The organism is Mucilaginibacter sp. A3364, from assembly GCF_059690715.1.
Window position 1 is genome coordinate 1,267,369 of the sequence record NZ_JCAWED010000002.1, and the last position, 43,404, is coordinate 1,310,772.

The 43,404-nt window shown below is 43.6% G+C and carries 41 protein-coding genes and 1 tRNA gene; 22 read left to right on the forward strand and 20 right to left on the reverse strand.

Annotated elements, in window-relative coordinates:
• Positions 1-288 precede the first annotated feature (288 nt).
• The 4 genes from AC59JT_RS17930 to AC59JT_RS17945 form a co-directional block, all read right to left on the reverse strand.
• Complete coding sequence (locus AC59JT_RS17930) at positions 289-852, reverse strand: hypothetical protein (protein ID WP_497401571.1); 564 nt, start codon at positions 850-852, stop codon at positions 289-291.
• Positions 853-1,228: 376 nt separating this feature from the next.
• Positions 1,229-2,689 (reverse strand): RagB/SusD family nutrient uptake outer membrane protein, encoded by a 1,461-nt coding sequence (locus AC59JT_RS17935; protein WP_497401573.1) that lies wholly within the window; start codon positions 2,687-2,689, stop codon positions 1,229-1,231.
• Positions 2,690-2,718: 29 nt separating this feature from the next.
• On the reverse strand, positions 2,719-6,138 hold the full coding sequence (locus AC59JT_RS17940) for a TonB-dependent receptor (RefSeq protein WP_497401575.1): 3,420 nt from the start codon (positions 6,136-6,138) through the stop codon (positions 2,719-2,721).
• A 222-nt stretch (positions 6,139-6,360) separates the two neighbouring features.
• A complete protein-coding gene (locus tag AC59JT_RS17945) occupies positions 6,361-7,410 on the reverse strand; it encodes a FecR family protein (RefSeq protein ID WP_497401577.1) in 1,050 nt (349 codons plus the stop codon).
• A 334-nt stretch (positions 7,411-7,744) separates the two neighbouring features.
• Here AC59JT_RS17945 and AC59JT_RS17950 point away from each other — a divergent pair, with 334 nt between their 5' ends.
• The gene (locus AC59JT_RS17950; protein WP_497401579.1) at positions 7,745-8,350 is read left to right on the forward strand and encodes an RNA polymerase sigma factor; all 606 of its coding nucleotides are present in this window, start codon (positions 7,745-7,747) and stop codon (positions 8,348-8,350) included.
• A gap of 201 nt (positions 8,351-8,551) precedes the next feature.
• Here the strand turns inward: AC59JT_RS17950 and AC59JT_RS17955 are convergent.
• Positions 8,552-8,639: transfer RNA gene (locus AC59JT_RS17955), tRNA-Ser, on the reverse strand.
• 357 nt (positions 8,640-8,996) lie between these two features.
• On the opposite strand from AC59JT_RS17955, the gene AC59JT_RS17960 reads away from it, so the two are divergent.
• The 4 genes from AC59JT_RS17960 (at position 8,997) to AC59JT_RS17975 (ending at position 12,175) form a co-directional block, all read left to right on the forward strand.
• Positions 8,997-9,968, forward strand: coding sequence for a polyprenyl synthetase family protein (locus AC59JT_RS17960; protein ID WP_497401581.1), 972 nt, complete (start codon positions 8,997-8,999; stop codon positions 9,966-9,968).
• Positions 9,968-11,014, forward strand: coding sequence for a TerC family protein (locus AC59JT_RS17965; RefSeq protein WP_497401585.1), 1,047 nt, complete (start codon positions 9,968-9,970; stop codon positions 11,012-11,014). The genes AC59JT_RS17960 and AC59JT_RS17965 overlap by 1 nt, the downstream gene beginning before the upstream one ends.
• A 94-nt stretch (positions 11,015-11,108) precedes the next feature.
• Positions 11,109-11,900, forward strand: coding sequence for a diadenylate cyclase CdaA (gene cdaA / locus AC59JT_RS17970; RefSeq protein WP_497401589.1), 792 nt, complete (start codon positions 11,109-11,111; stop codon positions 11,898-11,900).
• 62 nt (positions 11,901-11,962) lie between these two features.
• Positions 11,963-12,175 (forward strand): hypothetical protein, encoded by a 213-nt coding sequence (locus tag AC59JT_RS17975; protein WP_497401591.1) that lies wholly within the window; start codon positions 11,963-11,965, stop codon positions 12,173-12,175.
• A gap of 51 nt (positions 12,176-12,226) precedes the next feature.
• Here the strand turns inward: AC59JT_RS17975 and AC59JT_RS17980 are convergent, their stop codons facing one another.
• The 4 genes from AC59JT_RS17980 to AC59JT_RS17995 all read right to left on the reverse strand — a co-directional run bounded on the left by AC59JT_RS17980 (position 12,227) and on the right by AC59JT_RS17995 (position 16,407).
• Positions 12,227-12,649, reverse strand: a complete 423-nt coding sequence (locus tag AC59JT_RS17980) for a hypothetical protein (protein ID WP_497401593.1) — start codon at positions 12,647-12,649, stop codon at positions 12,227-12,229.
• A 38-nt stretch (positions 12,650-12,687) separates the two neighbouring features.
• Positions 12,688-13,125 (reverse strand): hypothetical protein, encoded by a 438-nt coding sequence (locus AC59JT_RS17985; RefSeq protein WP_497401595.1) that lies wholly within the window; start codon positions 13,123-13,125, stop codon positions 12,688-12,690.
• A gap of 134 nt (positions 13,126-13,259) precedes the next feature.
• A complete protein-coding gene (locus tag AC59JT_RS17990) occupies positions 13,260-15,752 on the reverse strand; it encodes a M1 family aminopeptidase (protein ID WP_497401597.1) in 2,493 nt (830 codons plus the stop codon).
• Between the two features lie 244 nt (positions 15,753-15,996).
• Positions 15,997-16,407 (reverse strand): BrxA/BrxB family bacilliredoxin, encoded by a 411-nt coding sequence (locus AC59JT_RS17995; protein WP_497401680.1) that lies wholly within the window; start codon positions 16,405-16,407, stop codon positions 15,997-15,999.
• A 191-nt stretch (positions 16,408-16,598) separates the two neighbouring features.
• Here AC59JT_RS17995 and AC59JT_RS18000 point away from each other — a divergent pair, with 191 nt between their 5' ends.
• The 3 genes from AC59JT_RS18000 (at position 16,599) to ahcY (ending at position 19,257) form a co-directional block, all read left to right on the forward strand.
• A complete protein-coding gene (locus AC59JT_RS18000; RefSeq protein WP_497401599.1) occupies positions 16,599-17,465 on the forward strand; it encodes a M23 family metallopeptidase in 867 nt (288 codons plus the stop codon).
• A 2-nt stretch (positions 17,466-17,467) separates the two neighbouring features.
• Entirely contained in the window at positions 17,468-17,836 is a 369-nt protein-coding gene (locus AC59JT_RS18005; RefSeq protein WP_497401601.1) for a bactofilin family protein, read from the forward strand.
• A 104-nt stretch (positions 17,837-17,940) separates the two neighbouring features.
• Positions 17,941-19,257, forward strand: coding sequence for an adenosylhomocysteinase (gene ahcY / locus AC59JT_RS18010; protein WP_497401603.1), 1,317 nt, complete (start codon positions 17,941-17,943; stop codon positions 19,255-19,257).
• A gap of 91 nt (positions 19,258-19,348) precedes the next feature.
• Here the strand turns inward: ahcY and AC59JT_RS18015 are convergent, their stop codons facing one another.
• Positions 19,349-19,744: an Imm44 family immunity protein gene (locus tag AC59JT_RS18015; protein WP_497401605.1), complete on the reverse strand. Its 396-nt coding sequence runs from the start codon at positions 19,742-19,744 to the stop codon at positions 19,349-19,351.
• A 199-nt stretch (positions 19,745-19,943) separates the two neighbouring features.
• Between AC59JT_RS18015 and AC59JT_RS18020 the strand changes: the two genes are divergently transcribed.
• Positions 19,944-20,531 carry a hypothetical protein gene (locus AC59JT_RS18020; protein WP_497401607.1) on the forward strand — a complete coding sequence of 196 codons (588 nt, stop codon included), beginning with the start codon at positions 19,944-19,946 and terminating at the stop codon, positions 20,529-20,531.
• 164 nt (positions 20,532-20,695) lie between these two features.
• On the opposite strand, the gene AC59JT_RS18025 is transcribed toward AC59JT_RS18020, so the two are convergent.
• Both AC59JT_RS18025 and AC59JT_RS18030 read right to left on the reverse strand, forming a co-directional pair.
• Positions 20,696-21,550: a glutamate--tRNA ligase family protein gene (locus tag AC59JT_RS18025; RefSeq protein ID WP_497401609.1), complete on the reverse strand. Its 855-nt coding sequence runs from the start codon at positions 21,548-21,550 to the stop codon at positions 20,696-20,698.
• A 100-nt stretch (positions 21,551-21,650) separates the two neighbouring features.
• Positions 21,651-22,343, reverse strand: a complete 693-nt coding sequence (locus AC59JT_RS18030) for a hypothetical protein (RefSeq protein WP_497401612.1) — start codon at positions 22,341-22,343, stop codon at positions 21,651-21,653.
• A gap of 214 nt (positions 22,344-22,557) precedes the next feature.
• On the opposite strand from AC59JT_RS18030, the gene AC59JT_RS18035 reads away from it, so the two are divergent.
• Entirely contained in the window at positions 22,558-22,827 is a 270-nt protein-coding gene (locus AC59JT_RS18035) for a hypothetical protein (protein WP_497401614.1), read from the forward strand.
• A 17-nt stretch (positions 22,828-22,844) separates the two neighbouring features.
• On the opposite strand, the gene AC59JT_RS18040 is transcribed toward AC59JT_RS18035, so the two are convergent.
• Positions 22,845-24,008, reverse strand: a complete 1,164-nt coding sequence (locus AC59JT_RS18040; protein WP_497401616.1) for a PDZ domain-containing protein — start codon at positions 24,006-24,008, stop codon at positions 22,845-22,847.
• 150 nt (positions 24,009-24,158) lie between these two features.
• Positions 24,159-25,115, reverse strand: a complete 957-nt coding sequence (locus tag AC59JT_RS18045) for a YihY/virulence factor BrkB family protein (protein WP_497401618.1) — start codon at positions 25,113-25,115, stop codon at positions 24,159-24,161.
• 72 nt (positions 25,116-25,187) lie between these two features.
• On the opposite strand from AC59JT_RS18045, the gene AC59JT_RS18050 reads away from it, so the two are divergent.
• Positions 25,188-25,796: a hypothetical protein gene (locus AC59JT_RS18050; protein WP_497401620.1), complete on the forward strand. Its 609-nt coding sequence runs from the start codon at positions 25,188-25,190 to the stop codon at positions 25,794-25,796.
• Here the strand turns inward: AC59JT_RS18050 and AC59JT_RS18055 are convergent.
• The gene (locus AC59JT_RS18055; RefSeq protein WP_497401622.1) at positions 25,793-27,019 is read right to left on the reverse strand and encodes an alanine dehydrogenase; all 1,227 of its coding nucleotides are present in this window, start codon (positions 27,017-27,019) and stop codon (positions 25,793-25,795) included. The genes AC59JT_RS18050 and AC59JT_RS18055 overlap by 4 nt on opposite strands.
• 38 nt (positions 27,020-27,057) lie before the next feature.
• A complete protein-coding gene (gene tsaE, locus AC59JT_RS18060; RefSeq protein WP_497401624.1) occupies positions 27,058-27,474 on the reverse strand; it encodes a tRNA (adenosine(37)-N6)-threonylcarbamoyltransferase complex ATPase subunit type 1 TsaE in 417 nt (138 codons plus the stop codon).
• Between the two features lie 146 nt (positions 27,475-27,620).
• Here tsaE and AC59JT_RS18065 point away from each other — a divergent pair, with 146 nt between their 5' ends.
• The 10 genes from AC59JT_RS18065 to efp all read left to right on the forward strand — a co-directional run bounded on the left by AC59JT_RS18065 (position 27,621) and on the right by efp (position 35,801).
• The gene (locus AC59JT_RS18065; RefSeq protein WP_497401626.1) at positions 27,621-28,142 is read left to right on the forward strand and encodes a YceD family protein; all 522 of its coding nucleotides are present in this window, start codon (positions 27,621-27,623) and stop codon (positions 28,140-28,142) included.
• A 15-nt stretch (positions 28,143-28,157) separates the two neighbouring features.
• On the forward strand, positions 28,158-28,349 hold the full coding sequence (gene rpmF / locus AC59JT_RS18070) for a 50S ribosomal protein L32 (protein WP_497401630.1): 192 nt from the start codon (positions 28,158-28,160) through the stop codon (positions 28,347-28,349).
• Between the two features lie 15 nt (positions 28,350-28,364).
• Positions 28,365-29,300, forward strand: a complete 936-nt coding sequence (plsX, locus tag AC59JT_RS18075; RefSeq protein WP_497401633.1) for a phosphate acyltransferase PlsX — start codon at positions 28,365-28,367, stop codon at positions 29,298-29,300.
• Positions 29,301-29,313: 13 nt separating this feature from the next.
• A complete protein-coding gene (locus AC59JT_RS18080; protein WP_497401636.1) occupies positions 29,314-30,315 on the forward strand; it encodes a beta-ketoacyl-ACP synthase III in 1,002 nt (333 codons plus the stop codon).
• A 178-nt stretch (positions 30,316-30,493) separates the two neighbouring features.
• Positions 30,494-30,976, forward strand: coding sequence for an acetyl-CoA carboxylase biotin carboxyl carrier protein (accB, locus tag AC59JT_RS18085; protein ID WP_497401639.1), 483 nt, complete (start codon positions 30,494-30,496; stop codon positions 30,974-30,976).
• Between the two features lie 103 nt (positions 30,977-31,079).
• Positions 31,080-32,420, forward strand: coding sequence for an acetyl-CoA carboxylase biotin carboxylase subunit (gene accC / locus AC59JT_RS18090; protein WP_497401641.1), 1,341 nt, complete (start codon positions 31,080-31,082; stop codon positions 32,418-32,420).
• Between the two features lie 71 nt (positions 32,421-32,491).
• Complete coding sequence (tatC, locus tag AC59JT_RS18095) at positions 32,492-33,358, forward strand: twin-arginine translocase subunit TatC (protein ID WP_497401643.1); 867 nt, start codon at positions 32,492-32,494, stop codon at positions 33,356-33,358.
• Between the two features lie 14 nt (positions 33,359-33,372).
• Complete coding sequence (gene rpiB, locus AC59JT_RS18100) at positions 33,373-33,807, forward strand: ribose 5-phosphate isomerase B (protein ID WP_497401645.1); 435 nt, start codon at positions 33,373-33,375, stop codon at positions 33,805-33,807.
• Between the two features lie 203 nt (positions 33,808-34,010).
• Positions 34,011-35,054: an NAD(P)-dependent alcohol dehydrogenase gene (locus AC59JT_RS18105; protein WP_497401647.1), complete on the forward strand. Its 1,044-nt coding sequence runs from the start codon at positions 34,011-34,013 to the stop codon at positions 35,052-35,054.
• A 183-nt stretch (positions 35,055-35,237) separates the two neighbouring features.
• Positions 35,238-35,801, forward strand: a complete 564-nt coding sequence (gene efp, locus AC59JT_RS18110; RefSeq protein ID WP_497401649.1) for an elongation factor P — start codon at positions 35,238-35,240, stop codon at positions 35,799-35,801.
• A gap of 80 nt (positions 35,802-35,881) precedes the next feature.
• Here efp and AC59JT_RS18115 read toward each other — a convergent pair whose 3' ends face one another.
• From AC59JT_RS18115 to AC59JT_RS18125, 3 genes are all read right to left on the reverse strand, one after another.
• A complete protein-coding gene (locus tag AC59JT_RS18115) occupies positions 35,882-36,706 on the reverse strand; it encodes a glycine-rich domain-containing protein (RefSeq protein WP_497401651.1) in 825 nt (274 codons plus the stop codon).
• Positions 36,707-36,807: 101 nt separating this feature from the next.
• Entirely contained in the window at positions 36,808-37,908 is a 1,101-nt protein-coding gene (gene lepB, locus AC59JT_RS18120; protein ID WP_497401653.1) for a signal peptidase I, read from the reverse strand.
• Positions 37,909-37,956: 48 nt separating this feature from the next.
• Positions 37,957-39,024 carry a glycoside hydrolase family 130 protein gene (locus tag AC59JT_RS18125; protein ID WP_497401655.1) on the reverse strand — a complete coding sequence of 356 codons (1,068 nt, stop codon included), beginning with the start codon at positions 39,022-39,024 and terminating at the stop codon, positions 37,957-37,959.
• Positions 39,025-39,167: 143 nt separating this feature from the next.
• On the opposite strand from AC59JT_RS18125, the gene AC59JT_RS18130 reads away from it, so the two are divergent.
• Positions 39,168-41,372 carry a hypothetical protein gene (locus AC59JT_RS18130; protein ID WP_497401657.1) on the forward strand — a complete coding sequence of 735 codons (2,205 nt, stop codon included), beginning with the start codon at positions 39,168-39,170 and terminating at the stop codon, positions 41,370-41,372.
• Positions 41,373-41,426: 54 nt separating this feature from the next.
• Here the strand turns inward: AC59JT_RS18130 and AC59JT_RS18135 are convergent, their stop codons facing one another.
• Positions 41,427-42,800 carry a methyltransferase RsmF C-terminal domain-like protein gene (locus AC59JT_RS18135; RefSeq protein ID WP_497401659.1) on the reverse strand — a complete coding sequence of 458 codons (1,374 nt, stop codon included), beginning with the start codon at positions 42,798-42,800 and terminating at the stop codon, positions 41,427-41,429.
• Positions 42,801-43,404: the final 604 nt, after the last annotated feature.

Genomic DNA, 43,404 nt, shown 5'->3' on the forward strand with positions numbered 1-43,404 from the left:
ACATCGCGTAAGTATTTATTTACGCAAACGTATTAACAAAACAACCGCTTCACCGCATTGCCGCCATTAAAACCAAAAGCCCAAACAGTTACAAATAACTATTCGGGCTTTGAAGCAAATGACCGGATTAATTTACCTGTTATAAGCCAGGATCAAATTCCACTATCGGTTAAAGATGAAATCTATCGGCAGATCCAAAAGGTTTTGGCATCGATCGGAGAATTTATAAAAACTCAAAACAATCCATGCCTGAACTATGCCGGGCTTTTACAAAACAGCGTTTTAATACTAACTAACTTTATTGAAGACAGTGGTCCAGGAACGCTTTTCGTCTGATCCGAACAGCGTGGATTTTGCATTTGCCTGTATAGAAATAGACTTTCCATCACTGCTCAACTTCCAAACCTCGGTTATGTACACAAATTCTTGTTTCGGAGCATGCACATACTTTAGGTATACAATTGAGTTCACCGTCATAGTTTGGCCATCTGCTGACAACTTTACGGTAAACTTCTTTCCGAATCCCGGGGCACGATCAATTTGGATTGTTTTGCCGTTAAAGATAAGTTTCTCCTGGTTTTTAACCAGCGCCGTACCCGGAGCCGGGTTTGGTACTTCTATGGTTAGAGAATTTGCCTGTTCTGCTATTTTCATTGTTTTAGATAGCATACGATCCCCCTCGGTAAACGAACAGACAGTATTTCCGCCCATAGCTATCGACTCTTCGGCTTTCCATTCGCCAGAAAAGTTAGCGCGGTAAATGCCTTTTTTTTGCTGAGCCTGTACATCTGAATAAATTAGTCCAACCAACATAATAGCCAGACCGAACAAAGCATTCCTTTTGTTTCTCATTTCTATTAAAATTATTTAGCGAAAATACCTTGATGTCTTTCAGTATGAGGAATTTAGATTGTAAATAAAAATGTAAACGTTGTAAATAAAATATTAGCACAGTGCTTAATACCGATCCAAAATTGATTTTCATAAAATCAGACGCAAAAAAGCCCCGATAGTAATTATCGGGACTAACCAATTTAAAACCGTCTCGACTGAGAAAGGAAAGGAAGGCAGTTAAAGTGTCAACGCGCTGGTATCCGGCTTAAGCAGCCGTGGGACAGGTAAAATGATCCGGGTAGATACCCGGATCATTAGCGCGTATATCTCGCCTGATCGAATTTGGAGGCGATCTGCGAAAACCTGTTTATCGTTTGTATTTCAAATAGATCAGTTAAAAAGACCCCGCGTTTTGCGTGAGTTTACCTTGTGTAATATCTATCTGCGATTGTGGAATAGGGAAAACGGTAGCCGCATCCGTAACGTTGTTAACCAGGTTCAGGAACGTTTTTTTACCGTTTAAAACGGTTACCGCGCGGCCGGTACGAACCAGGTCATACCACCTTAAATTTTCAAACGCAAATTCTACCCTGCGCTCGTGCTCCATAGCCAGCCTGAAACTTTGCTGATCGGGCACCTGTACGGCTGTGAGGCTACCTAAGCCGGCACGTGTTCTAACCCTGTTCAGGTTAGTGAAAGCGTCGCCCCCTGCTACATATCCTTGCTCATTCAATGCCTCTGCGTACATTAACAGTACATCTGCAAACCTGATGACAGGGATGTTATTACCGTTATCATTTTTCGCTGCCGGCACATCAAAGTATTTTTTAACGTAATTAACTTTTACAATAGCGCCGGTAGTAGTGTTGGTGTACTGGGTAGATATGCTGGCGTTTAACCTGCTATCATTAGCTTCATATTCGGCAATCAGGTCTGAAGTAGGTACATTATTACCATCGCCACCAAAAGCAACAACAAAGTTGCCTGAATTTAACGGGGCGAAACTGTTTGGCCAACCATTACCCAAACCCACCTGGCCTGATTTAAATTGTACATCAAATATCCCTTCGGCGTTGTATTTGTTATTAACCCTGAAAACGTCACTATAATTTGTAAGCAGGTTATAAACGCCCAGGTCCATCACTTCTTTAAGTTTGGCAGCTGCCTGCGGGTATTTACGTTCTACCATGAGCACGCGTCCTAGTATCGCCTTAGCGGCACCTTTGGTTGCCCTGCCCAAATCGGCTCCCGAATAAGAATTTGGCAACACGGCCTCGGCATCGGTCAAATCGCGTTCTATTTGCGCGTAAACTTCTGCTTTAGGCGAACGTGCGTAGTTATAGCCTTCGCTTGGGTCTTTTATCTCTTTCAGCACCAGCGGTACATCGCCAAACGTTTGCACTAACTGGAGGTAATATAGCGCACGTAAAAACTTGGTTTCCGCAATGTAACGTGCTTTCAGGTTATTATCCATGCTGATAGCGCCTATTCTTTCCAGGATGGGATTACAGCGCGCTATAGCCGCGTAGCAATCATTCCAGCGGCCGCTGATAAGGGGGTTGGTTGTTCTGATATAAAAACGATGGAACTCATCCTGGTCGGTTACAGAACCGCTTGGCACTGGTGTAGTATTATCGGTTCTTATCTCGCCAAATACATAGCTGTTTGAACCATATGTTCCTCCCGAGCGTAAACCGGCATATGCCCCGTTAACGGCGTTATTAAAGTCGGCCTGTGTCAGGTAAAAGTTCTCGCTGGTTAAGTTGGAGATGGGCTTAAGGTCTATAAAATCCTTATTGCACGAGCAAAATAGCGACAGCGCGAGTATGAAAGTATATTTAATATTTGATTTCATGATCTTCAAAATTAATGTGGTGAAATGGTTTAAAATGTTACGTTTAAACCAAGGGTAAGGGTCCTGAATAACGGGTACGAGCCATAGTCCACACCGCTTGTTAATGGTCCGTCGTAATTGCTCACATCCGGGTTGTAGTTCAGGTAATTTGACCAGGTATACAGGTTTTGACCTGAGAAATATATCCGTGCTTTAGAAATGCCTGCTTTTTGTACCCATTTAACTGGCAATTGGTAGCCAATATTTATGTTTTGAAGGCGTAAGTATGAAGCGCTTTCTAACCACCTTGATGATACCGCGTTATTGTTACCGGTAGTGCGGGCATTAGCTCTTGGTTCGGTGCCGTTACCCGGATCGCTTGGCGACCTCCACCTGTTTGCAGCAATAGCTAACTGGTTTTGGCTTCCTTCCAGGTTATCAAAAAACCGGCGGCTCAGGTTTAGTATCTGGCCACCTTGCACACCCTGGAATGCTACGCTTAGATCAACACCTTTAAAAGAGAAACTATTGGTGAAGCCGTAAGTAAACTGCGGCTGGTTGTTACCAATGGTTGTACGGTCGGTAGCATCCAGTTTTCCATCGCCGTTAACGTCTTCAAATTTTACGTCGCCCGGTTTAGATGTCGCGTCATGCGGGTACGAATTCAGATCAGCCTGATCTTTAAATACACCTAACTGTCTGTAACCATAAAAGTTTCCAATTGGCAAGCCTATCATGGTAACATTGGTTGAGCCTACACCGGCATCATTAAATTGTGGCGCACCTGTTGGGCCTAGGGCCAGCACAACATTCCTGTTGAAAGAAATATTGGCGTTGGTACTCCACGTAAACTTTCCGATAAGGTTATTGGTGTTTAAAGCAAGGTCAAGACCGCGGTTGCGCATTCTGCCTATGTTTTGGAAAGATGATCCGTAGCCGGTAAGAGTTGGTACCTGTACCGAAAAAAGAAGGTCTTTAGTTATCTTGTTATATAGATCGGCCGTAATGGAGACACGGTTTTGTAAAAAGCCCAGTTCCATACCAATATCCAGTTGTTCGTTCTTTTCCCAGCCTAACTTAACGTTGCCCAATGTTGAAGGGACAACTCCATTTACCAATGTATTGTTAAATGCGTAATTACTTAAACCTAGTAACGAAGCGTAAGGATAATTACCATTAAATGCGTTATTGCCCGATAAGCCATAGCTTACCCGCAACTTAGCATTTGATAACCAGGTTAATGGCTTCGCGAAATCTTCTTCAGATATATTCCAGCCTAACGAACCCGCAGGGAACACACCATAGCGGTTTTCTGAACCGAAGATAGATGAGCCGTCTCTACGGATGGAGGCGTATGCCAGGTACCTGCTTTTATAGTTGTACGAAACGCGAACGAAGTACGAATGACTTGCATTTTCGGCAATTGATGAAGTGGCCGATGTAGGCGTTGCGGCCGCGTTTAAAGTTTGCACAACATCATTAGGAAAGGTGTTGCCCGCCGCATTGGTATTCCTAACCTGGAACCTGGTTGCTTCCATACCAATAAGCGCGTCTATAAAATGCCCGCTTTTAAATGTTTTGGTATAGTTTAATGTCTGGTTGAACAGCCATGATCCTGTTTGCTCAAAGGCCGAGCTTCCGGTGGCTGCATTAGGTGGCAGTAAGCCGTTAAGCGGAAGTCGTGAGGTATTGTAAGCATCAGTGTTTGTTGTCACGATATTGACATTACCCGATGCTCGATATTTCAGATTATCCAAAAACGAGTATTCCGCATACGCGTTCGATACCAGGTTAGAATAGCCTACACGGCGCTTACGTTCTGTAGCATTGGCCACCGCGTTCGTTGGCGTTGCCCATTGAAACGGTGTTGCCAGGGGCACTACTGTTGTGTAATTGCCATTGGCATCATATACCGGTTGGAAAGGCACCGTAGCCAGCGCCGCGTTGATCACGCCGTTATCTGCCCAGTGTCCGTCTGCGTTTACGGTGTGTTGTACCCGGTAAGTGGGGTTGATATTTAAGCCGATCTTTAATTTGGAAGTAGCTTGCACATCCACATTAGCCCTAAGCGTATATCTTTTAATGTCTGATGTGATGATGATACCATCCTGCGCCAAAACAGATCCGTTAACCAGGTATTTAACTTTATCGGTACCGCCTGAAACACCAACAGAATAATTGGTGATAGGTGCCCGTTGAAAGATCAGGTCCTGGTAATTGGTGTTGGGCAATGCAGCTACGGCAGCCGGATCGTCAAAGTTGATCCCCGATTCGCCCCTTGGGTAGCCGAAACGGGCATTACCGCCCACGCGCGTTGCTCTTAAACTATTAGCATCGGTAATGCTTGCAGTAGGAAAAGCGTCAAGGTAAGCGTTATTGGCCGCGTCTTTTGAAAATTCGGCGAATTGCTGCGAGGTCAACAGGTCTATTTTCTTAGTCACATATTGAAAGCCGCTGTAAACCCCTACATCAATTTTTGGTGAACCGGTTTTTCCGCGTTTAGTGGTTACCATTACAACACCGTTAGAGCCCTTTGAGCCATAAATGGCTGCCGAAGAAGCGTCTTTTAATATGTCTATACTTTCTATTTCATCGGCACCTATGGTTTGAAAAATATCCGTATTGGCAATGTTTCCGTCAACAACAATAAGCGGTGTGTTACCGGCGGTGATCGAGCCAAAACCCCTGATACGTATTACCGGCGTAGCACCCGGGCCACCCGAGTTTGATTTGATCGAAACACCGGCTATTTTGCCTTGCATGGCGGTAAGTACGTTAAATACCGGTTGCTCACGCAGCTCCTTCATAGGTGCCGAGCTAATGGCCGAAGTTACATTTAAACGTTTTTGCGTACCGTAACCTATAACAACCACCTCGTTAAGGTTGCTTGGGGTTGTTTTTAAAACAACGTTGATGATCTTTTGCTCACTTACAGGTATTTCCTGCGTATCAAAACCAACAAAGCTAAATACCAGTACATTATCGCCGTTCGGCACATCTATTGAGTAAATGCCATTTACATTGGTACTTGTGGCAATATTGGTTCCTTTTACTTTTACGGTTACGCCGGGCAGCGATTCGCCATTACTTTCGGCTACCACTTTACCCGTTATAGTGACCGAGGCAGGAATATCGTCCGACTTCGGGTCTTTAGCCTTGCTGATAGCGATGACATTGTCTGATGCATCGTAAGTTAAGCCTACAGGTGCCAGCAGATCATTCAAAACGTCAGACAGTAAACGAAACTGGCTAAAAACATTAACCTTTTGCTTTGCATCAAGTATTTGCGGGCTGTAAATAAAATTAACGTCATACTCCTTCTCAATCATTTTCAAAACCGTCCCTAAGGCAACACCGTTTTGATTGATCGATATTTTTGTATTCAGCACAGCCTGTGCCTTCAGCGTTTTAGCCATTGTACTTCCGAATAGCGAGAGTATGATAAATAGCTGTAAAAACGATATTCTCATAATTTTTATGAGTAAGTGTTTATAATTCATAATTTTGATTGGGTTAGTATTAGGTTATTAACTCGACACAAAAGCCCCTTCACATCTTGCGGTGTGTTAAAAATGACTTCCAAACATTTCCGGGCTTTTAAGATCGACCGGAGGTACGACGAATACCTTCGGTTTTTTCTTCACTATGTAGTTTACTTTCTCATACGCGCTGTTTTAGTTTTATAATTAGGTTTATTTTATATTGATCGTCCCATCTTCAATAGCATATTGCGCATTTATAGCGCGGCAGATCATTTTGATCTTCTCGTCTAAAGGCAAATTACCCAATGACCCTGTTACAGTTGAGCCGGCAAATTTTTTCTGATCGTATACGATAGAAACATCATAAGCCAGTTGTAATTTTTTCACGATCTCGGATAACGGCGTCTCGCTAAAGGAGAAAGCTACCGAAGCAACCTCTTTTGATAATATCAACGGCTGCTTCAATTGTCTTTTTTGTAGCAGGTCTTTTCCTTTTTCTACGGCTACCTCTTCATTTGGCAGTAGTATTACTACCGAGATCACCTTATCCGAGCTATCCTTTTTGGTTACCTGCACCTTGCCTGTGTTTACAATAACCTTGGCCATGGTATTTGGGAAAGCGCGCACGGTAAAGCTGGTGCCCAGCACTTTGGTAATCAGGCGGTCGGTCGTTACGAAAAACGGTTTCAACGGATTTTTTCTCACTTCAAAAAAAGCTTCCCCGGAAAGGGATATCCTTCTTTCATTTCCGGCAAAAGCACGCGGGTAGCTAATTGATGAGTGTGGCTGAAGGATAACCAAGCTTTGATCGCTTAATTTGATGAGTTTTGGCTTTACATCCCTGTTTACATAGTTAACCAGGGTAACAGCGCTTGCTTCGTTGGTTTTAATTCCGCCATTATTCTCCCTGTAAAATAAAATCGCTACGGTAATAACAACCAGTAAAATTGCCGCGATCCTGATCCATACCGATTGGCCGATGCTACGCACTACTGCCGAACGTTTAACCGGGCTTATTTCGCGGTTCACATTATCGGTGATCTCTGCTAACTCTTCGGCGCTAAGGGGTGGCATTGCCTGTTTTAGCTGTAACGACAACAGGATGTTGCGGGCCCGGGTTACCGTGTCGCGCTTCTCCGGGTTTTGCAACAGCCAGGCAGTCCACGTTGAATCATTAGCATCATCAGGCGCCAATACCCAGCTAACAAATGATTCATTCGCTATCAGGTCCTCTATTTCGTGTTCATTATATTTATCCATATTGCCTATTTAATTGTATTTAAAATTAATCATTCGCTAAACTTCCTTAGGGTTAATGTATGCAGCATTTACCCCACAAAAAGTCAGGCATTTCGCTACAAAGCGCTGCCGCAAATAAGCGCGTTTATTGGGTAACATAAACAGGTTTTTAATAATGGTTGTATAATGTGTATACTGGTAAGACACATGCAATAGCGAATGTTACCCTTCAAAAGAAAACTTTTTTTAAAAATCTTTTAATTATTAAATATTGCTTTGAATAGTTATTGATTTTTATCATTATGCATACTTTTACCAATAGCAGCCACACGGCAATTGCCCCATTATAACCAAAATGCGTCCTAAAAAAGAAATGATATCACAGCCTGACGATAAGCTGCTTTGGCAAAGTTTTCGTGATGGCGACCTCATTTCGTTTAATTTATTGCTGGAGAAATTTTCGGGGCCGCTTTTTAGCTATGGCGCCCGGTTTTGTAACGACCGCGAGATCATACAGGATTGCATACAGGAGCTTTTTATCGAGTTATGGAACAAACGCGCCACCATTACCACTCCCGATTCTGTTAAATGGTACCTGTTTACTGCCTTACGTAACCGCGTGTTCAGAGCTCAAACAAAATGGAACAGAACAGAGACCATTAGCGAAGATGATTATGCTTTTTTCTTTGAATTTGACATCGAGCAAAAAATAATTGCGGTAACTGAGGATATTGAACTGAGCCAAAAGATCAAGAAAATATTAGAGTCGCTACCACCGCGACAGCGCGAGGTTATTTATTTAAAATATTATGAAAACTTAAGTTTTGACCAGGTGGCCGAAGTAATGAACCTTAATAAGCAGTCGGTACATAACTTGCTACAAAAGGCTTATAACAGTATCCGCGGGGAATGGACGCTACTTATCGCAACACTGTTAAAAATTCATTTTTTGTACAGATAGCTAAACAAGAACGTCGCCCCGATAAGGCGACGTTCTTGTTTAGCTATAATAGGGGTATTGAATATTGCTTATCCTAATTTGTAAACACCTACTTCGGCAAGTATTTGTCAATGTGATTCATTTTTAAAATCCATAAAATCAAAATATTTTATCACAACGTCATAAAACAAAAATGCCCGGCCATGCCGGGCATTTACTGTGCGGAGAGGGAGGGATTCGAACCCTCGATACACTTTTGGCGTATACACACTTTCCAGGCGTGCTCTTTCGACCACTCAGACACCTCTCCTGTTATTATACAATATTATACCTTACGTAAAAACTTCACGTGCAGTTGCCAGTAGTTACATTATATGTTTTTAACCTGCAAAAATTGGTTTGCAAAGGTATAATAATATCGCAGCTATGCGCATAAAAAAAGCGGGCTTACCAGGGCCCGCTTCATAAACAAATTATAAACCAAAAACTATACTTATCACTTTATCCTATATGGCATTCAGTGTTATAAGGATAGAGTGAAAAACCGGTCATTGGTTTAACCGCCTTAAAATTTTTATGGTAACAACGCAGATACACAATTTTACCTTATGTTTGCGTGATTAGCCAGGCGTGTAGCCCGGCAAGTACAAAAGCCTGTGTTTTTTCAATGCCGAGCATTAACGATATCAAAAAACCTATTGCTGCCGATATTGACGTTTTTGAGGAACGCTTTAAAAACTCTATGCGCAGTTCGGTTCCGCTGCTTGATCGTATCACCCATTATATTGTAAAACGCAAGGGCAAACAAATACGACCCATGTTTGTGTTTTTTTCGGCGAGTATTTGCGGGGGTATCAATGAATCAACCCATCGTGGAGCAGCTTTGGTTGAATTGCTGCATACCGCCACCCTGGTGCATGATGATGTGGTAGACAACTCGTACCAGCGCCGTGGCTTTTTCTCGATAAATGCTTTATGGAAAAATAAAATAGCTGTTTTGGTGGGCGATTACCTGCTATCAAAAGGATTGCTACTATCCATCGACAATGGCGATTTTAAGCTGTTAAAGATCGTGTCAGATGCTGTAAAACAAATGAGCGAGGGCGAGCTGCTACAAATGGAAAAAGCCCGCCGTATGGACATTAGCGAGGCTATTTATTACGATGTTATCCGCCAGAAAACCGCATCGCTTATAGCATCATGCTGTGCTTGCGGGGCCGCGTCGGCAGGGGCTGATGATGACACCGTTGAAAAAATGCGCTTGTTTGGCGAAAAGATCGGCATCGCTTTCCAGATCAAAGATGATATGTTTGATTTTGGCACAGATGATGTTGGCAAACCCCTGGGAATTGACATTAAGGAAAAAAAGGTTACCCTGCCGCTTATTTACGCGTTGAACAACTGTAGCCCCGATGATAAGAAGCGGATTATAAACCTGGTTAAAAACCATAATGACGATGCCGAAAAAATAGGCCGCATTATTGCCTTTGTTAATCAAAGTGGTGGCCTTAAATATGCCGAAGAGCAAATGAAACAATACCAGGACGAGGCCTTTACTATTTTAAATACCTTCCCCGCAGGGGATGCCCGGACCGGCCTGGAACAATTAGTTAGGTTTACTACAGAAAGAAATAAATAATGTCGCACGAATTACTATTTATCGCTGGTTTCCTGGTCTTCGTTTTTTTAATGATGGCTATTGACCTTGGTTTGTTTGGCAAAGCCGATAAACCAGTTAGCCTTAAACAAGCCGGCATTATGAGTGCCGTTTGGGTGGCCTTTGCGATGGTGTTTTATGCACTTATTTTACGCTACGGGCACCTGCTACACTCGGTTGATAGCATGGCCCGCCTACAGCAAATTAATGCCGACCACCTGCATAATTTAAAATTAAACACCAGTAACCTGGCGGAAAGCCTGCAGCTATACCGAAAAAACCTGGGCCTTGAGTTTTTAACCGGCTACGTGGTTGAGTATGCACTATCGGTTGATAATATTTTTGTGATGGTGTTGATATTTTCGGCTTTCTCGGTAGAGAAACGATATTACCATAAAGTATTGCTTTGGGGGATTATCGGCGCGGTTATCATGCGCTTCCTGTTTATATTCCTGGGCTCGGCTTTGATCAACCAGTTTCATTGGATACTTTATATCTTCGGTGCCTTCCTGATCTATACGGGTATCACCATGTTCATCAACCGCAACCAGGAAGAAAAGATCGACCCGGAGCATCACCCCGTGGTGAAGTTCGCCTCGCGCTTTTTTGCCGTGCATCCGCATTTTGTGGGCAATAAGTTTTTTATAAAAGTTGACGGCAAAAAACTCATCACGCCGCTGTTCCTTGTGCTGCTGATTATCGAAGCTACCGACCTGGTATTCGCGGTAGATTCTATCCCGGCTATATTCTCCATTACCAAAGATCCTTATATCGTCTTCTTCTCCAACATATTTGCCATATTGGGGCTGCGCTCCATGTTCTTTTTACTGGTGAATATTATTGATAAATTTCATTACCTTAAAGTGGGTTTGGCAGCGCTGTTGGTATTCATCGGTATAAAAATGTTGGCATCGCATTATGCTGAAGTGATCGGCTTAACCACAGGAAGGTCGTTACTGATCATATTAGCTATACTGATTATCAGTGTGGTGGCATCACTTATATTCCCCAAAAAGAAACACGCGTAATTTTTCTTTTTCCCTGCCGGTGATAAAATGACCGGCAGATAAAATGACACGAGGTAAACCTTTGCCCCTTGGCAGAAAATGTTAACTTCGTAGCATGCATTTGTTTGATTACACCTTTAAGCCATCCTACATAGATGTATTGGATGTAATAGTGGTGGCCTTTATTTTGTACCAGATTTATAGCCTGATACGCGGCACGATAGCCGCAAACGTATTGATAGGTATCATCATCTTATATGCACTCAACTTCGTGGTAAACCAACTGCACATGAAGTTGCTTTCGGCAATACTGGGCACCTTTACCAAGGTGGGTATCATATTGGTCATCGTTATTTTTCAGCAGGAGATAAGGCGTTTTTTATTGTTGGTTGGTAAAAATGCATCGCTGCAACGTAATAAAGCCTGGTGGCAATATTTTTTCGGCAAAGCCAAAGCCGAAAAAAACAACTATGCCCGTATCAAACCTATCATTGATGCCTGCAAAAGCCTGAAGCAAACCCGCACTGGCGCGCTTATCGTATTCGCTAAATATTACGATGAGCAGTTTTACCAGAACAGCTGCGAAATTGTAGAGGCCAAAATATCCAAACGTTTGCTGGAAAGCATCTTTCAAAAAACAAGTCCGCTGCATGACGGGGCGGTTGTTATAGCCGAGAATAAGATAAAATCTGCCAGTTGTATTTTACCGTTAACGGATAAGCTGGATTTGCCCGCGCAATTTGGTTTACGCCATAGGGCCGGCATTGGCGTTACCGAGGCCAACGAAGCCACTGCCATCATCATATCCGAAGAAACGGGCGAAATATCGTATGCCAGGCAAGGCCGCGTAAAAATGAATATCAGCTTCGCCGAGTTGGAAAAACTATTAAATAAAGATTTTCTGTAATAGTTATACCTATTTAACGTTTATACTTTATTATATTTACGTATAGTTAAACTATTGAGCGCATGAAGAATTTAAATCCCCTGTTTATTATTGGCAGTGTGGGCATGGTGGTAACCGCCATATTACACATGCTGTTAGCTTTTGCCGTAGCAAATTCATCAGTACATAAATCGTTTTTTATTATATACCCGGTATTTGCCGCCTTTTTAACCGTAGGCATTATACAGATCATCCTGGAGCATCGGGCCATTAAATTAAAAGAACGTCGTAAATAGTAAAAAAGCCCGTTAGCAGTAACGGGCTTTTTTGTTATATGCAAATGCTATTTACTTTTTAGCAGGCGCGCTTACAGTCCACATTTTGGTTGCAGCGTCCTGGCGTACTTTTACGGTTGTACATTCGGCACACTCTTTACTCACAATATCGTAAAAGCGGGTGTTAGGCAATGATACCACAACCGATGGCTTATCCGGATCATTTTTCATACGCACGCTGTAGTAATTAGTATCCTTAGTGGCTGATAATGTTTTTACGAAAATAGTCAGATCGTTCCACGAAGCGTCAACCACATCCTCTTCAATCAAACGGCTTAAAAATGTCTCGGTCATTTGCTGGCCTAAGTGATAGCCTTGATCCTCACCTAGCTGATACAGCAACATATTGTTGATCAACGTTACCTTTTTTTCTTTCTTGCTGCAGGCAGTAAACATGGTCGCCAGCATTAATGTAATAATGGTCAGTTTTTTCATTGTTAGGTTATTGGTTTATAAATGTGAAAAGACAATGACTAAGGCTTAACTGCGGTGCTATCGGGTTTTAAATCCTGTACACCCCAGATATTCTCAGCGCCGTTATCGCGCTTCATATAATATACGCCCGATGCGTTCTTACCCACCACAGGCATGGTGTAACCGGTTTGGTCTGTTTGTACAACCGGCATTTTTGAGCGGCCTTGTAATCGGGCTATGGGCATAGTGTTTAAATTTTGCTGCGCCGGATTTTTCAAGAGCTCCATTACTTCGGGCACGGACATATTCCTGTTTAATCTCAACGGAGACGCTGAGTAAACAACCGAATCCGTTTTGAGTTGCAACCTTGCAGTTATACTATCAGGAAAGAGTTTGATTTTTTGTTGAGGTAAGTTTTTCTTTGGCAGGGGATTTTGTTGCGCTTTTAAGCTCAATGCCCCGGCTATCAGTAATAAGGTTAATGCCAGTTTTTTCATAAGGAGTTAATTGGTATACTAATATAAGTCATTAATTAACTATGCCCTAATAATTTAACAATTGTTACATATCCTTAAAACAAAACGAGGGCATCTGCCAAAGCAAATGCCCTCGTTTAAATGTATAATAGCTATTACTTAGCCGCAGCGTTAAGCTCGGCAATAGCCTTATCGGCAGCCGTGGCAGATGCCGTATCGTTTAACGCAACACGCTGTGCTTTAATTTGAGTTATAAAGTTGGTAACAGGCGCCACCAAGCCATATTGTTTGTATTTAATGGCGAAGTCTTTAATAGTTTTAATACCATCCTGCGCGTAGGCTGAATTATCAATTTTAGCAACAAAACCGGCAAACTCGCGCAGCATGTTAAACTTGGCCTGTAAGCCTGCCTCGTTAAACTGCTCCAATATAAACGGCCATTGTGCAGAGTTACCGCTTACCGCGTAAGCATGTACCACAGCAGGCGTTAAAGCACCTTTATTATCTTTCTCAAAGCCTTTAGCTAAGGTAAACGCCTCGTTAGCATCAAGCAAGCCTATGGCATTTAAAGCAGCAGCCTGTACAGCGTATGACTGGCTGTTTAATGACTGCTTAAACAAGTTCATGTTACCGCTGGCTTTTAACTTACCTAAAGCAGTAATGGCATCTGCTTTTGCTAAAGTGTTAGGGTCATTTAGCGCTATCTGGCCCAGGACAGGTTGTGCTGCTATACGCACGTCATCATTGGTCATGTTTAAAGCTTTGATGGCTTTTTGGCGCAAACCATAGTATTTATCCTTTAGTGCAGCTATCAATATATCACGACCAACTTTGCTGGTTTGATTTTTCGCGGCAGCATCAATAGCCTCAAAACGGTCAAGGTATAATGGCGCGTTAGCATATTGGTAAGCAAACTCCTCAATGGTTTTATTATCGGTTTTAGCGGCTAATAAAACTTTGTCGCCATCAACGTTAACCAGGTCAGGTTTTGCTGTTACAGCGAAGCTTAAAGTATCAGCTTTGCTGCGCATCCAAACGTTTTGACGTGTTTTTTTACCACCAACGTAAATATCAACAGCCATTGGCAAAGTAAAGGCATCGCCATCCTGGGTTTGCTGTAGATAAACGTATTGTTTTTTGGCAGCCTCATCATATTTATAGCTAACATTCAACACCGGGTGACCGCTATTGAAATACCATTGGTTGAAGAACCAGCTCAGATCACGACCACTGGCCTCTTCTAAAGCCAAACGCAATTGATGTGCTTCGCCGCTTTTAAAGGCGTTGGTTTTTAGGTAGATGTTCAGGCCTTTGTAGAAAGCTTCTTTACCTAAATAGTTACGCAACATATAAAGTATACGACCACCTTTTTGATAAGATACCACGTCGAACATATCTTCCTTATCGTCATAGTAAAAACGTACCAGGTCTTTCTCCTTAGCATCCGGCGAACGCAGGTAGCTCATCAGGTCAGAGTGAATGTGCGCGCCGCCTTCATCGACACCGTATTTATACTCGGCCCACATGGTTTCGCTAAAATCGGCGAATGATTCGTTAACGGTTAGGTTGCTCCAGCTTTCGGCAGTAACATAATCACCAAACCATTGGTGGAAAAGTTCGTGCGCAATAGTGCTCGGGCCTTGTCCGTAATAAGTATCGATTAACTCGCGCGGGGTAGCTTGTACGTAAGCGCCATGCAGCGTAGCTGAAGTGTTTTCCATCGCGCCGCTCACATAATCGCGAACCACGATCTGCGAATATTTGGCCCATGGATAATCAACACCTAAAGTTTTTGAATAAAACTCGATCTGTTCGGGTGTTTGTCCGAATATTTGTTTGGCATAAGGCGCGTAAGCAGGCTCCAGGTAGTAGCTAACTTCTTTACCTTTCCAGGTGTCTTTGTAAATTTTAAAATCACCTACAGCCATCATAAACAGGTATGGCGAGTGCGGCAGATCCATTTTCCAGGTATCAGTACGGGTACCGTCGCCGTTTACTTTTTGCGAAACCAGTTTGCCGTTTGACAGGGTAACGTATTTAGCCGGCACGGTCATTACTATTTCGTCGGTAGTTTTTTGGGCACCGCTTTCAATAGTAGGGAACCAGGCCGATGAACTTTCGGTTTCGCCTTGTGTCCAGATCTGGGTTGGTTTGTTTTTCTCGGTACCGTCGGGGTTTATAAAGTATAAACCTTTGGCATCGTTAATAGCCGCGCTGCCTTTAACTTTCAGCTCGTCGGGCTTGGCGGTGTAATCAATGTATACCGTATATTTTTCTGCATTGGTATAAACCTTATCCAGGCGGATAAATAATTGCAGATCATCATAAGTGTACTTTAACGGCACGTTTTTACCGTTTTTAACGATGGATACATTTTTAATATCCATGCCTTTAGCATCAAGCCTCAACGTATCTGTAGCATAAAAGTGCGGCTTTAAAGTAACCCACTCCTTGCCATACATATAGCGTTTTTTGTAATCGAAACGCACATCAAGCTTGGTGTGCACTAAATCGTTAATACGTGGAAGGGAAGCGCGATATACTTTTGAGGCGGGTGATTCGGCTTGTTGTTGTGCCGATGCGGGTGCGCAAATACCGCCGATAAGCAACATACCGGTTAACAAACCGGGAATGATGGTTTTTTTCATGTAGTAATTATTAGTAATAGATCAGTTAAAGTACAACGAAATTATGATTTTTCATTCAATAAAGTATAAGACAGCGTTTGAGCTAAAATGTTACACTTTTAATAAAAGATTAGTTATTGAAGATTAAAGATTAGTTGATTGGCAGATACAAAAAAAGCGATGAGGATTTCCTCATCGCTTTCCTATTTCTATAAGAGAAAAGACCTAATCTTTAATCTTCAATAGCTAATCTTTAACAACTAACCTAGCAATACTGCTCAAATGCACCGATCAAATTATCAGCTATCATTTGTGCCGGGCGGCCTTCAATCTGGTGGCGCTCTATAATGTGTACCAGTTTGCCGTCTTTAAACAGCGCCATTGATGGTGACGATGGTGGGTAAGGCAACATATAGTTACGCGCTTTATCAACCGCGTCTTTTTCCATACCGGCAAAAACGGTTACCAGTTTATCGGGGTGTTTACCATTTTGCGAAGCTAATTTAGCGGCCGGGCGCGCGTTAGCAGCAGCACAACCACAAACCGAGTTAACCATTACAAACACGGTGCCTTCGCTCTCAATAGCCTCAGTTACCGCGGCGGCGTCTTTTAGTTCAACAAAGCCCACTTTGGTTAAGTCTTCCCGCATTGGGGTAACTAAATATTCAGGGTACATCATATGCTTAGTGTATAAATTTATTTTGATACAAAAGTAACAAACAGATCAATGCTTTCGTTTAAAATTCTCAATAATAACACCTTGCTGACAAAGCCCCTATACAAGGAAGGTGTCTTTTTGTTTTAAAAATATTAGGATTTTGCACAGGCTATTTCTACCTTGCAAACCCCTAATCATAATTTAAGCTAATGAAGTTAAACGCTAAAGACGTTAGTACCATAGTTATTTTAAATAAAAGTAAACAGGGTACTAAAACATTACAGGTTAAAACCAAACACCTAAACCGTGTTCCACATTACATAATTGGCATATCAGCAATGGTAGCCTGCTTAATATGCACTATAGTTTTTCTTAACTATCGCAACAGCCAGCACGAAACCGAAAAAGCGCAGTTAATGGCGCAAATTGTAAAGTTAAAAGGTTCCATACCGGTAACTATGCAAAAGGTTGATGACGAAAAGGAGGCCCAAACCTATATACAATCCATAGAAGGTAAGCTCAAAAAAATAAACGATTATTTGAAAAAACGCGGGCTTAAAGGTTTCTCAACCAAAGCCGTTGGCGGCGATGCTAATGCTTCTGAAAGTAAACTTACCAGTAAAGAAATTTATATGGCTTATAATGATTACCTCACCAACGTGGTAAACAGTGTAGGCTTTACGCCAATGGGTTACCCACGCATAAGCTCATTTACCTCACGTTTTGGCTATCGTAATGATCCGTTTAATTCGGCCAGCGCCGAGTATCATCCGGGTATAGATTTTAAAGGCAATCGTGGCGATGTGGTAAAAAGCACAGCCAACGGCAGGGTAGTTTTTGCAGGATGGTATGGCGGTTACGGCAATTGCGTGCGTGTGCAGCATACCAATGGGTATGAAACTTTATATGGCCACCTTTCGCGCATTACGGTTAAAGACGGACAAAAGATAAGCGTTGGCGATAAAGTGGGCCTGGTAGGCTCAACCGGTCACTCAACCGGGGCACATTTGCATTACGAAGTACGCAAAAACGGTAAGCCTGTAAACCCGGTTAAGTTTTTAACCCTGAATAACTAAGCATGAGCGTTTTTAAAAAAGGTAAAGACAGTATCGCCCACCAGGCTATATCAACTTTAGTGGCCGAGGGTAGTGTTATAGAAGGCTCGTTAAAAGCTCCGGCTTACGCGCGTATTGATGGCCGTGTAACCAGTTTTGTTACCGTTGATGAAGGACTTATTTTAGGCGAAAAGGGTTTAATTGAAGGCGATGTTACCACTAAAGAAATGGTTGTTTACGGCACCGTTAAAGGCAATATCACCGTACAAAGCATCGAGATCAAAGCTACCGGCAAAGTAACCGGCGATATACGTACAGGCGCCCTGGCTATTGATGCAGGCGGCGTTTACAACGGCAGCATTATCATGACCGGCATGGCTGATAAGCAGTAGTTTATCGCCTGCAGTTGTTTCTCATCTTAAAATCACTAAAACTCCCATAATTTCATATTGATAAAGGAATAGCGTAAATTTGCAGCTCAAAAAAAAATTACGCTATGTCATCAGTAGAGACCGCTTACACCAAGTACAAAGTGAAAGATTTTTCGTTGGCCGAATGGGGACGAAAAGAAATTGAATTAGCCGAGGCCGAAATGCCGGGCTTAATGTCGCTCCGTAAAGAATTCGGTGCGTCAAAACCATTAGCAGGTGCCCGCATTGCAGGTTGCTTGCACATGACCATCCAAACCGCTGTTTTAATTGAAACATTGGTTGAACTGGGTGCCGAAGTTACCTGGTCATCATGTAACATTTTCTCAACCCAGGATCATGCCGCTGCCGCTATTGCTGCTGCAGGTATTTCTGTTTACGCCTGGAAAGGTTTGAACGAGCAGGAATTTGACTGGTGCATTGAACAAACACTATTCTTTGGCGAAGACCGCAAGCCACTGAATATGATATTAGATGACGGTGGCGATTTAACCAACATGGTGTTGGATCGTTATCCTGAGCTAGTTGCGGGTATTAAAGGTATATCTGAAGAAACTACCACCGGCGTGCATCGTTTGTACGAGCGCGTTAAAGCCGGTACTTTACCAATGCCAGCTATCAACATTAACGACTCGGTTACCAAATCAAAATTTGATAACAAATATGGCTGCCGCGAATCATTGGTTGATGCCATCCGCCGCGCTACCGACGTAATGATGGCCGGTAAAGTTGGTGTTGTTTGTGGTTATGGCGACGTAGGTAAAGGTTCTGCCGATTCATTACGCAACGCTGGTGTACGTGTTATAGTTACCGAAATTGACCCTATCTGCGCTTTACAAGCTGCAATGGAAGGTTACGAAGTGAAAAAACTAAGCACCGCTATTACCGAGGCTGACATTGTTGTTACCGCTACAGGTAACAAAAACATTGTGCGCGAAGAGCATTTCCGTGGCTTGAAAGATAAAGCTATCGTTTGTAACATCGGCCACTTTGATAACGAGATTGATATGGCCTGGTTAAACAAAGCTTATGGCGATACTAAAGTTGAAATTAAACCACAGGTTGATAAATACACCATTAACGGTAAAGACGTTATTGTTTTGGCCGAAGGCCGTTTAGTTAACTTAGGTTGCGCTACCGGTCACCCTAGTTTTGTAATGAGCAACTCATTCACCAACCAAACTTTAGCGCAATTAGAGCTTTGGACAAATACCGACCAGTACGAAAACCAGGTTTACGTATTACCTAAACACCTTGACGAAAAAGTAGCCCGTTTACACTTAGCCAAAATTGGCGTTGAGCTGGAAGTACTTGACCAGGATCAGGCTGATTACATTGGCGTACCGGTTGACGGTCCGTTTAAGGCTGACTACTACCGTTACTAAGCTAAAAGCCGAAAGGTTAAAGTATAAAGCAAAAGGGCTTGGTCGGAAGATCAGCCCTTTTTTTGTTTTGCAAGTGAGATGGCTAAAAATTTCAAATAACGAACTTACCGAATTGCTTTTTTAAATCTTTTTCAAACTTGGCCAGATCAAAATCAGGGAAGTTATATTTCGCAATAATAGGCGGCAACTCCAAAAATAATCTTTGTACGATAATGCTTTCCCGCTCTTGCGGACTCAATCTTACAAATTGATTTAAATCAAGCATAATGTCCATGTACAAAGCTTTCTCTTTTTTAAGAAATCTTTTTCGTTGTTTGAAATTGTATTCAGGATTTCTGCACATGAGTACAATTGCAATGCTATCAACTGAAGTTCCGTAGTATGTTTTCTCTTCAAAAAAACGTCTGAATTTTGTATCAGAAATATTGCTTAGAGCTTTACTGACTCCAGACTCCCAATTTGTATCACTCAATATGTTAAACCTCATTTTGCTCAATCATTATTTCAGGGAAGTAAATTTACCATACAAAATAAATTAAAAAAATTCCGCTGCCAATTCAAGTGCCCACGCTTGAATAGCCATTTGATCTGGCACCCGCCAATTCAAGCGTTTAAGCGCAGACGCTCAAACGGGCGAGGTATCAAAAAATTCCTTATCTTTCAAAAACCAAACCTAACGGCTAATCATGAAAACCAAAACCCTTTTTACCATCGGCATTAAAATTACAGGCATTATTGCGCTGTGGAAGTTTTTACTTTCGTTTAGCGGCCTTGTATCCGGTTTAGGTATAATTACCATGATGCGCCAGGGTAACCTAGGCAATTCGTTTATGATTTTTATAGGTTTGAGCCTTGTTTTAAACGCGGTTGTTATGGCGGTTTGCGCGTATTACTGCCTGCTAAAAACCAACCGGGTGGTAGCGTTTTTAAATATCGGCGACGAGGCCGGCAACTTAAATGCCGATAAAAAAACAACCTACCATATAGCCGTATTATTTTTAGGCGTACTGATAGCTATAAACGGTGCCACCTCATGCTTAAGCTTCGACTATAAAACAGATACCAAAACAGAGAATAACTTTGTAAACAACGTGCCATCCACCACTACATCGTCAACAAATAGTGAGACAAAAAATGTAAACTACTTCGCGTTTATAGAGCTTTTAGCCGGCTTGGCCATATTGATAAAATCTGCCGAGGTTTCCAGGTGGCTGATCAATAAATACGATGAAACAGAAGTGAACGCTCCTGCTAATTTAGAAACCCAGGCCTAAAAAAGGGTGCGCCACTTTTTAAAAACTCCAAATATCGATTTATATAACCAATTGAATATCAAATAATTAATATTTTTAAAGGGTGCGCCGCATTGCGCCGCTTTTTTGGATAATTTATTGATATAAAGCATTTTATAAAAAACAGGTGCGCCAAATGCGCCACTTTAAAAGTGGCGCACCCCTATATCAAAACCAGCCAGTTTACTGATCTCAGCATACACCTCTTCCCGTGTTTTACCCTGCTCTCGCAGATACTTAATAGAGGTTGATCCGGCCGACTTAGACAACTTCTTATCCTCACTTTCCATTATCAGCGGATGATGATAGAAGATGGTGTTTTGAAAGCTCGCCTGGCCCAAAACATCCGCCAGGTAAAGCTGCGCCAGTGTTGACGAATACAGATCCGCCCCGCGTACTATCATATCAACCCCAAAGTGCACATCATCTATAAGTGAGCTTAATTGATAAGCGGGGTAACCGTCCTTCTTGCGAACCACAAAATCACGCATCTCAACAGGTAGGCTGGCGCGACTGGCACCTTCCGTTAAAGTGTTTAGCGTTAGCGCCCGTTCATCCGTATATAAGCGCCAGGCCGTATCAGGTGTATCCAGCGGCAGCGAACGGTTGCGGCAGGTGCCCGGGTAGCTGGCCTGCCCTTGTAGTTGAGATCGGGACCATCGGCAGGCAAACACTTCGCGCTCATCTTCCAGTTGCTGTAGCGCCTCGTTATACAGATCCATCCGCTGCAACTGCGACCAGTTCTGCTGGTAGTCGGCTATATCTTGAGGGCCTTCATCCCACTCTATTCCTAAAAAGTTAAGGGTATCAAATATATCCTGCACGTAGTCCACATTAACCCGCTGCTGATCCATATCATCAATACGTAACAATATCTTAGCGCCTGCCTTTTGCGCTAGGGTTGCTGTTAATATAAATGACATAGCGTTTCCCAAATGCAGGTAGCCGCTGGGTGTTGGCGCGATGCGTGTTTTGGTGAACGATGGCAGGTTGCTGAGCATAGCTGCCAAAGTAGTTAAATGGCCCGTGTATAGCAAACAAAAAAGGCACAACCCCTAACAGGTTATGCCTTCATAATGATATCGTTTGAGGTGATATTGCTTAGTTAACGTTTGAGCCTATTGCTGCCATTACCTGGTTATAGTTGTTCAGGTTAAGGCCCGGGTGACGAGCCATCATCGTGGTTATAGATGTACCCGGCATGATCACTACCCTAAAATCAAGTCCCGATGCTGCAAAGTTAGCCTTCAAATCAAAGTAACCAACACCATATGCCGCCAGGTTTAAAGTGTTACCCGCCTCAGCATACGGCAAAGCACTCCATGAAGTGGTGGTACCTGTGTTTCTGAAATAAACCAGTACAATGCCTTGGTTTACTATATCCTGCGTGATAGCCGGTAGCAGGAAACGAGTGTTACCTACCAATACCACGCTGCGGTTAGTATACAAAAAGTTTAATACCGCGCCACCGTCAGCACCGTCTTTACCGTCCGCTCCGTCCTTGCCATCGGCGCCATTAGCACCTGTAGCACCTGTTGCTCCCGTAGCACCAGTATCGCCTTTAGGGCCTTGCGCGCCGGTAGCACCCGTTGCGCCGGTAGCACCTGTTGCGCCGGTTGGGCCTTGTGCGCCTGCTGCGCCTGTTGGGCCCGTGGCTCCTGTTGCACCTTGCGGACCGGTTGCCCCTGTAGCGCCTGTTGCGCCGGTGTCACCTTTAGGACCTGGCGTTTTGCTGCAGGCAGTTATCAATATTGCGATAAGTAAGGTGGCTGATAGTAAAGATCTTAGTTTCATGCGATGATATTAAGTGTGTGACTACTTGTGTGAGCTTTTACGTTAAAATTGTAGCAGGGTTACAATTTTTTTGTTGATGGATAAAAAATTGCTTTAAATTATATTAAGTTAACAACCTCTGGTTTTAGTAATAGTTAACAACTGTTTGCAAATGAGGGGTAATAGACTGAAACATATCCGGAAAACTTTCGTTTAAATAATAAAACATTAACCTATGAACAACATGCGCAACCTGCACTCGAAAGTGCATAAATGGATCGACTCTATTGGTTTCCGGCTTAACAACTCGCAAACGAATAAACGGAGCCAGGTTACTACCAATCATTATTTTTTCGAAACCTTTAACTTTATCGAGAAAAACAAGGAAGGTGATACAAAAAACGCAAAATTTTTATGTTTTGATATGTATGGCGAAAAAATCAATGTGCGCTCATTGTTAGATCTGCAAACTGCATTTTTCGAAAACATAAGTCAGCTTAAATAAGTAAACCTGCCGGGATATTAAATTCTGCGCTTTAAAGTAAGCACCACTTTGTAGAGTTTTTTATCACGAAAAATGTCAACAATAAAGCTACGTCCGTTTTCTGATTTAAACAGGTCGTCAATTTGCTCTAATGTCATTTTTTTTACCGGTTTAAAGTTGATAGCCATTATTTCGTCTTCCTTTTGTAAACCCGCGTCATCCCCTGCCGAACCGGGAACAACATCATCTATAATTACCCTGTCAAGTTCTTTGCCTGTGGCATAATAGCTCAGGCCGCTCATATCGTGCTCAAAAGGGGATTTGAAAAAGTACCCTTGCTTTAAATAGATAGCATGGTTAGGATAGTCAAATATAATGTTGAATTTCTTTAACACACCAACACCCAGGTTACCGTCACGCGGCACTACAGGTGCTTTGCCGTAATCATTCGGGAACGAGGTGATGACATTTTTCACTTCATAGCTACCAAGTGTAAGAGCCTTAATGCGGCTTATGTAACCACTAATTACGCCAGTTAAACCCATCCCCAGGTTTGAACTGATAAAATTGGTTTGCAGTCCATTTCTGTCGGCAACCCTCTCCATAGACAGCGGATGCCCTGCTCCAAGGTCTATAACCAGTTTACTATCACGTGCTGTGCCATTGGCATAAGTTACCTTAGTTGTTATATAGGGCTTATTGTCTTCTATACTTAACGGAAGCTTGATGGCTTTTCTCAGCATTTTTATGTTCTTTGGTTCGGCAACGGTAACCGTGCTGTCAGAGAAACTTACTTTAACTGCCAGCTTACTAAAAAACTCATAGCCCAACAGGCCATGTATGGGCATGCCGGCATAGTTAGAAAGGCCAAAGGGGTCTTTTTTTAACATGGCGCAGCTCACTCCGTGGCTTATCAATCCTTTTATATCAACATTAAGGGGTGGTGTTATATAGGCTTCGTAGGCCTCGCCCTCTCCCAAACCTGCAATTTTAACTATCCTTTTATTTACGATATCTGCCGAGTCAACAATATTAGGGTCTGTGATCAGCATCATGCCTACTCCTGTATCTAAAATAAAGTTATAAGGGCCTTTCTCATTTACATTAAGTTGAATAACGAGCAGATTGCGTACAAACTGAAAGGGAAGTGTCACCCGTTTGCGCCCCTTCTCCAACTCAAAATATTGGGCATGAGCGCTCAAACAACAGCAAAGCAATAAGCCCGACAGCCAAATATTTTTGTAGTGTTTTATATTGAAAAACAGACGAAGCAAAACGGTATATATTGGATACTAAAATTACAATTATTGCGCATAATAACGAATAATTGCTGAATGTATCCTACCGTTAAGCTACTCCTTTTTCTTTTCGGGCATTTTAAGCTTGCCCTCCAGCTGCGGGTTTTGGGGCGGTAGCGTTTTAACCGCATGTTCAACTTCGGTTTGTTGTATATGTACCGCGTACTCAGCGGGCTCAATATGGCTGCCGATGGCTTCGGCGTATACCTGGGTAAACTCGGCACCAATGTATAATATGGCCGATGTATAATATATCCACACCAAAATCACGATGATAGAGCCAACAGCGCCGTATACCGAACCCGGGGCAGTATAAGTTATATATAAACTAATGAGGTATTGGCCAATCATAAACAGCACCGCTGTAAAGAAAGCGCCTATGCGCACGTCCTTCCAACGTATTTTAACATCGGGCAAAAATTTGAATATGATGGCAAACAGGGCCGATATAACTATAGCGGTAATGCCCAGGTTAATACCCTTAAGCAATAAGCCCGTAACCGCCGGTATAAAATGTGCAATGCGTTCGCTTATGGCACTCATCACTACGTTAATTAACAACGAAGCTAATAGCAAGAACCCCAAACTGATGATCAACGAAAACGACAGAAAACGGTTCTGCAGCATTTTTACCCAGCCGCGTTTAGGTTTGGCTTTAACACGCCAGATGATATTTAACGAATCCTGTATCTCGATAAAAATACTGCTGGCACCCAACATTAAACTCACTGCGCCTATAATAAAGCCGAACGTACTTTTGCCGCTTAGCTTTAAACCCACCACAGTTTGCTGTATAGTGGCGGCGGCATCTTTGCCCATGTAGGTGCCTATTTGCTGGTATAAGGTATCTGACTTTGCTAAAGGGAAGAGGCCCACAATGGCAATTAGCAAGAACAACAACGGAGCTATAGAGAATACCGTATAATAAGCTAAAGAAGCGCTCAGCTTTAAACCATTATCGTTTGAAAAACCACTAAATGTTGCAACTAAAACTTTCCAGAACCTTTTCATGTATACTTTATTAAAAATGAGCATAATCAAATATATTTGTATAAGTAGCTGATATTAAAACCCATCCATCCTATGAAAAAATCAATCCGCTTTACAGGCTTAACTAAATTACTACTATTTGGTTTGCTACTATGCAATTTTAATGCCTTAGCTCAAAAAACCAGGATCTGGATCGTAATTCCGGCCGAGCGGGGCGACTCAACATCAAACAACCGCGACCCGGGACTGATAAAAATTGGTGTAGACCGCGCCAACGAACTGGCCAAAACCCTAAAGCGTGAAAAGATTCAGCATATATATGTAGATAATCAAAAGGCTTCCATGTCTACCGTTAACCCACTGGCAGCCAAGGCCAAAATATTGCCACGCGTGTATACAGATACGATCAAAGGATTAGCCGCAAAGCTGAAGAAGAATTTTGAAGGCACTAATGTTTTGGTGGTAGCGAGGCCTGATAAAGTAATTCCGTTGATAATGGCTTTAGGTGTTGATGCGCCTTTTGAATATGTTAGTCGGGATGATCATGACCTGCTGTTCTCCATCACGCTGAATGCAAATTCGTACAAAAACGAACTGTACATTAGCCACTATGGCGCCACGCATCACAGTACGGAAGTACCACAGCAGTATTTAATGGATAGCACCTATCCACTTTATATCCCGCCGGTAAAAAACTTTTAGTGGTGCGATACGATTAGCAGGTCCAGATCCTTACATGTCATACCGAAACGATCGGCCACATGTTTGTTGGTCAACTGGCCCTGGTAAATGTAAACCGCTTCGCGTAAACCGGCTTTTTGCCATATCAGGTTTTTAATACCTCCGGCCTCGCCAATATCAATTAGTATAGGGGCGAAGATGTTTGTTAGCGCATAAGTTGCTGTTCGCGCTACTCGCGATGCGATGTTGGGTACGCAATAATGGATCACATCATATTTACGAAACACGGGGTGGGTATGGTTAGTGATCTCTGAAGTTTCAAAACATCCGCCCTGGTCAATACTCACATCAATAATCACCGAGTTAGGTTTCATACGGCTCACCGTTTCTTCTGTTACGATGCAGGGGCTGCGGCCATCTTCGGCGCGGATGGCACCTATGGCTACGTCGCAAGTAGTGATGGCTTTCTCTAAAACAATAGGCTGAACTACCGATGTAAATACCCGCGCGCCAATGTTATTTTGCAAGCGGCGTAATTTGTATATAGATGGATCGAAAACCTTTACTTCGGCGCCCAATGCTATGGCTGTGCGGGCGGCGTATTCGCCTACAGTGCCGGCACCTAGTATCACAATTTCTGTTGGTGGCACGCCGGTTATACCACCCAGCATCAAGCCTTTGCCGTCAAAAATATTGCTCAGGTATTCGGCAGCTATGAGTATGGATGTAGCGCCTACAATTTCGCTCATGGCCCGCACTACCGTTAAGGTATTACCCTCGTCGCGCAGGTTTTCAAAGCAAAGGGCGGTGATCTTCTTTTTCATCAGGGCCTGCAAACATTCGGCCTTAAAGGTTGAAACCTGTAGGGCCGATATCAGCAACTGCCCGGGCTTCATCAGTTCAATTTCTTGCAAAGTAGGTGGGGCTATTTTGATGATGATATCAGCCTCGTAAACCTTTTTGGTATCAAAAACTATCTGTGCACCTTGCTCGCTGTAATCTTTATCTAAAAACTTGGCGGCTTTACCGGCGTTGCTTTCCAGCATCACCTGGTGACCGTTATTTACCAACAAAGCTACCGAAAGCGGGGTAAGCGGTATCCTGTCTTCCTGGAACGATGTTTCTTTGGGGATACCGATAAAAAGCTGATCTTTTTTCTTTTTTACCTCAAGCATCGACTCCTGCGGCTGCATCATGGCTTGCTTGGCCACATCAGAAAACCCACTGTATTTCCCTGAACTCATATGTAGTTTTTATGGAAGATGAAGATAAAAAAAATACCTCAGATTTTTTTAACGGATATCTCACGGCTATTGTTGCCCAATACACTAATATTTACATGGATATAATGCAACGGCAACATGTCGGGTATGCGCTCGGGCCATTCTATCAAACAGTAGTTGCCCGAATAAAAATATTCCTCGGCACCCATATCCAGCGCCTCGGTTTGTGTTTTGAGGCGATAAAAATCAAAGTGGTAGATCTTAGCTTTCTTGCCCACATATTCGTTAACTATAGCGAATGTAGGGCTGGTTACGCCTTCGGCTACGCCTAAAACCTCGCAAAATGCTTTTATGAAAGTGGTTTTACCCGCGCCCATGTCGCCGGTAAAAACAAAAACCTTTTCGGGCCCGGCAAATGCTGCCAGTTGCCGGGCCGCGGCAGGAAGATCAGATATGATAGCTGCTGTCAATATCACGTTACAATTGTTATGTCTGCAAAAGTAATGCTAAGCATCCTCTAAATCAACTGAATCACGTATCCGTCAGCCCAAAACCACCATTTTAAAAAAACCTTTTATCGTATTACAAATTTTATCTACATTTGCAGGCTAATTGTTGCTCATTGAAATCGCTAAGAAATTATACGATTCCGTTTTCCGGCCTGGCGCTGGGGAAGCATCACTTTGAATACCACATTACTGATGAGTTTTTTGCCGAGTTTGATTACTCGCTGGTAAAAAAAGCTGATCTGGAATGTAAGCTGGAGCTGGATAAGCAGGAAACAATGCTCATCCTTACCTTCAACATAACCGGTACCATTGGTGCTACTTGTGATAGATGCTTGTCTGAGTTTCCGCTTAAGGTGGATATTCACGAACAGCAGATAGCCAAGTTTGCCGACGAAGAGATTGATGAGGATGATGAAATACTAACCCTGGGCCGCAACGATCATGAAATTATGATCGGGGGTTTAATTTACGAATATGTAAATGTTGCGGTACCGTTTATAGCAATTTGCAGTGACGAGGGTGGTTTGCCCTCATGTGATAAAGAAATGTTGGACAGGCTAAAAAATCTGTCGGCAAATAATGAAGAAACCGAGCAAACAGACCCACGGTGGGACGCGCTCAAAAAAATCAAATAATAATAAAAGGAAGTTATGCCACATCCAAAACGTAAAATATCCAAATCAAGAAGAGACAAACGCAGAACACATGATAATGCAGTTGCTCCTACTTTAACTACTTGCAAAACAACCGGCGCTGTACACTTATCGCACAGAGCTTATACTGTTGACGGTAACGTTTACTACAACGGTAAATTACTTATTGAAAAAGCAGCAGTAGCCTAACCCAAATTTTCATATATGAAGATTGGCTTAGATATTATGGGCGGAGATTACGCCCCCAAAGCAACTGTTTTAGGGGCTATCGAAGCATATAAGGTCTTGTCGGGTCATACGCTGGTTTTAATCGGCGATAAAGATGCTGCAATAAACATTCTTCAGGAAAACAACATTAGTCCTGATCATTTTGAGTTTGTACACACAACCGAAGTGATTGGTATGGGCGAACACCCTACAAAAGCGGTTGTTCAAAAACCCGACTCAAGCATTAGCGTAGGTTTCAGGCTGTTAAAAGAGGGTGCTATTGATGCCTTCTCATCAGCCGGAAATACCGGAGCAATGCTGGTGGGCTCTATGTTTAGCGTGAAAACTATTCCGGGTGTTGTACGCCCTGCAATAACAACCATTGTACCCAAACTCAAAAACGGTTTGGGTATTTTGTTGGATGTAGGTGCCAATGCCGATTGCAAGCCCGAAGTGCTGGTGCAGTTTGGCGTGCTTGGCAGTTTAATGGCCCAGAATGTTTATGGCATTGAAAACCCGCGGGTTGCCTTAATGAATATTGGCGAGGAAGAGGAAAAAGGCAATCTACTATGCCAGGCCACCTACCCGCTGATGAAAGATACGCAGCTGTTTAACTTTGTGGGCAACGCCGAAGGGCGCGACCTGTTTAGTGACGGTGCTGATGTATTTGTATGCGATGGTTTCACAGGCAATATTGTTTTGAAACTGGCAGAATCATTTTATGTAATTACCCGCAAAAAAGGATTAAAGGACGATTTTTTTGACCGCTTTAATTACGAAGCATACGGTGGCAGCCCAATTTTGGGGGTTAATGCCCCTGTAGTGGTTGGCCACGGCATTTCAAGCCCCGAGGCTATTAAAAACATGGTTCTTTTATCAAAAGATATGGTAGAGAGCAAGCTTATCGAAAAGATAACGCAGGCTTTTCAATAAATAAAAATATACTATGAGTAAAATTACTGCAGCTATAACAGCTGTGCATGGTTACGCACCTGATTATATACTCACTAACGAAGAGCTGTCAACAATGGTTGACACTAATGACGAGTGGATAACCACCCGCACCGGCATCAAAGAACGCCGGATACTGAAAGGCGAAGGCCTTGGCTCATCAGACCTTGCCGTACCGGCAGTTAACGAACTGCTTAGAAAACGCGGCATAGGCGCCGAAGAAATTGATCTCATCATTTTTTGTACTACTACGCCTGATATGCCTTTCCCGGCAACTGCTAACCTGTTTGCCCACAAAATTGGCGCTATAAACGCCTGGGGCTTTGATTTGCAGGCAGCTTGTTCAGGTTTTGTTTTTGGCTTGGCTACCGGCGCTCAGTTTATTGAGAGCGGTAAGCACCAGAAAGTATTAATTGTAGGCGCCGACAAAATGTCGTCTATCATCGATTACCAGGACCGCGCCACCTGTATTATTTTTGGCGATGGCTGCGGCGCTGCTTTGCTTGAACCTAACACCGAAGGTTACGGTGTTATTGATTCGGTATTAAAAAGCGATGGCGCAGGCATACCTTTTCTACACATGAAAGCCGGCGGATCTGTAAAACCGGCCACTCACGAAACCATCGACGCGCGCGAGCACTATGCTTACCAGGAAGGTAAAACCGTATTTAAATTTGCCGTAACTAACATGGCCGAAGCTGCTGCCGAGGTAATGGAGCGCAACAACCTGCAAGGCGATGATATTGCCTGGCTGGTACCACACCAGGCCAATAAGCGTATTATTGATGCTACCGCTACCCGCACAGGTATTAGCGAAGATAAAGTGATCATTAACATTGAACGCTATGGCAACACCACCAATGCTACCATACCTTTGTGCTTATGGGAGTGGGAAGACAAGTTTAAAAAAGGCGACAATTTAATCCTGGCTGCTTTTGGCGGTGGCTTTACCTGGGGCTCATTATATTTAAAATGGGCTTATGATGCTAAAAAATAGCATCAGGAGGCATACGCATATAGTTTGAACATTATAAACTTATTATTGTTATATAGCCAGTTACTGGCACAATAAAAATCAATTGCATTTGTGCGGGTTAAAATCTGCACATTTGCAAAGGCAATTATATCAATTTAGATTTTAAACACATTATCCAAAAAACCTATTAACTGTAACAATGGATATTAAACAAATACAAGAGCTTATACGCTTTGTTTCAAAATCAGGCGTAAACGAAGTAGCGATAGAGCAAAAGGATTTTAAGATCACCATTAAAACCAACGAAGCGCCAACCGTAGTTCACGCAAGCATCCCTGCACCTGCCGCGGTTGCTGCTGCAGCCGCGCCTGCCGCTATTGCACCAACTGTAGCTGCTGCCCCGGCCGCACCTGCCGCTGCACCTGCTGCCGACACTTCAAACCTGATCACTATCAAATCGCCAATGATCGGTACTTTTTACCGCTCGGCTGGCCCTGATAAGCCTTTGTTTGTTAACGTTGGCGACGAGATAAAACCAGGTAAAGTGGTTTGTATTATTGAAGCGATGAAATTGTTTAACGAGATAGAAGCAGAAGTTTCAGGCCGTATTGTTAAAGTATTGGTTGATAACGCATCACCTGTAGAGTACGACCAACCGTTATTTTTAGTAGAACCAGTTTAATTGGGATTACACTGATTTTATTTGATTTCACCGATTCGGTATCTCAAATCAACAAATCAGTGAAATCAATACTATAATCTGTGTAATCTAAAAGTTAAAGAACATGTTTAAAAAAATACTCATAGCTAACCGTGGTGAAATTGCCTTGCGAATTATTCGCACTTGTAAAGAGATGGGCATTAAAACCGTAGCTGTATATTCTACCGCCGATCGTGAAAGCCTTCACGTTCGTTTTGCTGATGAGGCTGTTTGTATTGGCCCGCCTGCAAGTAAAGATTCTTACTTAAATATACCTAACCTGATTTCGGCTGCTGAATTAACGAATGCTGATGCTATACACCCGGGTTATGGTTTCTTGTCTGAGAATGCTAAATTCTCGGCAATATGTGCCGAGTACGGCATCAAATTTATTGGCGCTACTGCCGAGCAGATCAATTCTATGGGCGATAAGGCTTCGGCTAAAGAGACCATGAAAAAAGCGGGCGTACCAATAGTTCCGGGTTCTGATGGTTTATTAGATAGCGTGAAAGAAGGTATCGCGATAGCTAAAAAAATTGGCTACCCTGTAATACTTAAAGCTACTGCCGGTGGTGGTGGTCGCGGTATGCGTATAGTTTGGAAAGACGAGGAGTTTGAAAACGCCTGGGATTCTGCCCGTGCTGAGTCAGGCGCTGCCTTCGGTAACGATGGTATGTATTTGGAAAAATACGTTCAGGACCCACGCCACATTGAGATACAGGTTGTAGGCGACCAGTATGGTAAAGTTTGCCACCTGTCTGAACGTGATTGCTCTATCCAGCGTCGTCACCAGAAACTGGTTGAAGAGGCTCCGTCACCTTTCATGACCGAAAAGCTGCGTAAAAAAATGGGCGAGGCTGCCATTAAAGGCGCCAAAGCTGTTAAATACGAAGGTGCCGGTACGGTAGAGTTTTTGGTTGACAAGGACCGCAACTTCTACTTTATGGAGATGAACACCCGTATCCAAGTAGAACACCCGGTTACTGAGGAAGTGATCAACTTCGACCTAATAAAAGAACAAATTAAAGTTGCTGCCGGTATCCCTATTTCGGGCAAAAACTACGAGCCAACAATGCACGCCATTGAGTGCCGTATCAATGCCGAGGATCCGTTTAACAACTTCCGCCCTTCACCGGGTAAAATAACCAATTTCCACTCGCCGGGTGGCCATGGTGTACGTATAGATACGCATGTTTATGCAGGCTATTCTATCCCGCCAAACTACGATTCGATGATTGCCAAAGTTATCTGCGTGGCTCAAACCCGCGAAGAAGCTTTAAGCACTATGGAGCGTGCGCTAAGCGAGTTTGTTATCGAAGGTATTAAAACAACTATTCCGTTCCACTTGAAACTGTTGAAAGACCCTAACTTCCGTGCGGGTAACTTCACCACCAAGTTTATGGAAACGTTTGAATATACCGAATAACAAAACCCATAACGAGATAATAAACGTAAATACAATTCCGGGCCCTTAAACAGCCCGGATTTTGCCTATATATGAGCGACAATAAAATAGTTAAGGCTATAAAAGATAAGGGCAAGACCCTCGAGGCCGAGATGTCATTCTTTGAGCATTTGGAAGCCTTAAGATGGCACCTTATACGCGCGGCTATAGCCATTTTGGTATTTACAACACTGGCGTTCTGGTTTTACGATTTTATATTCAACACCATCATCATGGGCCCGTTCGATGCTTCGTTCTGGACCTATCGCCAAATGTGTAAAATAGGTACCGCCTTACACATGGATGGATGGTGTGTACAGAAAATCAATGGTATTATTATCAATAACGAGTTGGCCGGCCAGTTTAACCTGGAGATAAACTCATGTATCATGATAGGCGTAGTACTGGGTTTCCCATACCTGTTGTTCGAGTTATGGAAGTTTATAAAACCCGCCCTGCATGATAAGGAACGTAAAGCGGCATCGGGCTTTGTATTTTATGCTTCCTTTCTGTTTCTGTTAGGCATCCTGTTTGGTTATTTTATTATAGCGCCTATGTCTATCAGGTTCCTGTCGGGATTTACGGTTAGCCCTATCATCCAAAATCAGTTTAAAATAGATTCATACCTGTCAACCGTATCAACCTTAACGTTGGGTACCGGGATAGTTTTTGAACTGCCTATACTGATATACATTTTGGCCAGCCTGGGTATTTTAACCTCGTCCATGATGCGCCGTACCCGTCGTTATGCCATTGTGATCATATTGATTATTGCCGCTATCATAACGCCAACGCCGGATATGATAACCATGAGCGTGGTTGCCATGCCGCTGTTGTTTTTGTATGAAGTAGGCATTATGGTAGCCGCCGGGGTTGACAGACGCCGCAAGAAAAAAGAAGAAGCATTAGCAAAATCATAGCCACACTACCCATCATGATTGAAGGATTAAAAATAGCCATAGGTGCAGACCACGCCGGTTTTGAAATGAAAAACGCCCTCTTAACCATACTGGGAGAGAACGTAAAAGACTTCGGCACGTTTTCAAAAGACTCATGCGACTATACCGACTTTGCACACCCTGTGGCATCGGCTGTAGAAAGTGGCGAATTTGACTATGGCATTTTACTATGTGGCAGTGCCAATGGTGTGGCTATTGCAGCCAACAAACACCAGGGCATCCGCGCAGCGCTTTGCTATAACGAAGCCGTTGCCGAACCGGCCCGAAGCCATACTGATGCCAATGTGCTGTGCATTCCATCAAACTTTGTTACGTTGGAACAAGCCAAAAAAATTGTAGAGATATTTTTTACTACCGATTTTGAAGGTGGCCGTCATGCAAGACGGGTGAATGCGATACCGTGTGCGTAACGCATTAAACGCACTTTGTTAAAATAGCGATGGGTTTGAAACCCGTCGCTATTTTTGTTTGGTGGCAATAACCGCGCACTCTCATTCTTCCTTTTCCTCACACTTGTTACTAAAAATGGCATTTGGCAAACATTCATAGTTTGGCAAAACCTTTTACAATGCCTTACCTTTATCCTATTGATCAACCACAAAAAAAACTACTTATGATTTCAGTAAAAGGATACGCGGCACAGTCGCCTACCACCGATTTGGCCGCTTGGGACTTTGAGCGTCGCGAAGTTGGGCCGCACGATGTGCAATTTGATATTTTATACTGTGGCGTTTGCCACTCAGATCTTCATCAGATCAAAAACGACTGGTTCCCGGGTATCTTCCCGATGGTGCCGGGTCACGAGATCGTAGGTCGTATTGTTAAAGTTGGCGAACACGTTAAAAACTTTAAAGTTGGTCAGCTGGCCGGTACGGGTTGTATGGTCGACTCATGCCGTGAGTGCGAGAACTGCAAGCAAGGTCTTGAACAATACTGCCTGCCGGGAAGCTCGCAAACCTACAACGGTTTAGAGCAGGATGGCAAAACCCCAACTTATGGTGGCTATTCAAACAGCATTGTAGTAAACGAGGATTTTGTGTTACACATTTCTGAAGACGTTGACCTGGCTGCAACCGCGCCATTATTGTGTGCCGGTATCACTACCTACTCGCCATTGCGCCACTGGAAAGTAGGCAAAGGCCACAAACTTGCCGTTTTAGGTTTAGGCGGCCTGGGCCACATGGGTGTTAAGTTTGGCGTTGCCTTTGGTGCAGAAGTGACTGTATTAAGTACTTCGCCTAAAAAAGAAGCTGATGCCAAAGCCCTGGGCGCGCACCACTTTGTGGTAACAACCGACCCAGTACAGGTTGAAGCTGCCAAAAACTCATTCGACTTTATATTAGATACTGTATCTGCCCCGCATGACTTTAACATGTACCTGAGCTTGTTGCGTACTAACGGTGTACACATTTGCGTAGGCGTACCGCCGGAACCGGCCAGCATTGCCGCGTTCAGCCTGTTAGGCGGTCGTAAAAGTGTAGCCGGATCGGGCATTGGCGGCATCAAGGAAACCCAGGAAATGCTGGACTTCTGCGCCGAGAACAAGATCGTATCAGATATTGAGATGATAGACATCAAAGATATCCACGCCAGCTACGAGCGCATGGAAAAAGGCGATGTACGCTATCGTTTTGTGATAGATATGGCTACTTTGTAAGATAGATATGAGACGTGAGATATGAGATTTGAGACCGGGGCGTAAGCCCCGCTCTTGTTTATAAAATTTACTGTTGTCTCATGTCTCACATCTCAAATCTCACATCTCCCTGAAAAAATCTCACATCTCAAATCTCATATCTCAAATCTATTTAATAAGTTTGCGCCTCAATACTAAATTATTATGGCTAAAGCATCTGACGTAAAGAACGGCAACATACTTCGCTTTAACGGCGAGCTTATACAGGTAGAAGAGTTTATTCACCGTACGCCGGGTAACCTGCGCGCCTTTTACCAGGCACGTATGCGTAACGTTAAAACCGGTAAACTGGTTGAATACCGTTTCCGCACCGACGAAGAGGTAGATATTGCCCGCGTAGAAACTAACGATTATCAATATTTATATGAGGACGGTGATACATTAGTGATAATGGATAACACCACTTATGATCAGCATAACGTACCGAAAGCATTGTTTGGTCCGGCGGTTAAGTTTTTAAAAGAAGGTATGAACCTTATTGTTGCTTTTGAAAGCGACGAGCCTATCATGGGCCAGATGCCAGGCTCTGCCGAGTTAGAAATTACCTACACCGAGCCAGCAGTAAAAGGCGACACTTCAAGCGGCGCCATGAAAAAAGCAACCGTTGAAACCGGTGCCGAGATCAATGTACCACTATTCATCAACACCGGTGATAAGGTTAAAGTGGATACCGGTAGTGGTGCATATGTGGAGCGTGTGAAAGCGTAAGCTTCTTTCTTTAAGAGAATTGATTAAAATATTATACAAAAGCCTTCCAACTGGAAGGCTTTTGTATTTATCAATTAGCATTAATCCCCGCCGCCTCCGCAACCGCTACAGCCTGAACTGGAACAGCCCGAGCACCCGCTGTTACAACCACTATCGCCGGAATGATGATCGCCACCGTGTCCATCGCCGTGATGATGCCCGTGATGAGAGCTGTCATTATCGTCGCCACTGCAACCGCCGCCATCCGAATCGCCGCTGCATTTGCCGGCTTCCCGGCTTTTTTTGCGATTCCGTCTATCTTGTATCAGCGAAAGAATGATCGCCACCCCCAATATTGCCGGGAAGATCAAACCACCTACGGCCTGTATGGATATGATGCCTGCAACAAACAGACCAATACGTACCATGGTCGACTTGCGCAGTTGTGGTTTGGGTAACAGCCAGTATTTGGCAACGTTCACCCTTTGAAAATTTATATCGCTAAAGCGGGTATGGTTATCCTGCCAGATGTCGGCAGGTGGTATAATGCCAAATTTTTCGGTGTATAATTGTTGCGATGAGGTGTAATAGCAGTCAAACTTTTTCGCTTCGCTTTTGCCACCTTTGGTTGGGTTATGATGGATCTCTTTTTGCAGCGTGTTTTTACAAAACTCTATCCAGTATGATCGGGTAAAAGTAAGATGCAGGTGCCAGGCCTGATCAACCGGATCTGAAGGAGTAACACCTTGTTCGCTAATGCAACACAGGAATACGAACTTTTTGTACTCCTCAATAACGCGTTTTGAATATGCGGGCGACCATCCGTTTTCCCTCGCCAAACGGTCAGAAAATTTAAATGAAGCTTCAGGTTCATCTAAACGGAAATGTTGAATTCGCTGCCACAGCACAGCTTCTGGTTGTGTCATCGTTCCTGACATGATAAATAAGGTTTGCTAAACATACCCAAAAGATAGTTCAAATAAAAAGCCTTCGGTTAGGAAGGCTTTTTATTTATGATTGAGAGCGCTTATTCGATAGGTTGAAACAATCTACCCCACCTCACCTTACTCAACAACCCCGCATTCGGGTCAATACTAAGCCAGGTCATTTTGGCTTTGCCGATGATGTGATCCTCGGGTACGTAACCCCAGTAGCGCGAGTCGAGCGAATCATGGCGGTTGTCGCCCATCATCCAGTAATAGTCCATTTTAAAAGTGTAGGTATTAGCTTTTTTGCCGTTTATCAGGATGTCTTTGCCTTGTACATCGACTTTATTGTTTTCATAAATTTCGATAGCGCGGCGGTATTGTACCAGCGTAGAATCGTTTAACTCTACTGTCCAACCTTTTTTCGGCAGCCTTAGCGGACCGTAATTATCCTGGTTCCATTTAAACTTTTCGTTTTGCGGAAACACGGCCTCGTCATAAGCACCGGCGAGAGCGATAACAGGTTCCACACTTTTAATATTCGAATAACTTTTTAGCGTAGCAATGTTTTGCTGCGGAATGATCATTTCATAAGCCGTTGGCGAAAGTTGCTGGCGAACGGTAATGTTCAAATCCTGGAATACTTGAGGGTTAAGGTCTGTACCGGTGGTAGTAACGGTGTAAGATGTCTGGGCTTTTGGCGCGTTGGATACCGCTTTGCCGTTAATATATACTTGCGTGTTTACAATGCTCAACACATCGCCGGGAATGCCGATGCAACGTTTTATTAAGCAAGTGCGTTCATCAACAGGTATGTTGTAACCCGGACGGGCTTCCTGCGGCGTATTGAAAACTACGATATCGTTATTTTTTATAGTGGTGATGCCCGGCAAGCGCAGGTATGGTAGTTGCACACCGCTCCAATAAGTTTTAAGGCCACCAAAAACAGGCTCCATAAACGGAATAGCAATAGGGGTATTAGCCATACGCGGACCGTAACTTATTTTGCTCACAAACAAATAATCGCCTGTAAGAAGGCTGCCTTCCATGGATCCTGACGGTATGGCGTAGGCCGAAAACAGTAAACCACGTATTAAAGTAGATGCTATTACAGCGAATGCTATGGCATCTATCCACTCGCGGGCTTTGCTTTTTTTAGGTTTGCTTTCGGCAGATTTTTTCCTGAGAAACTTCCAATTCATGGCGCTTAAGTTTTGGTTCAAAACTTAGATGGCCGTTTGACCGAAATGTTACACGCCCAACGCCGCCAGAATCTCGTTGATGGAAAACTTCGCCCCGCACACAAATTCGTCCGATGCACCATAATATATAGTAACCGTATCTCCATCCACTACATGCCCATTGGTAAATACCACATTGCCGAAGAAACCGCTTAGTTCATAAGGTTCGGTAGGTTTCATAATTGGCGCATCGGTTCGGGCCAGTACTTTGGATGGGTCGTTCAGGTCAAGCAGGAAAGCGCCCAGGCAATATTGATGTTCCTTATTGGCGCCATGATATATCTCCAGCCAGCCTTTATCGGTTTTAATAGGTGCCGCGCCCGCGCCTACGCGTTGGCTATCCCAGTTATCCAGACGTGTTTTAACAATACATTTATGATTTCCCCAATGCACACCATCAGGCGATTCGGCCAGCCAAATGAAATTGCCGCCTATATCCACACTGCTGGGGCGATGCAGGCAGTAGTACTTGTTGTTTATTTTTTCTTCAAAAATGGCGCAATCTTTATTATGCGGCGGGATGATAGTACCATGGTCGGTAAAGGTTTTCCAGTCCTTGGTAGTACGCATACCTACACCCACACCATTGCCGCTAACGGCGGTAAATGTTAAGTAGTACGTATCCTCTATTTGTGTTACCCGGCAATCCTCAATGCCGAATGATTGTAAAATACCTTTGCCAAACAAAGGCTCATAGCCCTCCGGCTCGTAAAGGTTGATGCCATCATCGGTACACATCAATCGAAGATGTGACAGCGTGGTCAGATAGTCCAGCCCCATGTATTTAATAACGCGTGGGTCGGTTGTGATCAATTCAGGATGTTCGGCAGGTATTTCCACAACTTCGGTTTTACCCAAGTCGTTAATGATGGGAAAAAAAATAGAACCTTCCTTTTGCACGGCGTTCTCGGCCACACGTACAATGAGCCACGTTTTACCCTCAAACCTAAATACGCCCGGGTTAAGCAAACATATAATATGCAAGCCTTCCTCACTTGGGGGAAGGTCGGCAGGCCTTAGTAAAGGGTTCTCGGGAAAGCGTTGGGCAATGTCTTTTAGCTGGGCAATATCTTTCATCGCAAATGGACTTGTTGTGAATAATTCTAACAGCTTTAAGCGTAATTAAGTTTTGGCGAAACTTTATAAATTAATACTTCAATTTTTTGAAAACAATAGCAAACCATTATAGTTAGGCATTGTGGAACTTAGATCACAAAACTATGGAAGCAATGTCACCATGGGCAGCAATGGCTGCCGATATTTTTAATGACCGAGATCTGCCATATAGCTACAAGAAACAAGTTAAACAATACGTATTTGCCGTTAATAACATTGGCGATTCATTATGGATCATAGTAACCTGGCCGCAAGGCGGCAGGCTGGCTTTACGTGTGGCTTACGCGCCAAATGACCATATCCGCATAAAGCGGGTGGTGGAAAAGGATACGCATGTAACCTTTCACATTAGCGCCGTAATAGGCGATTATACAGTAAAGATCGACTTCCCTGATCAGGACACGCCGGTATTTAGGTATACCACTAAGCTTAAATTATTTGCTCCGCTGTTCATCCCTTTTTCGCCACGGGATATCATACCACTAAACAAAGACGGTAGTACGGGCCAACCCAAGGGTAAGGTGCACGCCAACCAGTGGGGTACGCGTAGCGGCTTTGTGTATTTTAGTTTAGAAAAACCAAAGTCGGGTTCGGTATTTTATATGCAGAACCTGACGGCCCTGGCCGACTATTGCCAGGAAACCGAAACATCGGCCGCCGATACCGTTGGTGGTCAATGGCCCGAAATAGGTTTTAGTCTGCCGCCGGCCATGAAAAAGCCTTTACCTGCCGGGAAGGATATTATCCTGTCCGACGCCTACATAGCACTTAGTGAAGAGGTGCCAGCGAACGAATTGACCATGGCCCGCCAGTTTATGGATATGCTGGGTGCAATTTACCTGCATTTGCCGTTGCCGGCTACGCAGTATCATGACTGGCCCGATATTTTAGACAAAGGTTTGGCCGACCTGGAGAACAGCCATGCCTGCTGGTCGCACGCGGCTGGTAATGATTACCTGAATGCCTACGTATCTGATTACGATACCCCGCCCGAGATCATGGTGCAGTTGGCTGTGCTTTTACCCATATTTGACTATGGTAAGTGGGCGAACCGCGATACGCCTGCCGTTAAAAAGATAGTTGATGGACTGAGCGCTTTTTATGATAAGGACCTCGGCACTATCGTGCGCTGGCACCCTGCTATGGCCGGCCAACTGAATGGGTCGGAAGAGCAGTTAAAGCCTAACGTGATGGATTCATGGTATGTACATCACCCCATGCAAAACCTGGCGCGTATGGCCATGCGTGGCGAAAAGGAGGCGCGTAAGCTTTTTATGGATTCTATAGACTACGTGATCAAAGCAGCGCATCATTTTAAATATCGCTGGCCGGTATTTTATGATATGGTTACGCTGGATATTATTAAAGGAAGCAAACAACCCGGCAAAGGTGGCGAGGGGGATGTTGCCGGCCTTTATGCCTATGTAATGCTTTATGCGTGGGAGCTCACCAAGGATGAGAAGTATTTAAACGAAGCTAAAAAAGCTGCCAAAACTTTACAAGGTTTAGGATTCGAGTTGTTTTACCAGGCCAACAATACGGCATTTGCAGCTAACGCGACATTACGATTATGGAAGATCACGAAGGATAAGCTGTATCTTGATATCAGCATTTTGTGCCTCACCAATATCTTCCGCAATATGCAACTGTGGGATTGTAACTATGGTTACGCTAAAAACTATCCTACGTTTTTCGCTATTTTCCCGCTGGCGGATGCGCCCTACACTGCAGCGTATGAAGAGCAGGAGGTGTTTGCAGCCATGCATGATTATATAGAAATGGCAGCCGATGAGGATTTGCCGCCGTCGGTATCATTACTACTTGCTGAGTTTACGCGTTATATTGTCCAGCGCGCGGCGTATTACTATCCGCCAAACCTGCCTAAAGAAATGCTTTCCGAAGAAGTTAAAATGGGCCAGGTAAACCCTGAACTATGGATAGCATTGGAAGATATTCATGATGGCTGGGAAAAATCGGGCGAAGTTGGTCAGGAAGTTTATGGGGCAGGTGTGGCATTCGGTATCGTTCCACGTCACTATTTAAAGGTGCCCGGCCAAACCTTCCTTATATATATAGATTATCCAACAGCCAAATTCACCAAAAAAGGAAATACCGTAACCTTTGATGTGCGCGGCGATAGCAGGCTAACCTGCCGGATGATGGTGGTGAAGATGGATAACCACGCGCTGCCGAAGTTCACGGTTCATCAAAAAGGCGAGAATGGAAAAGTTGAACTATCCGGCAAAGCCGAAAAAGGTAATATAGAATACTTAGTGAACGGTAATAATAAGGTAAGTATAAGCTGGTAAGTAAGCCCACCTCTCCGCTATACCGGGAAGTGGGCTTATAATTAAACATCCCCTTTAGGTAGTTGGAAGGCTGTTCAATATCCTCAACTCCTTCGGATAATAATTATTCAACCTATTCGGCAGTAATTTGGCCCAGCCCATGGCTTGCCCTTCAAAGTTCATCAGGCTCCAACCTTTGCTGGTGGTATCAATAACCAGGTTGTCGCGGCGTAGGTAGGCTATCGCCTGCTCGTAGCTTAGCTCGGTTTGTAAAACCTCACCCTTATTAATTATAGTACTAAGCGCCAATTCATGGTCGGGTATCAGATCGCGCCCCGCAAGCTTACCAATACGCACGCCCGATTTTTTAATATATAAATGATGCTGCAGCAGGTTCAGGCTTTCTTTGTGTTGCTCGTTAATGGCCAGCCAATCGTCGTTTACCTTAAAAAAGTAAAAATCATCGGGCTTATTAACGTAGGCCTTAATCATGTCCAGCTCGGCGCCGGGTACTTTTTGGTTTTTATTGTTTTTAAAGGATACCAGGTTGCCGCTGCTTTCTTTCTTTTTTAATACCGATGCAAATAAACCCTCGCCTTTAACCTGGCCCGGATAGAAGCGATAGCCCCAGGCCTGCTTAGCGGGCGATTGCGTTTCAACAATGCCCCACTCCTTATTAATAGGTATGCGCACGGTCTCTAACGCAAACTCAGTGCACAGCCAATCCAGTATATCCTCGTTTTCCTGGTGCGAGTAGGAGCAGGTACTATAAATAAGGTATCCGTCGTCGTTTAGTGCGGGATATATATTGGCAAGTATCCGTTCCTGGCGTTCGTGGCACAGGCTAACATTGGCCGGGCTCCACTCGTTCATAGCCGCAGGATCTTTACGAAACATGCCCGAGCCCGAGCAGGGCGCATCTACCAATATAATGTCGAAGAAATCTATAAGGCGGTTAAAGTCTTTCGGGTCGTTATTAGTAACTATGGTGTTGGCCGTACCCCAGCGCGTAAGGTTATCGGCCAGGATGGGTACGCGGGTTTTGATAATTTCATTGGCTACCAAAAGGTCGTCGGTACTCATGCCCGAATTGAGCAGGGTGCTTTTGCCACCCGGCGCGGCACACAGGTCGAGTACTTTTACCGGCTCATCGGGCTTTATAAATTTTAATATATGGGCGATAAACATGGACGATGCCTCCTGCACATAATAGCTGCCGGCATGAAAATGCGGGTCGAATGTAAAGGAGGGGCGGGTATCCAGGTAAATGCCGTCCGCACACCAGGGCACCTGTTCACCGGTTTTTGCTATGCCTTTTTTGAAAGGATTGATGCGAATTGCGGTGGGCGACTCAGAATTTTGATGCGCGTTGACGAAATTTTCGCTGTCGAAACCCGGCTCGCCGGCCATAGTATTGATGAAATTCTCGGGAAATTGGTAGTTATCCATGTCATTTCAAATATACAAAATTTGTGTTTGAGGTGTGGTAAGGGCTTTTTTGATGGATCAAAGCACCGTAATAGGTATTAGTTTTCAACGGGTTATGAATTTGTTTTAATTATTTGAAATTTTATTTGGGGCGAGGGCTGATTTTTACCTACATTTGCAACCCGCTCAGGAAGAAAGAGCGGTTGTTTTTTGAAAGAAGGGTGCTAAAAATTAAATATCAAAAAAGTGAATTTTTCACTTGACGGATAAGAAAGAAAAAGCTACCTTTGCAACCCGCAAACGAAGGAATGCGGTTGTTCATTGAGAATTAAAGAATAGGAATAAAAAATGGTAAATATCACCATTAGCTCCGCAAAAAAAATACAAAATAATTTTTGCAAGATTAAAAAAGATTCCTACCTTTGCAGTCCCAAACAAAACGGGGCGCTCGAAGAGCGAAAGATTAGACGAAAGAATAATCGAAACAACAAAACGAAAGAGAGCAATTCTCGATCGAAAAATTGAAAAGCCGCAAGGCAAATGAATACGATAAGTTAGACCAACGCAAGAAGGTTGTAGCATATAAAGGGGTACACTGCGACAGTGTTACCAAGAAAGTTCTTTT

Excerpts from the sequence above, each read along its gene's own strand:
- efp (WP_497401649.1), top strand. The coding sequence starts at position 35,238 with ATGGCTAAAGCATCTGACGTAAAGAACGGCAACATACTTCGCTTTAAC.
- ahcY (WP_497401603.1), top strand. The coding sequence starts at position 17,941 with ATGTCATCAGTAGAGACCGCTTACACCAAGTACAAAGTGAAAGATTTT.
- AC59JT_RS17985 (WP_497401595.1), bottom strand. The coding sequence starts at position 13,125 with ATGAAAAAACTGGCATTAACCTTATTACTGATAGCCGGGGCATTGAGC.
- lepB (WP_497401653.1), bottom strand. The coding sequence starts at position 37,908 with ATGAATTGGAAGTTTCTCAGGAAAAAATCTGCCGAAAGCAAACCTAAA.
- AC59JT_RS18055 (WP_497401622.1), bottom strand. The coding sequence starts at position 27,019 with ATGAGTTCAGGGAAATACAGTGGGTTTTCTGATGTGGCCAAGCAAGCC.
- rpiB (WP_497401645.1), top strand. The coding sequence starts at position 33,373 with ATGATTGAAGGATTAAAAATAGCCATAGGTGCAGACCACGCCGGTTTT.
- AC59JT_RS17960 (WP_497401581.1), top strand. The coding sequence starts at position 8,997 with ATGCCGAGCATTAACGATATCAAAAAACCTATTGCTGCCGATATTGAC.
- AC59JT_RS17950 (WP_497401579.1), top strand. The coding sequence starts at position 7,745 with ATGCGTCCTAAAAAAGAAATGATATCACAGCCTGACGATAAGCTGCTT.
- AC59JT_RS17940 (WP_497401575.1), bottom strand. The coding sequence starts at position 6,138 with ATGAGAATATCGTTTTTACAGCTATTTATCATACTCTCGCTATTCGGA.
- AC59JT_RS17965 (WP_497401585.1), top strand. The coding sequence starts at position 9,968 with ATGTCGCACGAATTACTATTTATCGCTGGTTTCCTGGTCTTCGTTTTT.
- AC59JT_RS17935 (WP_497401573.1), bottom strand. The coding sequence starts at position 2,689 with ATGAAATCAAATATTAAATATACTTTCATACTCGCGCTGTCGCTATTT.
- accB (WP_497401639.1), top strand. The coding sequence starts at position 30,494 with ATGGATATTAAACAAATACAAGAGCTTATACGCTTTGTTTCAAAATCA.
- AC59JT_RS18135 (WP_497401659.1), bottom strand. The coding sequence starts at position 42,800 with ATGGATAACTACCAATTTCCCGAGAATTTCATCAATACTATGGCCGGC.
- accC (WP_497401641.1), top strand. The coding sequence starts at position 31,080 with ATGTTTAAAAAAATACTCATAGCTAACCGTGGTGAAATTGCCTTGCGA.
- AC59JT_RS18050 (WP_497401620.1), top strand. The coding sequence starts at position 25,188 with ATGAAAAAATCAATCCGCTTTACAGGCTTAACTAAATTACTACTATTT.
- AC59JT_RS18115 (WP_497401651.1), bottom strand. The coding sequence starts at position 36,706 with ATGACACAACCAGAAGCTGTGCTGTGGCAGCGAATTCAACATTTCCGT.
- AC59JT_RS18125 (WP_497401655.1), bottom strand. The coding sequence starts at position 39,024 with ATGAAAGATATTGCCCAGCTAAAAGACATTGCCCAACGCTTTCCCGAG.
- AC59JT_RS17945 (WP_497401577.1), bottom strand. The coding sequence starts at position 7,410 with ATGGATAAATATAATGAACACGAAATAGAGGACCTGATAGCGAATGAA.
- plsX (WP_497401633.1), top strand. The coding sequence starts at position 28,365 with ATGAAGATTGGCTTAGATATTATGGGCGGAGATTACGCCCCCAAAGCA.
- tatC (WP_497401643.1), top strand. The coding sequence starts at position 32,492 with ATGAGCGACAATAAAATAGTTAAGGCTATAAAAGATAAGGGCAAGACC.
- AC59JT_RS17995 (WP_497401680.1), bottom strand. The coding sequence starts at position 16,407 with ATGTACCCTGAATATTTAGTTACCCCAATGCGGGAAGACTTAACCAAA.
- AC59JT_RS18005 (WP_497401601.1), top strand. The coding sequence starts at position 17,468 with ATGAGCGTTTTTAAAAAAGGTAAAGACAGTATCGCCCACCAGGCTATA.
- cdaA (WP_497401589.1), top strand. The coding sequence starts at position 11,109 with ATGCATTTGTTTGATTACACCTTTAAGCCATCCTACATAGATGTATTG.
- AC59JT_RS17980 (WP_497401593.1), bottom strand. The coding sequence starts at position 12,649 with ATGAAAAAACTGACCATTATTACATTAATGCTGGCGACCATGTTTACT.
- AC59JT_RS18105 (WP_497401647.1), top strand. The coding sequence starts at position 34,011 with ATGATTTCAGTAAAAGGATACGCGGCACAGTCGCCTACCACCGATTTG.
- AC59JT_RS18020 (WP_497401607.1), top strand. The coding sequence starts at position 19,944 with ATGAAAACCAAAACCCTTTTTACCATCGGCATTAAAATTACAGGCATT.
- AC59JT_RS18025 (WP_497401609.1), bottom strand. The coding sequence starts at position 21,550 with ATGCTCAGCAACCTGCCATCGTTCACCAAAACACGCATCGCGCCAACA.
- AC59JT_RS18045 (WP_497401618.1), bottom strand. The coding sequence starts at position 25,115 with ATGAAAAGGTTCTGGAAAGTTTTAGTTGCAACATTTAGTGGTTTTTCA.
- AC59JT_RS17990 (WP_497401597.1), bottom strand. The coding sequence starts at position 15,752 with ATGAAAAAAACCATCATTCCCGGTTTGTTAACCGGTATGTTGCTTATC.
- AC59JT_RS17930 (WP_497401571.1), bottom strand. The coding sequence starts at position 852 with ATGAGAAACAAAAGGAATGCTTTGTTCGGTCTGGCTATTATGTTGGTT.
- AC59JT_RS18015 (WP_497401605.1), bottom strand. The coding sequence starts at position 19,744 with ATGAGGTTTAACATATTGAGTGATACAAATTGGGAGTCTGGAGTCAGT.
- AC59JT_RS18000 (WP_497401599.1), top strand. The coding sequence starts at position 16,599 with ATGAAGTTAAACGCTAAAGACGTTAGTACCATAGTTATTTTAAATAAA.
- AC59JT_RS18130 (WP_497401657.1), top strand. The coding sequence starts at position 39,168 with ATGGAAGCAATGTCACCATGGGCAGCAATGGCTGCCGATATTTTTAAT.
- AC59JT_RS18035 (WP_497401614.1), top strand. The coding sequence starts at position 22,558 with ATGAACAACATGCGCAACCTGCACTCGAAAGTGCATAAATGGATCGAC.
- AC59JT_RS17975 (WP_497401591.1), top strand. The coding sequence starts at position 11,963 with ATGAAGAATTTAAATCCCCTGTTTATTATTGGCAGTGTGGGCATGGTG.
- AC59JT_RS18030 (WP_497401612.1), bottom strand. The coding sequence starts at position 22,343 with ATGAAACTAAGATCTTTACTATCAGCCACCTTACTTATCGCAATATTG.
- AC59JT_RS18080 (WP_497401636.1), top strand. The coding sequence starts at position 29,314 with ATGAGTAAAATTACTGCAGCTATAACAGCTGTGCATGGTTACGCACCT.
- rpmF (WP_497401630.1), top strand. The coding sequence starts at position 28,158 with ATGCCACATCCAAAACGTAAAATATCCAAATCAAGAAGAGACAAACGC.